Source organism: Manganibacter manganicus (genome assembly GCF_002075885.1).
In the GTDB taxonomy this organism is placed as follows: domain Bacteria; phylum Pseudomonadota; class Alphaproteobacteria; order Rhizobiales; family Rhizobiaceae; genus Mesorhizobium; species Mesorhizobium manganicum.
In genome coordinates, this window is the sequence record NZ_MDET01000008.1 from 1 (window position 1) to 56240 (window position 56240).

55 protein-coding genes and 1 tRNA gene (1 of these 56 running past the window's edge) are annotated in these 56240 nt (G+C 63.2%); 35 read left to right on the forward strand and 21 right to left on the reverse strand.

The window, feature by feature from the left end; all coding sequences use genetic code 11:
* Positions 1-333 precede the first annotated feature (333 nt).
* The gene (locus BFN67_RS06500) at positions 334-885 is read left to right on the forward strand and encodes a DUF3291 domain-containing protein (protein WP_080918827.1); all 552 of its coding nucleotides are present in this window, start codon (positions 334-336) and stop codon (positions 883-885) included.
* Between the two features lie 10 nt (positions 886-895).
* Here BFN67_RS06500 and BFN67_RS06505 read toward each other — a convergent pair whose 3' ends face one another.
* Complete coding sequence (locus tag BFN67_RS06505; RefSeq protein ID WP_080918828.1) at positions 896-1345, reverse strand: bleomycin resistance protein; 450 nt, start codon at positions 1343-1345, stop codon at positions 896-898.
* Positions 1346-1460: 115 nt separating this feature from the next.
* Between BFN67_RS06505 and cmk the strand changes: the two genes are divergently transcribed.
* Positions 1461-2111 carry a (d)CMP kinase gene (gene cmk / locus BFN67_RS06510; RefSeq protein ID WP_080918829.1) on the forward strand — a complete coding sequence of 217 codons (651 nt, stop codon included), beginning with the start codon at positions 1461-1463 and terminating at the stop codon, positions 2109-2111.
* Between the two features lie 204 nt (positions 2112-2315).
* Positions 2316-4013 carry a 30S ribosomal protein S1 gene (gene rpsA, locus BFN67_RS06515; protein WP_080918932.1) on the forward strand — a complete coding sequence of 566 codons (1698 nt, stop codon included), beginning with the start codon at positions 2316-2318 and terminating at the stop codon, positions 4011-4013.
* 324 nt (positions 4014-4337) lie between these two features.
* Here rpsA and BFN67_RS06520 read toward each other — a convergent pair whose 3' ends face one another.
* The 4 genes from BFN67_RS06520 to BFN67_RS06535 form a co-directional block, all read right to left on the reverse strand.
* Positions 4338-5045 (reverse strand): SDR family NAD(P)-dependent oxidoreductase, encoded by a 708-nt coding sequence (locus BFN67_RS06520; RefSeq protein WP_080918830.1) that lies wholly within the window; start codon positions 5043-5045, stop codon positions 4338-4340.
* Between the two features lie 62 nt (positions 5046-5107).
* A complete protein-coding gene (locus BFN67_RS06525) occupies positions 5108-6688 on the reverse strand; it encodes a 5-guanidino-2-oxopentanoate decarboxylase (RefSeq protein WP_080918831.1) in 1581 nt (526 codons plus the stop codon).
* A complete protein-coding gene (locus BFN67_RS06530) occupies positions 6685-7335 on the reverse strand; it encodes a TetR family transcriptional regulator C-terminal domain-containing protein (RefSeq protein WP_080918832.1) in 651 nt (216 codons plus the stop codon). Before BFN67_RS06530 ends, BFN67_RS06525 begins: the two co-directional genes overlap by 4 nt.
* Positions 7332-8204, reverse strand: coding sequence for a dimethylarginine dimethylaminohydrolase family protein (locus BFN67_RS06535; protein ID WP_080918833.1), 873 nt, complete (start codon positions 8202-8204; stop codon positions 7332-7334). Before BFN67_RS06535 ends, BFN67_RS06530 begins: the two co-directional genes overlap by 4 nt.
* 216 nt (positions 8205-8420) lie before the next feature.
* Between BFN67_RS06535 and BFN67_RS06540 the strand changes: the two genes are divergently transcribed.
* The 7 genes from BFN67_RS06540 (at position 8421) to BFN67_RS06570 (ending at position 14486) form a co-directional block, all read left to right on the forward strand.
* Entirely contained in the window at positions 8421-9230 is an 810-nt protein-coding gene (locus BFN67_RS06540; protein ID WP_139789064.1) for an ABC transporter ATP-binding protein, read from the forward strand.
* A 42-nt stretch (positions 9231-9272) separates the two neighbouring features.
* Positions 9273-10070, forward strand: a complete 798-nt coding sequence (locus tag BFN67_RS06545; RefSeq protein WP_080918835.1) for a transporter substrate-binding domain-containing protein — start codon at positions 9273-9275, stop codon at positions 10068-10070.
* Positions 10071-10215: 145 nt separating this feature from the next.
* Positions 10216-10923 (forward strand): ABC transporter permease, encoded by a 708-nt coding sequence (locus BFN67_RS06550; protein ID WP_080918836.1) that lies wholly within the window; start codon positions 10216-10218, stop codon positions 10921-10923.
* 1 nt (position 10924) lies between these two features.
* On the forward strand, positions 10925-11734 hold the full coding sequence (locus tag BFN67_RS06555) for an ABC transporter permease (RefSeq protein ID WP_080918837.1): 810 nt from the start codon (positions 10925-10927) through the stop codon (positions 11732-11734).
* 91 nt (positions 11735-11825) lie between these two features.
* Positions 11826-12827, forward strand: a complete 1002-nt coding sequence (locus BFN67_RS06560; RefSeq protein WP_080918933.1) for an Ldh family oxidoreductase — start codon at positions 11826-11828, stop codon at positions 12825-12827.
* A gap of 134 nt (positions 12828-12961) precedes the next feature.
* Positions 12962-13414, forward strand: coding sequence for a DoxX family protein (locus tag BFN67_RS06565; RefSeq protein ID WP_080918934.1), 453 nt, complete (start codon positions 12962-12964; stop codon positions 13412-13414).
* 97 nt (positions 13415-13511) lie between these two features.
* Positions 13512-14486 carry a complex I NDUFA9 subunit family protein gene (locus BFN67_RS06570; RefSeq protein WP_080918838.1) on the forward strand — a complete coding sequence of 325 codons (975 nt, stop codon included), beginning with the start codon at positions 13512-13514 and terminating at the stop codon, positions 14484-14486.
* Between the two features lie 14 nt (positions 14487-14500).
* On the opposite strand, the gene BFN67_RS06575 is transcribed toward BFN67_RS06570, so the two are convergent.
* Positions 14501-14887, reverse strand: coding sequence for an ester cyclase (locus tag BFN67_RS06575; RefSeq protein WP_080918839.1), 387 nt, complete (start codon positions 14885-14887; stop codon positions 14501-14503).
* A 3-nt stretch (positions 14888-14890) separates the two neighbouring features.
* The gene (locus tag BFN67_RS06580; RefSeq protein ID WP_139789057.1) at positions 14891-15829 is read right to left on the reverse strand and encodes an undecaprenyl-diphosphate phosphatase; all 939 of its coding nucleotides are present in this window, start codon (positions 15827-15829) and stop codon (positions 14891-14893) included.
* Between the two features lie 245 nt (positions 15830-16074).
* Here BFN67_RS06580 and BFN67_RS06585 point away from each other — a divergent pair, with 245 nt between their 5' ends.
* From BFN67_RS06585 to BFN67_RS06665, 17 genes are all read left to right on the forward strand, one after another.
* Positions 16075-16767 (forward strand): glutathione S-transferase family protein, encoded by a 693-nt coding sequence (locus BFN67_RS06585; protein ID WP_080918840.1) that lies wholly within the window; start codon positions 16075-16077, stop codon positions 16765-16767.
* Positions 16748-17920 carry a tRNA epoxyqueuosine(34) reductase QueG gene (gene queG / locus BFN67_RS06590; RefSeq protein ID WP_080918841.1) on the forward strand — a complete coding sequence of 391 codons (1173 nt, stop codon included), beginning with the start codon at positions 16748-16750 and terminating at the stop codon, positions 17918-17920. Before BFN67_RS06585 ends, queG begins: the two co-directional genes overlap by 20 nt.
* Positions 17878-18816: an SDR family oxidoreductase gene (locus BFN67_RS06595; protein WP_080918842.1), complete on the forward strand. Its 939-nt coding sequence runs from the start codon at positions 17878-17880 to the stop codon at positions 18814-18816. The genes queG and BFN67_RS06595 overlap by 43 nt, the downstream gene beginning before the upstream one ends.
* A gap of 100 nt (positions 18817-18916) precedes the next feature.
* Positions 18917-19984 (forward strand): penicillin-insensitive murein endopeptidase, encoded by a 1068-nt coding sequence (mepA, locus tag BFN67_RS06600; RefSeq protein WP_080918843.1) that lies wholly within the window; start codon positions 18917-18919, stop codon positions 19982-19984.
* An 87-nt stretch (positions 19985-20071) separates the two neighbouring features.
* Positions 20072-21097: a glucokinase gene (locus tag BFN67_RS06605; RefSeq protein ID WP_080918844.1), complete on the forward strand. Its 1026-nt coding sequence runs from the start codon at positions 20072-20074 to the stop codon at positions 21095-21097.
* Between the two features lie 110 nt (positions 21098-21207).
* Positions 21208-23085, forward strand: coding sequence for an ABC transporter ATP-binding protein (locus BFN67_RS06610; RefSeq protein WP_080918845.1), 1878 nt, complete (start codon positions 21208-21210; stop codon positions 23083-23085).
* Between the two features lie 17 nt (positions 23086-23102).
* On the forward strand, positions 23103-23921 hold the full coding sequence (dapB, locus tag BFN67_RS06615; protein WP_139789066.1) for a 4-hydroxy-tetrahydrodipicolinate reductase: 819 nt from the start codon (positions 23103-23105) through the stop codon (positions 23919-23921).
* Between the two features lie 52 nt (positions 23922-23973).
* Positions 23974-24594, forward strand: a complete 621-nt coding sequence (locus BFN67_RS06620) for a 2,3-bisphosphoglycerate-dependent phosphoglycerate mutase (protein WP_080918847.1) — start codon at positions 23974-23976, stop codon at positions 24592-24594.
* Positions 24595-24700: 106 nt separating this feature from the next.
* Positions 24701-24785, forward strand: a tRNA-Leu gene (locus BFN67_RS06625).
* A 131-nt stretch (positions 24786-24916) separates the two neighbouring features.
* On the forward strand, positions 24917-25543 hold the full coding sequence (locus tag BFN67_RS06630; protein ID WP_080918936.1) for a dimethylsulfoniopropionate lyase: 627 nt from the start codon (positions 24917-24919) through the stop codon (positions 25541-25543).
* Between the two features lie 121 nt (positions 25544-25664).
* A complete protein-coding gene (locus BFN67_RS06635; RefSeq protein ID WP_139789058.1) occupies positions 25665-25844 on the forward strand; it encodes a hypothetical protein in 180 nt (59 codons plus the stop codon).
* A 219-nt stretch (positions 25845-26063) separates the two neighbouring features.
* Positions 26064-27071 (forward strand): acyltransferase family protein, encoded by a 1008-nt coding sequence (locus BFN67_RS06640; RefSeq protein WP_080918849.1) that lies wholly within the window; start codon positions 26064-26066, stop codon positions 27069-27071.
* Between the two features lie 153 nt (positions 27072-27224).
* Positions 27225-27584 carry a septal ring lytic transglycosylase RlpA family protein gene (locus BFN67_RS06645; protein WP_080918850.1) on the forward strand — a complete coding sequence of 120 codons (360 nt, stop codon included), beginning with the start codon at positions 27225-27227 and terminating at the stop codon, positions 27582-27584.
* 220 nt (positions 27585-27804) lie between these two features.
* Positions 27805-29079, forward strand: coding sequence for a polyhydroxyalkanoate depolymerase (locus BFN67_RS06650; protein ID WP_080918851.1), 1275 nt, complete (start codon positions 27805-27807; stop codon positions 29077-29079).
* A gap of 134 nt (positions 29080-29213) precedes the next feature.
* Entirely contained in the window at positions 29214-29834 is a 621-nt protein-coding gene (locus BFN67_RS06655) for a transglutaminase-like cysteine peptidase (RefSeq protein ID WP_080918852.1), read from the forward strand.
* A gap of 537 nt (positions 29835-30371) precedes the next feature.
* Complete coding sequence (gene nspC, locus BFN67_RS06660; RefSeq protein ID WP_080918853.1) at positions 30372-31475, forward strand: carboxynorspermidine decarboxylase; 1104 nt, start codon at positions 30372-30374, stop codon at positions 31473-31475.
* Positions 31476-31522: 47 nt separating this feature from the next.
* Positions 31523-32791 (forward strand): saccharopine dehydrogenase family protein, encoded by a 1269-nt coding sequence (locus tag BFN67_RS06665; protein WP_080918854.1) that lies wholly within the window; start codon positions 31523-31525, stop codon positions 32789-32791.
* 74 nt (positions 32792-32865) lie between these two features.
* Here the strand turns inward: BFN67_RS06665 and BFN67_RS06670 are convergent, their stop codons facing one another.
* The 8 genes from BFN67_RS06670 to BFN67_RS06705 form a co-directional block, all read right to left on the reverse strand.
* Positions 32866-33276, reverse strand: coding sequence for a Fur family transcriptional regulator (locus BFN67_RS06670; RefSeq protein WP_080918855.1), 411 nt, complete (start codon positions 33274-33276; stop codon positions 32866-32868).
* A gap of 188 nt (positions 33277-33464) precedes the next feature.
* Positions 33465-34511 carry an L-glyceraldehyde 3-phosphate reductase gene (mgrA, locus tag BFN67_RS06675; protein ID WP_080918937.1) on the reverse strand — a complete coding sequence of 349 codons (1047 nt, stop codon included), beginning with the start codon at positions 34509-34511 and terminating at the stop codon, positions 33465-33467.
* 46 nt (positions 34512-34557) lie between these two features.
* On the reverse strand, positions 34558-35982 hold the full coding sequence (gene gndA, locus BFN67_RS06680; RefSeq protein ID WP_080918856.1) for an NADP-dependent phosphogluconate dehydrogenase: 1425 nt from the start codon (positions 35980-35982) through the stop codon (positions 34558-34560).
* A gap of 108 nt (positions 35983-36090) precedes the next feature.
* Complete coding sequence (locus BFN67_RS06685) at positions 36091-37710, reverse strand: copper resistance CopC/CopD family protein (protein WP_080918857.1); 1620 nt, start codon at positions 37708-37710, stop codon at positions 36091-36093.
* An 18-nt stretch (positions 37711-37728) separates the two neighbouring features.
* Positions 37729-38268: a YcnI family copper-binding membrane protein gene (locus tag BFN67_RS06690; protein WP_425349752.1), complete on the reverse strand. Its 540-nt coding sequence runs from the start codon at positions 38266-38268 to the stop codon at positions 37729-37731.
* On the reverse strand, positions 38258-38746 hold the full coding sequence (locus tag BFN67_RS06695; RefSeq protein WP_080918859.1) for a copper chaperone PCu(A)C: 489 nt from the start codon (positions 38744-38746) through the stop codon (positions 38258-38260). The genes BFN67_RS06690 and BFN67_RS06695 overlap by 11 nt, the downstream gene beginning before the upstream one ends.
* Positions 38747-38845: 99 nt before the next feature.
* On the reverse strand, positions 38846-39196 hold the full coding sequence (locus tag BFN67_RS06700; RefSeq protein ID WP_080918860.1) for a DUF2946 family protein: 351 nt from the start codon (positions 39194-39196) through the stop codon (positions 38846-38848).
* 111 nt (positions 39197-39307) lie between these two features.
* Positions 39308-40222 carry a GntR family transcriptional regulator gene (locus BFN67_RS06705; RefSeq protein ID WP_080918861.1) on the reverse strand — a complete coding sequence of 305 codons (915 nt, stop codon included), beginning with the start codon at positions 40220-40222 and terminating at the stop codon, positions 39308-39310.
* Between the two features lie 193 nt (positions 40223-40415).
* Between BFN67_RS06705 and BFN67_RS06710 the strand changes: the two genes are divergently transcribed.
* Positions 40416-41924 carry a UxaA family hydrolase gene (locus BFN67_RS06710; RefSeq protein WP_080918862.1) on the forward strand — a complete coding sequence of 503 codons (1509 nt, stop codon included), beginning with the start codon at positions 40416-40418 and terminating at the stop codon, positions 41922-41924.
* Positions 41925-42127: 203 nt separating this feature from the next.
* On the opposite strand, the gene BFN67_RS06715 is transcribed toward BFN67_RS06710, so the two are convergent.
* The 6 genes from BFN67_RS06715 to BFN67_RS06740 all read right to left on the reverse strand — a co-directional run bounded on the left by BFN67_RS06715 (position 42128) and on the right by BFN67_RS06740 (position 49502).
* Positions 42128-43183 (reverse strand): linear amide C-N hydrolase, encoded by a 1056-nt coding sequence (locus BFN67_RS06715; RefSeq protein WP_080918938.1) that lies wholly within the window; start codon positions 43181-43183, stop codon positions 42128-42130.
* A 45-nt stretch (positions 43184-43228) separates the two neighbouring features.
* Complete coding sequence (locus tag BFN67_RS06720; RefSeq protein ID WP_192856769.1) at positions 43229-44044, reverse strand: hypothetical protein; 816 nt, start codon at positions 44042-44044, stop codon at positions 43229-43231.
* Positions 44045-44243: 199 nt separating this feature from the next.
* Entirely contained in the window at positions 44244-45554 is a 1311-nt protein-coding gene (locus tag BFN67_RS06725; RefSeq protein ID WP_080918864.1) for an amidase, read from the reverse strand.
* A 16-nt stretch (positions 45555-45570) separates the two neighbouring features.
* On the reverse strand, positions 45571-45912 hold the full coding sequence (locus BFN67_RS06730) for a hypothetical protein (RefSeq protein WP_080918865.1): 342 nt from the start codon (positions 45910-45912) through the stop codon (positions 45571-45573).
* Between the two features lie 289 nt (positions 45913-46201).
* On the reverse strand, positions 46202-47839 hold the full coding sequence (locus BFN67_RS06735) for an acetate--CoA ligase (RefSeq protein ID WP_080918866.1): 1638 nt from the start codon (positions 47837-47839) through the stop codon (positions 46202-46204).
* Between the two features lie 28 nt (positions 47840-47867).
* Entirely contained in the window at positions 47868-49502 is a 1635-nt protein-coding gene (locus BFN67_RS06740; protein ID WP_080918867.1) for a GMC family oxidoreductase, read from the reverse strand.
* Between the two features lie 349 nt (positions 49503-49851).
* On the opposite strand from BFN67_RS06740, the gene BFN67_RS06745 reads away from it, so the two are divergent.
* The 7 genes from BFN67_RS06745 to BFN67_RS06775 all read left to right on the forward strand — a co-directional run.
* The gene (locus tag BFN67_RS06745; protein WP_192856770.1) at positions 49852-51021 is read left to right on the forward strand and encodes an ABC transporter substrate-binding protein; all 1170 of its coding nucleotides are present in this window, start codon (positions 49852-49854) and stop codon (positions 51019-51021) included.
* Positions 51022-51041: 20 nt separating this feature from the next.
* Complete coding sequence (locus BFN67_RS06750) at positions 51042-51821, forward strand: ABC transporter ATP-binding protein (RefSeq protein WP_080918869.1); 780 nt, start codon at positions 51042-51044, stop codon at positions 51819-51821.
* The gene (locus tag BFN67_RS06755) at positions 51821-52531 is read left to right on the forward strand and encodes an ABC transporter ATP-binding protein (protein ID WP_080918870.1); all 711 of its coding nucleotides are present in this window, start codon (positions 51821-51823) and stop codon (positions 52529-52531) included. Before BFN67_RS06750 ends, BFN67_RS06755 begins: the two co-directional genes overlap by 1 nt.
* Before the next feature lie 7 nt (positions 52532-52538).
* On the forward strand, positions 52539-53426 hold the full coding sequence (locus BFN67_RS06760) for a branched-chain amino acid ABC transporter permease (protein ID WP_080918871.1): 888 nt from the start codon (positions 52539-52541) through the stop codon (positions 53424-53426).
* A 1-nt stretch (position 53427) separates the two neighbouring features.
* Positions 53428-54408: a branched-chain amino acid ABC transporter permease gene (locus BFN67_RS06765; RefSeq protein ID WP_139789059.1), complete on the forward strand. Its 981-nt coding sequence runs from the start codon at positions 53428-53430 to the stop codon at positions 54406-54408.
* A gap of 194 nt (positions 54409-54602) precedes the next feature.
* Positions 54603-55739, forward strand: coding sequence for an amino acid ABC transporter substrate-binding protein (locus BFN67_RS06770; RefSeq protein WP_245295176.1), 1137 nt, complete (start codon positions 54603-54605; stop codon positions 55737-55739).
* Positions 55740-55907: 168 nt separating this feature from the next.
* Positions 55908-56240: the start of a branched-chain amino acid ABC transporter permease gene (locus tag BFN67_RS06775; RefSeq protein WP_080918873.1), read on the forward strand. It continues 531 nt past the right edge of the window; only the first 333 of its 864 coding nucleotides appear in the window; the start codon lies at positions 55908-55910; its stop codon lies off the right edge, out of view.

Below are 56240 nucleotides of genomic sequence, written 5' to 3' on the forward strand. Positions count from 1 at the left end.
CCGCCGTTAACGGGGCAAGCGCCTGATTGGCAACGGATTTATTCTTATCGATTACGGCAGGCGTTAAATTTCCATCCACGCGAACTGGAGCCGCCCTCGCCCTTCGAGGCTCGCCCCTTCGACAAGCTCAGGAGCTCGCACCTCAGGATGAGGGCTCATGTCGTGCCTGCTTTCCTGAGCCCAAGGCAACGGGCGTGGCGGCTATGTTGAAATGTCGGGATTGTGCAAAGTAGAAATGTCGCACCGGGGTTCAAATGGCAGGGCGCGCCATGTTGGACATGCGACAATGGCGCGCTTCTTGTGCCGACGTGAGCGTCCGACGGGGGAGAAATAATGGCGCGCCGCATTGCTTTATATACGTTTGGTGTCTTTCGGGCGCCGGCCGGCCATCCGGTAAACCAGGGTTTCCATGACCGCAACGACATTAACCTGCTTGCCGCCGAACGGAGCGAAGGCTTCATCTCGCGCTCCGGATATGATGACGAGCCCGGCCCCGAAAGCTGGGGAAAGCAGGTTTTTCCAAGATTCTATGTTGAACGCGGAGATGGTTGGTCGCCGTCGACATTATCCCTCTGGAAAGATTTGGAATCTCCGATAGCGTTCACCTACGCTGGAATCCATGCGGAGGCGCTGAAACTGGGGCGGGGGTGGTTTCAGAAGCCCGCCTGGCCGCCCTATGCGCTCTGGTGGGTGGAGGGCGATTACGTGCCGACATGGTCGGATGCCGTCGTCAGGCACGAGCATCTCCATGAACACAAAGCCAGTTCTTTCGCCTTCGATTTCAAGACGCCATTTGATGGCGACGGTCACCCGGCCGGGATCGACCGTGGATTGGTAAAGCGATTGGTGTCTTTGAACATGAACCGGCAGGCCGCCTGCCCTTGACCCGCCGGGATCAATCGGCGGTGGCCGCGCCCCGTAATGCCGGCCTGCGGCCCAGATCGGTGAAGAAGCGGAGCAGATAACCGTCCGGGTCGATCAGGACGAATTGCCGGTTGCCGGCATCTTCGGCACCTTGCCTGTACCAACGCTCTTCCATCGGAATATGGATTGTCTCGCCGGCCTCGACGACTCGCGTATAGAGATGATCCACGTCGGGAACTTCGATTTGCAGGTTGATGCCTCTCCCGAACGGGTATTCCAGCGGCGCGGTTCGAAAGCGCCGGCCCGGCCCGCCGGCTCCCTGAAGCATCAGATGCGCAAGCCCGCGCGTGAGATAGGCAAAGCGCTCCTCCAGCCGACTGGTCCACATATCGAATCCGAGAACCGTCCGGTAGAAGGCGAGCGAACGGTCAAGATCAAGGACATCGAGTTCGGGGACGATTGGCGGACGGGATGAGGTCATCTGAGCATCTTTCCGCGGTTTCAATGGCATGAATCACGCTGAGTTTCCATCGCCAATCGCCCCGTCCATCATGCCGCCCTTGCCTTTTGGCGTCGGCTGCGCTTGATGCGCTTTCATGTCCCGCCCTCTTATCATCGCCATTGACGGGCCGGCCGGTGCCGGCAAGGGCACGCTGGCCCGAAGGCTCGCCGACTACTATCACCTGCCGCATCTCGACACTGGGCTGACCTATCGCGCCGTGGCACAGATGCTGTTGACGAAGGGCTGGCCGCTGGGCGATGCGCCGCATGCCGTCGAGGCGGCGAAGCTGATCGATCTCGGCGATCTCGACCGCACCGTGCTTTCCGCTCATGCCGTCGGCGAGGCGGCGTCGAAAGTGGCGGTCATTGCCGAGGTGCGCAAGATACTGGTCGAAAAGCAGCGCGAATTTGCCCGCCGGCCTTCCGGCGCGGTGCTCGACGGGCGCGATATCGGCACGGTGGTGTGCCCGCACGCTACCGCGAAGCTCTATGTCACGGCCAGCGCCGAGGTGCGCGCGCGCCGCCGCCTGGCCGAGATCGAGGCCAATGACGGCGCCGGCGATTTTGCGACGATCCTGGCCGACATCATGCGGCGTGACGAGCGCGATATGGGCCGCGCCGACTCGCCGCTGCGGCCCGCCGCCGACGCGCACTTGCTCGACACGTCGGAAATGTCTATAGAAGCTGCGTTTTCCGAGGCCAGAACCGTCATCGACGGGGTGCTGGCCAAGGGGAGCGAAGCCTGATCGGTTTTTTGCCCCGGCGCCCTTGCGGTGGCGGGCAAATATGCCATATCGGGCGAGAACTTTACGAACAACAGCCTGCCTGCATTCTTTATGCGCCGGATCGGCCGCCTGAGCGGCCAGGGTTTTGAGGAACCCGGAACGCCGGCAGGCCAACGCAACGCTAACCCACGGCGCCGCCTCGAAAGGGGCTTTTCAGGAGAACATATGTCAGTAGCTACCCCTACTCGCGACGATTTCGCGAGCATGCTCGAAGAATCATTTTCCGACGGCCATTCCGGTGAAGGCCAGGTCGTTCGCGGCCTTGTTACCGGAATCGAGAAGGACATGGCCGTCATCGATGTCGGCCTCAAGGTCGAAGGCCGCGTGCCGCTGAAGGAATTCGGCGCCAAGGGCAAGGACTCCACGCTCAAGGTCGGTGACACCGTGGAAGTCTATGTCGAGCGCATCGAGAACGCACTTGGCGAGGCGATGCTGTCGCGCGACAAGGCACGGCGCGAGGAAAGCTGGGTGCGCCTGGAGGACAAGTTCGCCAAGGGCGAGCGCGTCGAAGGCGTCATCTTCAACCAGGTCAAGGGCGGCTTCACGGTCGATCTCGACGGCGCCGTGGCCTTCCTGCCGCGCTCGCAGGTCGACATCCGTCCGATCCGCGACGTCACCCCGCTGATGCACAACCCGCAGCCCTTCGAAATCCTCAAGATGGACAAGCGCCGCGGCAATATCGTCGTTTCGCGCCGTACCGTGCTCGAAGAGAGCCGCGCCGAGCAGCGTTCGGAGATCGTGCAGAACCTCGAAGAGGGCCAGGTGGTCGAGGGCGTCGTCAAGAACATCACCGATTACGGTGCGTTCGTCGACCTCGGCGGCATCGACGGCCTGCTGCACGTCACCGACATGGCATGGCGCCGCGTCAACCATCCGACCGAGATCTTGAACATCGGCCAGACGGTCAAGGTGCAGATCATCCGCATCAACCAGGAAACGCACCGCATCTCGCTCGGCATGAAGCAGCTCGAGAGCGATCCGTGGAACGACATCGGCACCAAGTTCCCGATCGGCAAGAAGATCACCGGCACGGTCACGAACATCACCGATTACGGCGCGTTCGTGGAACTGGAGCCGGGCATCGAGGGCCTGATCCACGTTTCGGAAATGTCGTGGACGAAGAAGAACGTCCACCCCGGCAAGATCCTGTCCACTTCGCAGCAGGTCGATGTCGTCGTGCTCGAGGTCGATCCGGCCAAGCGCCGCATTTCGCTCGGCCTCAAGCAGACGCTGGAGAACCCGTGGGAAGCGTTTGCCCGCACCTATCCGGTCGGCAGCCAGGTCGAGGGCGAAGTCAAGAACAAGACCGAGTTCGGCCTGTTCATCGGCCTGGAAGGCGACGTGGACGGCATGGTCCACCTGTCCGACCTCGACTGGAACCGTCCGGGCGAGCAGGTGATCGAGGAGTATCAGCGCGGCCAGATGGTCAAGGCGCAGGTGCTCGACGTCGATATCGACAAGGAGCGCATCTCGCTCGGCGTCAAGCAGCTCGAGCGCGACGCGGCCGGCGATGCGGCGGCTTCCGGCGAACTGCGCAAGAACGCGGTCGTCACCTGTGAAGTTACCGGCATCAAGGATGGCGGCCTCGAAGTGCGGCTGGTCGAGAGCGGCATCGATACCTTCATCCGGCGTTCCGACCTGTCCCGCGACCGTGACGAGCAGCGCCCCGAGCGCTTCACCGTCGGCCAGAAAGTCGATGCGCGTGTCATCGCCTTCGACAAGAAGACCCGCAAGCTGCAGGTCTCGATCAAGGCGTTGGAAATCGCCGAAGAGAAGCAGGCGGTCGCCCAGTACGGCTCGACCGACTCCGGCGCTTCGCTTGGCGACATTCTGGGGGCCGCGCTGAAGAAGCAGGGCAACTAATACCAACGGTCATTTTGAATGACCGTTGGAGCGCGCGACTGCGCGCCGCGCCCGTTGGCGCGAAAGCCAAGCCAAGTGGCCCGGATGGGCCGCGCCGGCGATTGAGGCGTCCTGGATGTGTCAACATCCAGGACCTCTGGTGTGAGCCGAGCAGGCTCCTTCACGCGCCGTTTCCATGACGCGTGACCGGATCAAAAAAGACCCGCCGGATCGCTCCGGCGGGTCTTTTCGTTTGGAAGGTCGGGCGCCTGCGATCCTCATCCCGAGGCGCGAGTGGAGCGAGCCTCGAAGGACGCAAGACGCACCAGAAGAACGAATGGCTCGTCAGGCCCGGCCGTAAAGCGGCACCAAGGCGCCGCTCACCGCCCGGTTGGCGGGAGAGGCGAGGTGGACGATCACTTCGGCCGCGGCGTCCAGGCTCACCCATTTGCCGAAATCGGCGTCGGGCATCGCTTCGCGATTGGCCGGCGTGTCGAGCGTCGAGGGCGCGACCGCATTGACCAGAATGCCGCGCGCCTTCACCTCTTCGGCGAGCGCCACCGTCATGGCCGCCACCGCCGCCTTGCTGGCCGTGTAAGCCACCATGCCGCCGCCGCGCCGTGGATCGAGGCCGGGGCGGGCGGCGATGTTGACGATGCGGCCGGCCGTGTTGGAGATGTGCATCATGCGCACGGCCGCGCGAGAGCACAGGAAGGTGGTGCGCGCGTTGGTTTCCATCATCTCGGCGAAGGCCGCGGATTCCGTTTTCTCAAATGGCGCGCGGGCAAAGCCGCCGGCAAGGTTGATCGAGGCCCATAATTCGGGCGCCTGCGAATAGAAAGCGTCGGTGGCCGCCGAGTCGGCCAGATAGATATTGTTGGCCAGGCGCACGCGCTCGTGCTTGGCAAAGGGAAAATGCGCCGGCGGTTCGGCATGGGTGTTGGGCACATGGCAGAAAGCGCCTTCATCCAGCAACCGGGCGACCACCGCGCTGCCGAGAGCACCGGTTCCGCCGGTCACCACGACATGTCTGCCTTCCAAAGCACCTGTCATACCTTACTCGCTCCCACAGTCACGACCTGCCCATTCTGACAAGGGTCGCGCCTTTCGCGCTGTCACTCAATTGATATTTCGATGATGCAGGGTTGTGTTTTCGCATGGGCTCGCCTGAGGGCGTCGCCAAACCCGTCAATCGAGTCGAGCCGTTCGGCGGCGATGCCATAGGCTTCGCCCAGTTTGCAGAAATCCGGCGGCTCGGGAGATACGCCCACCGGCTCCACCCCGACATCGAGCATCGAGGTCTCGATTTCGCGATAGCCGCGATTGTTCCACACCACGAAAATGACCGGCGTTCCGGCGTCCTGCGCCGCGCCGATTTCCGGCAGGGTGAACTGGAAGCCGCCGTCGCCGGTCAGGCACACGACGGGCGCGTCGGGCACGGCGATCGCCGCGCCGATGGCCGCCGGCGGCCCGAAGCCGAGCGCGCCGAAGCCGGTGGCGGCATTGAACCAGCCGCTCGGCCGATCATGGTCGTAATAGAGATTGGCGGCATAGATCGGCTGCGTCGAATCGCCGACGATGATCGCACCGGGCAACGCATCACGGATGATCTCGACTGCCCTGACCTGGCTCTGCAACATCGGCTCAAGCGCCGCCCATGCGCCATCCCTTGCCGCTTTCGCCCGCGCTTCGCCGCTGCCGTGCGCTGCGTCGTCGCCGGCCGGTTGCGCCAGCAGACCGGAAAGGGCGGTGGCGCTGTCGGCCTCGATGGCAATCGTCGCCGGGCGACGGGCAAGCTGTGTGGCATCGATGTCGATGCGGATGAGGTCTTGCGGCATGGTGAAGCCGCCATCGCCATACATGTCATAGTCGGTCGCGCCGAATTCGGTGCCCACCGCCAGCACGCAATCGGACCGGTCGACCAGTTCGCGCACCGCCTTCAGGCTGGGGCTTGCCGGCACGCCGAGCGGGTGCCCGTGCATCAGGCCGCGCCCATTGGCGGTGGTGACGACGGGTGCGGAAAGCCGCTCCGCCAGTTGCTTCAGCAATGCGCCGGCATGCCTGGCTCCGCCGCCGGCAAGGATCACCGGCCTTTTCGCGGCGGCCAGCAGTGTTGCGGCTTTTGCCAGCGCGGCACTGTGCGGCTGTGGTGGCATGGCATTGGCGGGTGCGGCAACGAGGCCGTTCGCCGGTTTGACCATGACATCGGTCGGGATTTCGATATGGACGGGACCGGGCCGCGAGGAGGCAAACAGCGCGAAAGCGCGCGAAAGCACCTGCGGCAGTTCGGCGGCTTCGGTGACGCGGTGCGAAAACAGCGCCACCTTTTCCATCATCCCGCGCTGGTCGGGCAATTCGTGCAGGAAGCCAAGCCCCTTGCCCAGCGTCGGCGCGGCGTTGACGCCTGAAATCACCAGCATCGGCACGGAATCGGCGCGCGCCTGCCCCATGGCGGTGATGGTGTTGGTCAGTCCCGGCCCGGTGATGACGAAAGCAACGCCCGGCCGCCCCGAGGCGCGCGCATAGCCGTCCGCCATGAAGCCGGCGCCCTGTTCGTGGCGCGGCGTGACATGGCGGATCTTCGAACGGGCAAGACCGCGATAGAGCTCCACTGTATGCACGCCCGGAATGCCGAATACGGTATCGACGCCATGCGCTTCGAGCAGGTCGATCAGGGCTTCGCCGATGGTCGTCATGGTGTCTCCTCCCTCTCCGGTTTCAGCCTCAGCAGCGCTTCCACCGTCGAAATCGCAATGCCGGCCAATTCGCGGGGACCGAACAGATCGTCTGCCAGGCAGCCTTCGATCCACAACCCGTCCAATATGCCGTTGATGGCGATGGCATGCGCGCGTGTTTGCGCCTTGTCGGCGACCTGGTCTTCCGCCGCCAGCACTTCGGCAACCAGGGCTTCGAGTTCGTCACGGAAGCCGAGATAACCAACACGATGCGCGGCTGCCAACGCCGGGTCATGCGTTGCCCGGCCGATGAAGCCGGCCCATAGGGAAAAGATTCGCGCATCGATCACCGGCGGAGTGAGGTTCGCTTCGACGAAAGCGGCGAGCCGGCGGCGCGGACTGGCGTTGTCCATGGCCAAAGCCGCCTTGGCCTGTTCGGTCATGCGTCCGACAATGGTCGCATAGGTGGCTTGCAGAAGCTCTTCCTTGTTGGGAAAATAGTGCCGGATCAACCCCGCCGTCACGCCGGCGCGCCGCGCGATCGCCCGCACCGTCGCGCCTTCCAGCCCATATTCGGCGACACAGTCCAGCGTCGCCTCGATCAAGTCCTGCCGCCGCCGTTCTTCGCCCTCGCGGCGGAATTTGCGGCGCGGCGGTGCGTCATTCATTGCCGCAGGATCGGGCGTGTGAGGCAGGTCGGCCCACCCTCGCAGGCGATGCACAGCGCATCCGCCTCGAAGGTCTGCACCGTGCAGCCCGCCGCTTCCATGGCAGCTTTGGTCTTCGGGAAACCGGCGACGGCGATCACCTGATGCGGGCTGGTCGGCAGCACGTTGAGGCTGAGTCCGTTGGAGGCATGGAATTCGCCCGCGTCGCCATGCACCAGCTTGATGCCGCGTGCCTTGAGCATCTGGTAGAAGGCCGCCGGCAGCAGCGGCGCGTAGACCAGCGCCAGGTCGTCGGCCAGCGGGCTGATCACCGACATCAGATGCAGGCAGGCTTCCTCGCCCTGCCACAAGGGCAGGTCGAAGCCGTGCACGGCGATGCCCTTGGGCGCCAGGATAGCGCTCAGTTGCTCGATGCCGGCCTGGTTGGTGCGCACGCCCCGCCCGATCGCCAGCGTGTTGGCGTCCACCCATACGCAATCGCCGCCCTCCACCTGTCCGGGCGCCTCGACCCGGCCGAGAACCGGAATGCCGAGGCGCTGATAGGTGCGCTCATGCAGGGAGGGTTCCGGCTGGCGCAGCCCCTTGCCCATCGAAAGGATCAGCGCGCCATGCTCGGTCATCAGCGACGGGTCGTGGGTGAACACCGAGTCCGAAAGCCCGTCCCGCTCGTCCTCGATCCATTCGATCCCGGCTCCCGAAGCCGCCACCAGATCGGCCAGTGCCGCATGCTGTAAAGCCGCCTTGCCGGCGTTGAAACCGGCGCCGTAGTGCCACGCTGCGGGTTCGGCGTCGCGCATCGCATTGGCGGCAGAGCGCATCAGCACGCGCTTCAGCGGCGCTGCCATCGACTGAGAACCGAAACCGTTCACGACACCCTCACAAACTGAAAAATACGATAAAAATTTCACGGGACGCTATTTATACACTTGCATAACAACGCCGCAAGTGCCGTAATATGTCTAATTGACGAACCCGTTCCGGCGGGTTCATCTTGTCAAAAACGGGGGATTGCACGCAGCGATGACAGGAAGCCGGGTAAGGACAGGACCCGATACCGCGATCCGGGCGGAGCGCCTGCGATGAGCATGGCAGGCACTGCCGCAAATCCGTCGCCTTTGGCGCAGGACGGCGCGGCAGAGGCTCTCCACATAGAGAGCCTGCACAAGAAGTTCGGCGATCTGCATGTCCTGAAGGGCGTGTCGCTTTCGGCGCGCGACGGCGACGTGATCGCCATTATCGGGGGCTCGGGATCGGGCAAATCGACATTGCTGCGCTGCATCAACTGCCTGGAAAACCCGACCAGCGGCGTTATTCGCGTCAATGGCGAGCAAATCAGGCTCAAGGCCGACAGTCACGGCCATACCATTCCCGCCGATCGCAGGCAGATCGAGCGCATCCGCTCGCGGCTGGGCATGGTGTTCCAGAGCTTCAATCTGTGGAGCCATCTGACGTTGCTCGAAAACGTCATCGAGGTTCCGGTGCACGTTTTGGGCGTCAAGCGCGACAAGGCCATTGCGGAGGCGCAGACGCTGCTTGACCGCGTCGGACTGGCGGAAAAGCGCGATGTCTATCCGGCTTACCTGTCCGGTGGCCAGCAGCAGCGCGGCGCCATTGCGCGTGCGCTCGCCATCCAGCCGCGCGTCATGCTGTTCGACGAGCCGACTTCGGCGCTCGATCCCGAACTTGTCGGCGAAGTGCTCAAGGTGATCGGCGATCTGGCGCGCGAGGGGCGCACCATGGTGCTTGTCACGCATGAGATGAAGTTTGCCCGCGAAGTCGCCACCCATGTCGTCTATCTCTATAACGGCCTCGTCGAGGAAGAGGGGCCGCCGGAGGAGATTTTCGGCGCACCGAAATCCGAGCGGCTGAAGCAATTCATCCGCAGCATCGGATAAATCAAAACAGTCGGGAACAATGATCAAAAACGGGAGTGAAGTATGAAAGTGTTGATGAAAGCCTTCGCCGCGGCCCTCGTGCTCGGCGCCGCATCCATGGGCAGCGCGCAAGCCGAGACGGTCAAGATCGGCGTGGCGCCGGAACCCTATCCGCCATTCGTGTCGCCGGATGCGTCCGGCGAATGGGGCGGCTGGGAGATCGACTTCATCCATGCCGTGTGCGCCGAAGCCAAGCTGGATTGTCCGATCTCCTATATCGCCTGGGACGGTCTGATCCCCGCGCTCACCGGCAAGAAGATCGACGCGATCATCAATTCGCTGTCGATCACGGCCGAGCGCAAGAAGGCGATCGATTTCTCGGACAAGTATTACAACACGCCGACGGCCATTATGGGGCCGAAGGACGAGGACTTCCCCGCCACGCCGGAAGGGCTCAAGGACAAGATCCTCGGCGTGCAGGTTTCGACCGTCCACGCCGCCTATGCCAAGAAGCATTTCGCCGACAGCGTCTCGCAGATCAAGGAATACTCGACCCAGGACGAGGCCAATCAGGATCTCGCCGCCGGCCGCGTCGATGCCGTGCAGGCCGACCAGATCGCGCTCGACGCCTTCCTGAAAAGCGATCAGGGCAAGGATTGCTGCAAGATCATGGGCACGGTCGCGCCCGATCTCGAGGTGCTCGGGCCGGGTGTCGGCATCGGCCTGCGCAAGGGTGACGACAAGCTGAAGGCGAAATTCAACGCCGCCATCAAGGCGATGCGTGCCGACGGCACCTATCAGAAGATCACCGAGAAATATTTCGACTTCGACGTTTACGGCGACGACGTCCAGTCGAACTGAGGCGATCGATGGTCGATCCGCGTGGCGCTTTCGCAGCGCCGCGCGGGCATTGCTTGCGCCGGCCTGCCCGATCCGCGCTGGCCGACGACGGAAATTGGGAGTGTGAGCGATTGAAACCCTGCTAACAGCCTCGGCGGCCGGCGTCATGGAGCTTCTCTCGCCCGTTCCTCCGGGTTGGGGCGGCAGCCTGCTGCGTGGCCTTTTGAGTTCCGTCGAAATTGCCGTCGGCGCCTTTGGCCTCGGGCTGCTGATCGGCATATGCGGCGCCTACGGCAAGCTTTATGGCGGCCCCATCGCCAAGGATTTGTGGGCCGTCTACACCACCATAGTGCGCGCCGTGCCGGAACTGGTGCTGATCCTGCTGCTTTATTTCGCCGGCACCGATCTCATCAACCGGGTTCTTGTCATGGCCGGCTATGAGCCGATCAATATCAGCGGCCTGGTCGCCGGTATCCTGGTGCTGGGCTTCGTTCAGGGTGCCTACTCCACCGAGGTGATCCGCGGCGCGATCCTTGCCATTCCGCAAGGCCAGATCGAGGCGGCCAGGGCCTACGGCATGTCGCCGATCCTGATGCTGAAACGCATCACGCTGCCCGCCATGCTGCCCTTCGCCATTCCGGGCCTGGCCAATCTGTGGCTGATCGCCACCAAGGACACCGCGCTGCTCGCCGTCGTCGGCTTCAACGAACTGACCTTGACGACGCGCGTGGCCGCCGGCGCCACCAAGGCCTATTTCACCTTCTTCATCGCCGCCGGCGCGCTTTATCTGCTGCTGACGCTGGTCTCCAACGTCTTTATCCGGCGCATCGAGCGTTGGGCGCGGCGCGGCATGCCGTCAACGGCGGGGGCATGAGATGAGCGTCGACGCGCCCGTCATGACCCCGCCGGCGCGCGCGCCGTCCTGGTTGAAGCCGCACCGCATCGGTCTGCTCGCGGTGGCGCTGGCGCTTGTCATCGCCGCGACGCTGTTCATGCGCTGGGACTGGTTGCCGCGCTATTACGGGCTTGCCTTGCAGGGCATCTGGCGCACAATCTGGATTCTCGTCGTCACCTGCGCGCTCGGCATAATGCTCGCGGTGCCGCTCGGGCTTGCCCAGGCGGCCGGCCCGTGGTGGCTGGCAGCACCCGCGCGGGGTTTCTGCACCATGATCCGCGGCACGCCGCTGCTGCTCCAGCTCTGGCTGCTCTATTACGGTCTCGGCTCGCTGTTCCCGCAATTTCCGTGGATCCGTCATTCGGAGCTTTGGCCGTATCTCAGGCAGGCATGGCCCTATGCGGTGCTGTCTCTGACCTTGTCCTATGCCGCCTATGAAGGCGAGGTGATGCGCGGCGCCTTTGCCGGCGTGCCGAGGGGGCAACTGGAAGCCGCGCGCGCCTATGGCATGAGCCGCTGGAAGATTTTCCGGCGCATCTGGATGCCGCAGGCCTTCTATCGCGCGCTGCCGACGCTGGCCGGCGAAACCGTACTGCAACTCAAGGCGACGCCGCTGGTGGCGACGATCACCGTTGTCGATATCTATAATGTCGCCGGGCGCGTGCGGCAGGAAACGTTCATCACCTATGAGCCGCTGCTGCTTCTGGCCCTGGTCTATATGGTGATCACGGGTATCATCGTGTTCCTGTTCCGCCGGCTAGAAAGCCGGATTCCGGTGAAGATCGGCTGACGGTGACCTTCGGCATGACTTGAAATCGCTGAAGCAGACGGCGACAAAGGCCTCCATGGAAGCCCCGATGGAAGATACATCGAAAGACGTCATGCAGCTCAGTCTCGAACAGGCGGCCGGCCTTTGCCGCATGGCGGCGCTTGGCGCCGGGGCCGGCGACGAGACGGCGCAGGCATTGGCGTCCGCCGCGGTCAGTGCCGAAGCGGCGGGACTGCCTTCCGTCGGGCTGGCGCATCTCCTCGATTATCTTGACGCGCTGGAGGCCGGGCGTATCGATGGCAAGGCCGAACCGGTCGTCACGCGGCCGGCGCTGGCGGTCTATCTTTCGGATGCGCGCCGCGGCGTGCCGCATCTCGGCTTCGAGCGTACGCTCGACGATCTCGCCAAGGCCGCCCGCCTGTTCGGCGTTGCGATCTTTGCGCAGAAAAACGCCTATACCTGCGGCCGTCTCGGCCATTTCGTCGCCCGGTTGGCGGAACGCGGGCTGGCGGCGCTGGCTGCCACCAATGGCCCGGCGCTGCTGGCCGGCTCGGGTTCGACAAGGCCGGTCTATTGCACCAATCCGCTGGCCTTTGCGGCACCTTCGGCGGATGGCGCGCCGCTGATCATCGACCAGGCGTCGAGCGCAACCGCCTTCGTCAATATCCGCAAGGCGGCCAAACAGGGCGAGGAAATCCCTGATGGCTGGGCCGTCGATGCCGATGGCCAGCCGACCACCGACCCCGCAGCAGCCATGAAAGGCGCGCTTCTGGCGTTCGGCGGTCCGCGCGGTGCCAATATCGCGCTGATGGTCGAGGTGCTGGCGGCCGGCCTCACCGGCGCCAACTGGTCGCTAGATGCGCCTGCGTTCGCTACAGGTTCGGAGAGCCCCGGCACCGGGCTGTTCGTGCTGGCCATGGAGCCGAAACTCCTCGATCCCGGTTTCGAGCAGCGCCTTGCCGACCAACTCGGCCGGCTGCGAGCGCATTACGGCGTGCATATTCCGGGGCGGGCGGCGGTGCAGGCCACGCAACGCGCCACCTCCGATGGCCTGAATGTCCCCAAAACTGTGGTGCAGCGCCTGTCCGAGTTCGCCGGGCGCTATAGCGCCTGAAGGCTCGCCTCGGACTCTTTGTCCTACTGGTGGTATCGTGAGAAAGCGGATAAGTACGCTCAACTTTTTCTCATTTGATCGTGAACGGCACGCCGGGCAATGGCTGCCGCTCCAGGAAGCAGGATCACCGACCGATGTCCATGACACCCGAAACACCCCGGCAGCGCCTCGTCATACCCGCACTTGGCGGCATCTATGGCGCGCTGAACGAGGGCATCGAGACGCTGCTGCGCGTCGTCGCCGGCGGCTTTCTGGCCATTCACGGCTCGTCGAAGATCGTCAACCCGTTCGGCGCGGCGGATATGGTTGAGGGCCTTGGCTTTTATCCGGGCGCGTTCTGGTCGCTGCTTCTGGCCTGCACCGAATTCTTTGGCGGCATTTTCATCGCGCTCGGCTTTCTGACGCGTCCCGCCGCCTTTGCCGGCCTGTTCGTGCTGCTGGTCACGGTCTGGTTCCACTGGATCACCATGGGGCAGGGCTATTCGGGTGCCGAGAAGTCGCTGCTGTGGGCGGCGATACTGGCTTTCTTCGCCGTGCGAGGCGGCAATCGGCACTCGGTTGACGCACGACTCGGCAAGGCGTTCTGATCGCGTGGGAGATGATCGCGACGGCCTGTCCCGCGCCCTTTGCCTTTACCGAAAAAGCGATTATGAAACGGCTTCAGCCTAGCCTGCGGAGCCAGTCATGACCGAAATCCTGCAAACCCCCAAGCTCGTCGTCGTCTTCGGCGGGTCAGGCTTTGTCGGCCGGCATGTGGTGCGCGCGCTCGCCCGCCGCGGTTATCGCATCCGCGTTCCCTGCCGCCGGCCGGATCTTGCCGGCCATCTCCAGCCGCTCGGCAATGTAGGCCAGATCCAGCCCGTGCAGGCCAATGTGCGGGCGCGCTGGTCGGTGGACCGCGCCGTACAGGGTGCCGACCATGTCGTCAATCTGGTCGGTATCCTGCATGAGAGCGGCCGGCAGCGGTTTGGCGCGGTGCACGAATTCGGCGCTCGCGCCATTGCCGAAGCCGCGCGTTCGGTGGGTGCCGGGATGACGCATGTTTCAGCGCTGGGCGCGGACCCGCGCTCGGCTTCTGCCTACGCCCGCAGCAAGGCGCTCGGCGAAAAGGCGGTTCTGGAAACCATTGCCGATGCCGTCATCCACCGTCCCTCGATCAATTTCGGCCCGGAAGACGAATTCTTCAACCGCTTTGCCAGCATGGCGCGTCTTTCGCCGGTCCTGCCGCTGATCGGCGGCGGCCACACCCGTTTCCAGCCGGTCTATGTCGATGATGTCGCGGAAGCCGTGGCGCGCGCGGTCGATGGCGAGGTCGAAGGCGGACGCATCTATGAACTTGGCGGCCCGCAGGTGCTGACCTTCAAGCAATGCATGCAGGAACTGCTTGCCGTCATCGATCGCAAGCGTGTGCTGATGCCTGTCCCATGGTGGCTGGCTGGTATCCAGGCTTCGATCCTCGGCATGCTGCCCAATCCGTTGCTGACCAGCGACCAGCTTGAGCAGTTGCGCGTGCACAATCAGGTGTCGGAAAAGGCGATCGGCGAAGGGCGCACGCTTGCCGGCCTCGGCATCCAGCCGCAAGCCCTGGGCACCATGCTGCCGACCTATCTGTGGCGTTTTCGGCCCTTCGGCCAGTTCCAGCGCAAGCCGGCGGCATAGCAGAGGCAAGTCCTTTATAGCTGGGCTTCGATGGCGGCCTTGTCTATGAGCGACCATACCGTTTCGATCCGTTCGCCTCGGAACGCGTAGAATACGTTCTCGGTAAACGAGACCCTCTTTCCATTCACGGGAAGGCCAAATAGGATCCCCTTCGGCGTGCAGTCGAAGCGCAGGCGGCTCGCGACATGAGGGGGGTCTGAAACCAGCAGATCGATCTCGAAATACAGATCGGGAATCGCTTGGAAATCGCCCTCCAACATCTCGCGATAGCCGGATAGTCCGACAGGTTTGCCGTTATATTGAACGTCGTCGTCGACGAACCGCCCCAGACTCGGCCAGTCCTGCCTGTTCAGGCAGGCTATGTAGGCTTTGTAGATGCCGGAAAGGTCGTCCTTCGTCATTTTTTAGCCCCAGACAAAAAGTGCCGCGAGGCCGACGATGCCGATAATGAGGCGCCACCAGCCGAACAGCGCATAACCGTGGCGCGAGACGTAGCCGAGCAGGCTGCGCACGACGATCAACGCGGTGATGAAGGCGGCCAGGAAGCCGAGCGCGATGATCGGAATATCGGTAGCCGTAAGCAGGTCGCGGTTCTTGATCAGATCGAGCGTGAATGCGCCAAGCATGGTCGGGATGGCGAGGAAGAACGAGAATTCAGCCGCCGCCCTTTTGTCCACGCCCATCAGCAGCGCGCCGACGATGGTGGCGCCGGAGCGCGACGTGCCGGGAATCATCGCCAGGCACTGGAACAGGCCGATCTTCAGGCAAAGCGGCAGCGGAAAGGCGGTGGCGTCGTGATGTTTGGGTTTCAGGTCGAGCCGGTCTACCCACAAAAGGATCACGCCGCCGATGATCAGCATGATGCAGATCAGCCGTGGCGATTCGAACAGCACCGTCTTGATGAAGTCGTGCGCCAGCGCGCCGATGACCGCCGCCGGCAGGAAGGCGACGATGATGCCCACCATCAGCCGCACGGACGGGTCGGCGGGCAGTTGCGGCGGCACGAACAGGTTGACGCGGCGGCGTTTCACCGTCGCTGCCACAAGCTCGACGGCGCACCCGCCGATCCACACGATGGAGGCCAGCACGCCGACAATGGCTTCGCCGATCAGCTTCGGTGCTTCCGGCCGAGTGATGAAGGCCTTGAAGCGGCCGGCATAGAGGCTGAGGATGGCGAGTATGGCGCCAAGCTGGATCAGCACCTCGAACACCTTGCCGGTGGAATTGAAGCCGAGAAAATGCCCTGCCAGCAGGATATGGCCGGTCGATGAAACCGGAAGGAACTCGGTCAGGCCTTCCAGCATGCCGAGCAGCAAGGCCTCGATCAACGTATGAATGTCCACGAAAGTCCCCTATTCCGGCGCCATGCAGCCCGCCGGTCCGGCTTGTAACCAACTTATGCTAAGAGTTTTTAAAGGCGGCGCCGAACGGGTCGCGCTCAAGGCGCCCTGCGGCTGGCCCAAGGGCGTGCTTGTCAGCGCGCACAACTGACCCTATAGGTCGCTGCATCGCGACGGTTCACGGAGACGCGCCAGGATTGATGGGCGCATGTTGCGATTCGTCAGAGCGCATTCGATAGTGCAGGACCATGCTCACCCTTTTCCATCATCCCATGTTTGCCGCCTGCCGATTCGTCCGTCTTGTCTTTGGCGAATATGGCGAGGACTTGGCGCTGATCGAAGAGAAGCCGTGGGCGCGCAGAAAGGAGTTTCTGACGCTCAACGCGGCCGGCACATTGCCCGTTTTGCTGGCCGAAGGCGACACGCCGCTCGTCGGCGCCACGGTGATTGCCGAATATCTCGACGAAACGCGTGGTGTCTTGAAGCGGGAGCGGCGGCTGTTTGCCGAAGGCCCGATGGAGCGCGCCGAAATCCGCCGCCTGATCGACTGGTATCTTACCAAGACCGATGGCGAGGTAACACGCCATCTGGTGCGCGAGCGGGTGCTGAAGCCTGTCATGCCGGCTGAAGACGGCGGCGGCTCGCCCGATTCGGGCGCCATCCGCGCGGCCCGCGCCAATATCCGCCAGCATATGAAATACACCAACTGGCTGGCCGGCACGCGGCACTGGCTGGCCGGCCCGCGCCTGACCTATGCCGATCTCGCCGCCGCCGCCGCCTTCTCGGTGCTCGACTATCTCGGCGAGATCGATTGGCGCGAACATGCCGCCGCGCGCGAATGGTACACGCGCGTCAAGTCGCGGCCTTCCTTCCGGCCGCTGCTGACCGACCGGGTGCGCGGCCTGTCGCCGGTATCGCATTATGCGGATCTCGATTTCTGAGAAGGCGGATCCCGCCGCCAAGCTGCGCGCGCTGATCGACGTTGAAGCCGCGCGCGCCGGCTTCGACGTGGTCGCCGTCACACGGCCGGATGCGATCCCGCTGGCGCCGGCGCGCCTGGTCGATTTCGTCGCCGCCGGTTTCCATGGCTCGATGGCGTGGATGGAGGAAACGCTGGCGCGCCGCGCCGATCCGACGACGCTTTGGCCCGACGTGCGCTCGATCATCGTGCTGGCGATGAATTACGGGCCGGACCACGATCCGCGCGCCGTGCTTGAGCGCCGCGACCGTGGCGCGATTTCGGTCTACGCGCAGAACCGCGATTATCATGACGTGATGAAAGGCCGGCTGAAGGAGATCGCCGGCAAGATCGTGGCGCGCGCCGGCGGCGATGTGAAGGTCTTCGTCGATACCGCGCCGGTGATGGAAAAGCCGCTGGCGGAAGCGGCGGGTGTCGGCTGGCAGGGCAAGCACACCAATCTGGTCAGCCGCGCGCACGGCTCCTGGCTGTTCCTCGGCAGCATCTTCACCACGGCGGAACTGGCGCCGGACGCGCTGGAAAAAGACCATTGCGGCTCCTGCCGGGCCTGTCTGGACGCCTGCCCGACAAACGCCTTTCCGGCACCCTATCAGCTAGATGCGCGGCGCTGCATTTCCTATCTCACCATCGAGAACAAGGGACCGATCCCGCATGAATTCCGCGAGGCGATCGGCAATCATATCTATGGCTGCGACGATTGCCTGGCGGCCTGCCCGTGGAACAAGTTCGCCCGCGCCGCCTCGGAACTGAAGCTGGTTGCCCGGCCGGAACTGCACGAGCCGCCGCTGGCCGGTCTGCTTGTGCTCGACGATGCGGGCTTTCGCGCCTTCTTTTCCGGTTCGCCGGTCAAGCGCATCGGCCGCGACCGCTTCATTCGTAACGTGCTGATTGCCGCCGGCAATTCAAACGATGCCGCATTGGTTCCGCAGGTCGCCGCACTCTTAAACGATCTCTCGCCGCTGGTGCGCGGGGCCGCCGTCTGGGCGTTTTCACGGCTGGCGGCAAACGGCGATTTCACGCGGAAAGCCAGGGATGCCCTTGTCGGGGAAGGGGAGGAGACCGTGCGCTCAGAATGGCGGCAGGCATTGGCTCGACATCCGGGGGGCGCAGGGTGACGGCGAAATTCTTCATCTTCGGGGCAGGTTATTCGGTGCAGGCCTTTGCGCGAATGAACACCACCGATACCCGCATTGCCGGGACCACACGCGCGCCCGAAAAATTCGACGCGCTGCGGCAGGCGGGCATTCACCCGCTTCTGTTCGACGGCAAGGCGAGCGCCGAGCTTCTGGCCGAACTAGCGCAAGCCACGCATCTGGTCGTCTCGATCGCGCCTGACGCGGCCGGTGACGCCGCCTTGAATGCCTTTCGCGCGGCGGGTGTGCTGCCGAAGCTGCGCTGGATCGGCTACCTGTCGACGGTCGGTGTCTATGGCGATCATGGCGGCAACTGGGTGGACGAGCGGGCCGAATGCCGGCCGGTGTCGAACCGGTCCTGGCTGCGGGCGCAGGCCGAGCGGCGATGGCTGGACGCAGGCACTGCGGCCAGAATTCCTGTCGCCGTGCTCCGGCTTTCCGGCATTTACGGGCCGGGCCGCAATGCCTTCGTCAATCTGGAAAACGGCACGGCCAGGCGGCTGGTCAAGCCCGGCCAGGTGTTCAACCGCATCCACGTCGCCGACATTGCCGGCGCGCTGTGGCATCTGGCGCAGGCGCGCATGGGCGGCATCTTCAACGTCACCGACGACGAACCTGCCCCGCCGCAGAACGTGGTCGCCTATGCCGCAGGCCTGATGGGCGTCGAGCCTCCGCAGGAAATCGCCTTCGACACGGCGACGCTTTCGCCGATGGCGCGCTCCTTCTATGGCGAGAACAAGCGCGTTTCCAACGCCGCTCTCAAGGCGGCGGGCTATCTGCTCCGTTTCGCCGATTACCGCGCCGCCCTCGACCAGATGTGGGAGGAGGGCGATTGGCGAACCAGCGTGCCGCCCGACGCCATCAAGCGACCCCAGTAAGCTGCATTGACCGTGTGCGATCCGCTCGAAGCGGGTTTTGCGTTAAGCTTCGGTTAACGATAGCGCCGCAAGCTTGAGCGGGCGCAATTGCGAGATAGCCATGAAAATCACCACGCGATCCATGTTCGGCATTTCCGCTCGCTTCGCCCTTGGGCTTGCAGCGGCGCTGGCCGTCTGCGGGTTCATGCTATCGTCCGCGACGGCGGCCGAGAAGGCCAAGAACCTGTTCGGCGCCAAGGTGCTGCCGGCGCTGGCCGCGCCGCAATCGTTCGGTTTTTATTCCAAGGGCTGCTTTGCCGGCGGCGTGGCCCTGCCGCTGGACGGGCCTACCTGGCAGGTGATGCGCCCCTCGCGCAACCGCCGCTGGGGCCATCCGGAACTGATCGGCCTGCTGGAGAAATTTTCGCGCGATGCGGCGGCCGAGGGCTGGCGCGGGCTTCTGGTCGGCGACATCGCCCAGCCGCGCGGCGGCCCGATGCTGACCGGCCATGCCTCGCACCAGATCGGCCTTGATGCCGATATCTGGTTCACGCCAATGCCGGCGCGGCGTTATTCGCTCGCCCAGCGCGACACGGTCGGCGCGGTGTCGCTGATCCGGCCGGGCACGCATCTGGTCGATGAGCGCAAATGGGCGCCCGTCTATGCGCGCCTGCTCAGGCAGGCGGCGAGCTACCCTGAGGTCGAGCGTATTTTCGTCAATCCGGGCATCAAGAAGAAACTGTGCGATACGGTGAGCGGCGATCGCGCCTGGCTGAACAAGATCAGGCCCCTTTGGGGGCATGATTCGCATTTTCACATCCGTATTTCCTGCCCGCCCGGCTCGACCGGCTGCAAGCCGCAACGCGGCACCGGCACGGCGGATGGCTGCGGCGAGCAACTTGCCTGGTGGTTCACCGACGAGCCGTGGCGTCCGGCCAAGGGGCCGCAAAAGCCGAAGGCGCGCGATGTCATGACCATGGCGGACCTGCCCAAGGCCTGCCAGGTTGTGCTTGGCGAGCCTGCGCCGCTCTCGGCCGATGCCGTGACCTATTGGGCAAAGGGAACGGCAGTCGCCGCGTCCGGCGCGCCTGAAGCACCGGCTGCCGCCATGCCGGCCATGCCCGATACCGCCAGCGCCTTCGTGCCGACGCCGAAGGTGGACATACCCTTGCCGCTTCCCCGTCCCTGAGGCCGCGCCTCTTCCGCATCGCACCGGCTTTGGCTATAGGCTTGACGGGGCCGCAGACGCGGCGCGACACCAGCACACAGGATCACCATGCCAGCCATGCAAGCCGACACCAAGGCGCTGCCCTTTCCGGTGCTGATCGGCGACATTGGCGGCACCAATGCGCGCTTCAGCCTGGTGCATGACGATCAGGCCGCTGCCGGCGAGCCGCAGATCGTCAAGACGGCGGATTTCGCCACCATCGACGAGGCAATCCGCGTGGCCGTGCTGGAGCGTTCACCGGTCCGGCCGAAATCGGCTGTGCTGGCGGTGGCCGGACCGGTCGAGAGCGACGAGATCAGGCTCACCAACTGCCCCTGGGTGGTGCGGCCGAAGGCGATGTTTTCCAGTCTTGGCCTCAGCGACATTGTCGTGCTCAACGATTTCGAGGCGCAGGCGCTGGCCGTGGTGGCGCTCGGCGAAGAACACATGGAAAAGATCGGCGGCGATGCGCCGGAGCCCAATGCCGGGCGTGTCGTTCTGGGGCCGGGCACTGGGCTTGGCGTTGCCGGCCTGGTCCATGCTTTCGGCGGGTGGGTGCCGGTTCCGGGCGAGGGCGGTCATATGGACATTGGCCCGCGCACACCGCGCGACTACCAGGTGTTTCCGCATATCGAACCGCTGGAAGGGCGCGTTTCGGGCGAGCAGATCCTGTCCGGCCGCGGCCTCGTCAATGTCTATCGCGCCATCGCCATTGCCGACGGCAAGGCCGCGCTTCTTTCGCAGCCGGCCGAAATCACCGCCGCCGCGCTGGACGGCGGCGATGCGATGGCCGCCGAGGCGCTGGAAACCTTCGCCACCTGCCTTGGCCGCACCGCGGGCGACCTTGCCATGGTGTTCATGAGCCGAGGCGGCGTCTTCCTGACCGGCGGCATAGCGCAGAAAATCCTTCCGGCGCTGAGGAAGGACAATTTCCGTGCCGCCTTCGAGGACAAGGCCCCGCATGGGGAATTGTTGCGCGCCATGCCGGTCTATGTCATCACGCATCCACTGGCGGCGCTTGAGGGCCTCGCGGCCTATGCGCGCACGCCCTCGCTGTTCGGCGTCGAAACGGACGGTCGCCGCTGGCAAACCTGAAATCGAAAGAAGCGCGTGACTTCGAAGTCATAGGCAAGCACCGCCAATGGCGATAAGAGGATGCAGCGCGCCATTCGGGGGCGCCGGCATCATGAACGACGGATCAGAATTTGACCTCCAGCCAACATAAGGCCCCCGGCACGGCCCCTAAAGCGGCAAGGCCGGAACCGGGCGAAGTATTCGCCGTGGTGCGGCGCATATTGCGCGAAAACGGCCGGAATTTCGTCAAGTATTACGTTCTGGCGGGCTTTTGCCTGGTGGCCGTCGCGATCACCACCGGCCTTGCCGCCTGGATCATGAAGCCGCTGATCGATGACATCTTCGTCGAGCAGCGCTACGACCGTGCGCCCTATATCTGCGGCGCCGTCATCGCGATCTTTCTGGTGCGCGGCTTTGCCACCTACGGGCAGGCCGTCACATTGGCCAGGATCGGCAATGCCGTCGTCGCGACCTATCAGCGGCGCGTCTTCGAGCACCTGATGAAACTCGGCATGACATTCTTCAACGAGACACGCTCGGGCCGGCTCGCCGCGCGCATCAACGAGAATGTCGCCGGCATTCGCGATCTGCTCGGCATGACCATGAAATCCGTCATCGGCGACCTGGTCACGCTGATCGGCCTGATCGGCGTGATGGTCTGGCAGCAACCCTTGCTGGCGGTAAGCGTGCTTTTGATCGGCCCGCCGCTGATCTGGGCGGTGAACTACATCATGCGACGGGTGCGGCGTGTGACGCGCGAATCGGTCGAGATCAATTCGCACCTGATCGGCACCATGCAGGAGGCCGTCCAGGGCATCGCCGTGGTCAAGGCGTTTACTCTCGAAGAGCAATTGTCGCAGCGTCTCGGCCAGATGATCGACCATGCCGAGTCGCGCTACAACAAGATCGCGCGCGTCTCCGAACGGCTGACGCCGGTGTCGGAAATACTGGCCGGTCTCGCCGTGGCCGGCGTCATCGCCTACGCGTCCTATCAGGCGGCGGTCTACCAGCACCCGCCGGGCGATGTCATGGCCTTCATCACCGCCCTGCTTCTGGCCTACGATCCGGCGCGGCGGCTGGCCCGCACACAGGTCAATGTCGAGCGCGCGCTGGTCAATGCCCGCATGATCTACGAACTGCTCGACACGGAGCCGCAGCAGCGCGACCGGGCCGGCGCGGCCAGCGCCGCAATCGGCGATGGTGAAATCCGCTTCCGCGATGTCTCCTTCTCCTATGAAGACGGTTCGCCCGTGTTGCGCGGCCTGAGCTTCGTGGCGAAGGCCGGCAAGACCACTGCCATCGTCGGCGCTTCGGGCGCCGGCAAGACGACGCTGGTGGCTCTTTTGCAGCGCTTCTACGATACCGACAGCGGTGTGATCGAGATCGACGGCCAGGACATTGCCGGCATGACCAAGGCCTCGCTGCGCGGGTCCATCGCCTATGTCTCGCAGCAGCCTTACCTGTTCGAGGGTACGATCCGTGACAATATCCGCTATGGCCGGCTGACGGCGAGCGACGCGGAGATCGAGCAGGCGGCGCTCCTGGCGCAGGCCGACGGTTTCATCCGCCAGCAGCCGCGCGGCTACGACACGCCCATTGGCGAGAACGGCGCCACGCTTTCGGGCGGCCAGCGCCAGCGTGTCTCGATTGCGCGCGCCATCGTGCGGCAGGCGCCGATCCTGCTGCTGGATGAGGCGACGTCGGCGCTCGACAATGAATCCGAGGCGCGTGTCCAGCAGGCGCTGGGCGAAGTTTCGCAGGGCCGCACCACCATCGTCATCGCGCACCGGCTTTCCACGGTCGTCAATGCCGATCATATCGTGGTGCTGGAAGAGGGAAGGCTGGTGGAGGAGGGTACCCACGCCTCTCTGACCGCCGATCCGGACAGCGTCTATGCCCGCTTCCATCGTGTACACGACGGCAAGGGGCTGGGCCTCGTCGATGACAGTCACATCGCCGATGGAGCGGTCCCGGCCGAAGCGGATAAGATCGGCAGGAGGCGCGCATGAGCGACGATCGGGACGATATGGGGCAAAGCGATATGGGGCTGGTCGTCGTCGGCGCCGGCGGCCGCATGGGGCAGGCGCTGATCCGCGCGGTGCATGACATGCCCGGCGCGCGCATTGCCGGCGCGGTCGAGCGGCCGGGCTCGCCCGCTCTTGGCAGGGACGCCGGCGAACTGGCCGGCATCGGCCCGATCGGCGTTGAAATCGGCGACGATCCGCTGCCTGTATTCGCCAGGGCCGATGGCGTGCTGGATTTCACCCGGCCGGCTGCGACGGTCGAGTTTGCCGGCTATGCCGCGCAGGCGCGCATTGTTCATGTCATCGGCACCACCGGCTGCACGGCTGAGGACGACGCGAAGATCGCCGCCGCCGCGCGCCATGCGACAATCGTCAAATCCGGCAATATGAGCCTTGGCGTCAATTTGCTGGCTGTTCTGGTGGAGCAGGCGGCGCGGGCGTTGGAAGCGCGGGATTTCGATATCGAAATCCTCGAAATGCATCACCGCCACAAGGTCGATGCGCCTTCGGGCACGGCACTTCTGCTGGGCGAGGCGGCGGCGAAGGGCCGTGGTATCGCATTGGCCGACAATGAAGTGCGGGCGCGTGACGGCCAGACCGGCCCGCGCCCGGAAGGCGCCATCGGCTTTGCCGCGCTGCGCGGCGGTTCGGTGGTCGGCGAACATTCCGTGGTTCTGGCCGGCACCGGCGAACGCATCACCCTTGGCCACCAGGCCGAGGATCGCGCCATTTTCGCGCGTGGCGCCGTCAAGGCGGCGCTGTGGGCGCATGGTAAAAAGCCCGGCCTTTATTCGATGCGCGACGTGCTCGGCCTTAACTGAATCGCGCAACGGTTCCGGTGTTCCGCCGGATGAATTTTCGAAGGAGAAAGAAATGTCGCGAACCCTCGTGCTTGTGCGCCATGGCCAGAGCGAATGGAATTTGAAGAACCTGTTCACCGGCTGGCGCGACCCGGACCTGACGGAGAAGGGCCATGCCGAGGCGAAGGCGGCGGGTGAGAAGCTCAAGGCGCGCGGGCTGAAATTCGACATCGCTTTCACCTCCGTGCTGCAACGGGCGCAAAAGACCTGCCAGCATATCCTCGATTGCGTCGGCCAGAGCGATCTCGAGACGATCCGCGATCGGGCGCTGAACGAGCGCGACTATGGCGACCTTTCGGGGCTCAACAAGAATGACGCCCGGCTGAAATGGGGCGAGGAACAGGTGCATATATGGCGCCGTTCCTATGACGTGCCGCCGCCGAACGGCGAAAGCCTGAAGGACACCGGCGCGCGGGTCTGGCCCTACTATCTGCATACCTTGCAACCGCATGTGCTTGCCGGCGGCACCGTTCTGGTGGCCGCGCACGGCAATTCGCTGCGCGCGCTCATCATGGCGCTGGACGGGCTCAGCGGCGAGGAGGTGACCGGGCTGGAACTCGGCACCGGCGTGCCGGTGATCTACCGCCTCAATGCCGATTCGACGGTGGCGTCCAAGGACATTCTCGCCGATTGATCTTCAGCCGGCCGCCCGCCCGCAGCGGCAGGAGGCAAATCATGGCGCGCATTTCAAAAATGCGCGTTGACACCAATCGCTTGGCCGCTTACATCAGCGCCCACCAGCCCAGATGGCGGAATTGGTAGACGCGCACGGTTCAGGTCCGTGTTCCGCAAGGAGTGGAGGTTCGAGTCCTCTTCTGGGCACCATCCCCTTATAAGTCATTGATTCCTTGATATTCAAGGGTTTCAGGCCGCTCGACTGTGATACAGGAGCAATTGCCCCTTGCCGGTCCCGGCTTGGGCTGCTTACCTGCCGTTTTCTCGGCCGGAGCACGATGATGGCGGATAGAAGCGACGCACTGCAAGCGTTCGTCGATGCAGCTTTTGAGTCATTCGATCATTTTGCGCAGGATGCCCGGTCGCGGCGCTCCATCGCGCAGATATTCGCCGCGTTGAAAAAGCCTGTCCGGCAGCAAAGCGGCGTCGGATCCCGATTGCCGGTGTGTTCGTTTTTGGAAGGCGCTCTGGCCACAGCGGCGGCGCATCCTGATCTTAAGGCGCTTGTCGGCCGTTTCGAGGCGATTGAACCGTCGCTGACATGGACGAACCGGCCGAAATATGACGGCACGGCCAGCGACAATTTCGCCGACGGCCACGCCAATGCAATGATTGTCGGCCCGCATGGACTTGAAGACAGAAAGGATGTCTGGATCGGCGTTTCATTGCTGGCGCCCAATGTCCGTTATCCCGACCACCACCATGCGCCCGAGGAAACCTATCTCGTTCTGTCGCAGGGAGAATTTCAACATGGTGACAGCCCGTGGTTCTCCCCCGGGATCGGCGGTTCGTTCTACAATGAGCCTGGTATCCGGCACGCCATGCGTTCCCTGGACACGCCGCTTCTGGCATTCTGGATACTTTTGGAAGCGATCGACGACACTGGCGGGCAACGCGGCGATGGCTAACCATAAGCGGCAAGGCCATGACACCTTGGGGTGCGACTTTAGCACTCGCTGCCATTGCTGGCGCGTCTTCGTCAGGTGGGCTATCCACGGGCGACGTTTGGCAGCAAGAATGGAGCGCGAGATGGCAATGGTTCATGGACGTTCGAAAACCCTGATCGCCGTTATACTGGCGCTGCTGGCATTCGTGGCCGCCGGCGTCGGCATCGGTTTCATCGAAACGATCCTGGTCCTGGCGATTGCCGCATCGGCGGCGATCCTGCTCGCCATGCTGGTCGTGGCGGCGCGCCGCGAAGCCTACTGACGGCACCAGGATCACGTTTTCGGCCCGGTCTTTCATCCTTTTTGATCCACACACGCGTTTGCAATGCCTGCGGCGCGCAACAGCTTGATGTGCCTGGGGTTGCGGCTCTCGCCGTGATGTCCTGGCGGCGAACCCGCGGCCGGGAGCGGCTAGGCTTCCCACGTTCATGCACTACCTTTGCCCACAGGCGGGAAAGACAGTGCATGCAGTGACGTGAGAATGAAGACAGCTTACGACAGCCGCAACGGCCATATCGATGCGTTGAAGGGAGCGGGCATATTGCTTGTTGTCTTCGGCCATCTCATCGAGAGACCGTCCGGACAATCGCCGCTGCTGCAAACGCTTTATGTCGATATTTACAGCTTCCACATGCCGCTTTTCGTGTTTCTTTCGGGTATCTTCGCCCGCGAGGTGCTGAAGAGCCGCGACTACCAGAAGATCGTCTGGACGCTGTTTTTCCCGCTCGTCGTCTTCCAGTGCATCTATATCGCGACGGGCAGGCTGACCGCGTGGCAGAGTTATTCGCCCTTCACGCCCTATTGGCTTCTGTGGTTCATCGCCAGCCTGATCGGCTGGCGCATCCTGCTGCCGCTTTTCGCCTCGCCGATCGGCCTCGCCGTGGCGCTCGGCGGCGCCGTCCTCGTCGGTTATGACGATGGCGTCGGCTACGCGCTGAGCGCGTCGCGCACCATCTATTTCCTGCCCTTTTTCGTGCTGGGCCATCTTTACGGCCTGCCGCTGGTGGCGCTGGCAAGGCGGCATCGCCCGGCTTTTTTCCTTCTCTTCGCGGTCACCATGCTGGCGGTGACACTGTGGTGGTGGCACGGGCTGGACGGCTCCATGCTGACCGGCAGCCATGACTTCGCCAGCGCCCCGCCATCGGAAGACTATCCGGCTCTGGCGCGTCTGCTGGTGCTGGCGCTCAGCCTCGCCGCGCTGCTTGGGTTCTGCGCCCTTATCCCGGCCGCCTCCGTGCCGCTGGAGTGGCTCGGCAAGCGGTCGCTCTCGATCTACCTTCTGCATGGGCTGGCGGTCATGCTGCTGATCGGCGCCGGCGCGGCGAACCTTGTTCCGCAGGCCCTGCTGCTGCCGGTTCTGGCCGCGCTCGCCGTGCTGATTTCCAGCGCCGCGGCGCTGCTGGATGGCCCGATGCGTCGCCTGTTCAGCCCGCCCGCCGAGGCGTCCGGCCTTGTCGAACTGATCGTCGACCGGCGTCGCTCGCGCTGATTGTGTGCGCTTTATGCCTGCCTTGGCCTGACAAACTGTTTCCCGCCGACTCCAAAAGTGTCCGACCGCGATGGAACCATGGCGATTTGGCCCGTTTGCGGCCCTTTTTCCTTCCTAGGCGGTGCTCAACCACTAACGGAGCATTTCACACGCATGAAGAAATCGAGCCGGGTCGCCTTTGTCGCGGCAACCGTCGCTGTCGGCCTTGTCGCCGGTCTTTCCCCCTCTTCCGCCATGGTTCGTTGCGGCGGCGCGTCCTGGTACGCCCTGCATTCGCGCACAGCCTCCGGCGAGCGCATGAACCCCGCGGCGATGACAGCCGCCCATCGCACGCTTCCCTTCGGCACGCGCATCAAGGTCACCAACCGCAATAACGGCAGGAGCGTCGTCGTGCGCATCAACGATCGTGGGCCTTTCGTGAAAGGGCGCGTGCTCGATCTTTCACGCGCGGCGGCGCGGCGGTTGGGATTCGTCAAGTCGGGACATACGGCGATCTGCATGGCGCGGCTGTAACGAATACGTGGAACGCCTCCACGGTGTTCCTTCGCACCTGCATCAAATTCAGCCATTCCAGCCGTCTTTCATCGGCTTGGACCAAAGTATCAGGGGGTTCAGATCGCCCCGATCTATTGCACCGCAGCAATTTCTTGTTAACTTCCAGGCAGGAAATTGAAGGCTCGGCGCCGCTTCGTCGTCCCTTAACGGCCGTATCGACAGCAGCGAGAGAGCCTTGATGTTCTACCAGCTTTACGAAATGAACCATGCCGCATTGCAGCCTGTCCGCGCCTATGCGGATGCGATGCGCATGCTTTATTCCAACCCGTTCAATCCGGTTTCGCATACCCCCTTCGGCCGTTCGGTGGCCGCGGCGGCAGAACTGTTCGAGCGCACCACGCGCCGTTACGGCAAACCGCGTTTCGGCCTCGACGGCGCGGTGGTGGATGGAAAACCGGTCGCGGTGCAAGAAAAAACCGTGTGGGAGCGGCCATTCTGCAAGCTGCTGCATTTCGAACGCGACCTGCCGAAAGGCCGCCGTCCCGATCCGAAGCTGCTGATCGTGGCGCCGCTGTCCGGCCACTATGCCACGCTGCTGCGCGGCACCGTGGAGGCGATGCTGCCGCATGCCGACGTGCATATCACCGACTGGGTGGATGCCCGCATGGTGCCGGTGTCCAAAGGCCGTTTCGATCTCGACGACTATATCGACTATGTCATCGAAATGCTGCACGAACTCGGGCCGGATACGCATGTCATGGCGGTCTGCCAGCCCTCGGTTCCGGTACTGGCCGCGGTTGCGCTGATGGAGACGCGCGGCGACCCGGTCCTTCCAGCCACCATGACGCTGATGGGCGGACCGATCGACACGCGGCGCAATCCGACGGCGGTGAATGTGCTTGCCGAGGAAAAAGGAACCGAATGGTTCCGCGAAAACGTTATCATGCCGGCGCCCTGGCCGGCGCCGGGTTTCGGGCGTGAGGTCTATCCCGGCTTCCTGCAGCTTTCCGGTTTCATGAGCATGAATCTCGACCGGCACATCATCGCCCATAAGGACTTCTTCATGTATCTGGTGAAGGAGGATGGCGACAGCGCCGAGAAGCACCGCGATTTCTACGACGAATATCTGGCGGTGATGGATATGACTGCGGAGTTCTATCTCCAGACCGTCGAGACGGTTTTCGTGCGCCACGCTCTGCCCAGGGGTGAGATGACGCATCGCGGCACGCCGGTCGATCCGGCGGCGATCCGCAATGTTGCGCTGTTGACCGTGGAAGGCGAGAACGACGACATTTCCGGCCTTGGCCAGACCAGGGCCGCGCAGGATCTGTGCACCGGCATCCCGGCCGATATGAAGGCGCATTACATGCAGCCCTCGGTTGGCCATTACGGTGTTTTCAACGGCTCGCGATTCCGTTCCCGGATCGTGCCGCGCATCGTCGATTTCATCGCAGCTCATCGCGGCGGCCCTGTCGCCGCCGTTGCGCCTCGGCGCGTCAATGGCTCCCGCTGAGCAGCACCTGTTGCACAAGTGCCGCTGTTGCGTGGTAGCTGGTAACCACGTTGGCGGATCGCCCTAAGCCGTAATTGACACGGAGTGTAAATCGCCTTTAACGTTTCGTTAACAAACAGGGGCGAGCGGGGACAATGGTTTCCTCACCAGTGGCGTTGTTTTTGCGTTTTAGTACCGTTCTCATGGCCGGCGCGGCCCTTGGCTCGGTGGCCGGTCCGGCGGCGGCAGCCGCCAGCATGGCGACCGGCGGCCTTACCTCGCAGCCGATCGGTCACTACGAATTCTGCAAGAACCATCCCGGTGAATGCTCGATTCGGCCGAAAAACCTTGCACCGGCGCCGATGACGACCGCGCTGTGGAAGCAGCTCGTTTCCGTCAATGCCGCCGTCAATGCCGCCGTCAAGCCGTTGAGCGACATGGAAATCTACGGCAAGGACGAGGTCTGGGCCTATCCCGACAAGGGCGTCGGCGATTGCGAGGACTATGTGCTGGAAAAGCGGCGCCGGCTGAACAGGTTCGGCCTGTCGCTGGCCGATCTGCTGGTTACCGTTGTGCGCAAGCCCGATGGCGAAGGCCATGCCGTGCTCACCGTGCGCACCAGCAAGGGGGACTTCATCCTCGACAATCTTACCGACAAGGTTCGGTTATGGGATGAAACCGACTATCGCTATCTCAAGCGGCAAGCGATGACCAATACCGGCCGCTGGGTTTCCATCCGCGACGACCAGCAGGTGCTCGTGGGTTCGGTCGAGTAGCCGCCAGATTAATGGGTCCTGACCCTAGGGTCAGGACCCATTAATCTGGTCGAAATGGTGTGAGGCCATCTGTTCGGATAGGCGGAGCGGAGGCGCAGGAAACCGTTCGGTTTTCAAGCCCTTCGCGACAATGTAGCCGGGCAGATGGACCACATCCTGTGGACGCCAAAACGGCTGTGATCTGCTGCGTCGAACCGCTCGACCGGGGGAACAACCCCGCTCTTCGAGTCTCTCCTTGCATCTCTTTGCCGTTTCCGGCGCCATTTCGATCATATTAATGAGTCCTGACCCTAGCATCTCCCGCCATCCTTGACTTGCGCGGCGTGCCCTGTAGGGTGCCGCGCCATGATGAAGGAATACGCCCTCAGGCGGCTGGAACCGCGTTGTTCCAGGCCGCACGTCGCCGAACCGCAAGCTTAGCCGCGGGCAACCCGCGTCACCCGATCGGGACCGGCGCGGCGGCAAGACAGCACCCTCGTCACATAATCGCGCCTCGCGCATCAGCCTCATATCTCACGACCGCACGGTATTGGCAGCATGTCCACGCTCCCCACGCCCTATTACCTCATCGACAAGGCGAAGCTTCTTCGCAACATGGAAAAGATCGCCATGGTGCGTGAGAAATCAGGCGCCAGGGCCTTGCTGGCACTGAAATGCTTCGCCACATGGTCGGTCTTCGATTTCATGCGCGATTACATGGACGGCACCACATCGTCGTCGCTGTACGAGGTGCGGCTTGGCCGCGAGAAATTCGGCGGCGAGACGCATGCCTATTCGGTGGCCTATGGTGATGACGAGATCGATGAGGTCGTCTCGCATGCCGACAAGATCATCTTCAACTCCATCGGCCAGCTTGAACGCTTCCAGGACAGGGCAGGCGGCATTGCGCGCGGCCTCAGGCTCAATCCCGGCGTTTCCTCCTCGACCTTCGATCTTGCCGACCCGGCCCGGCCGTTCAGCCGGCTGGGCGAATGGGATGCGGCGCGCGTCGAAAAAGTCATGGACCGCATCAGCGGCTTCATGATCCACAACAATTGCGAGAATTCGGATTTTTCGCTGTTCGACCGCATGCTTTCGCAGATCGAGGACAAGTTCGGCGCTCTGTTGAAGCGCGCCGACTGGGTGAGTCTCGGCGGTGGAATCCATTTCACCGGCGACGATTATCCGCTCGATGATTTTTGCGCCCGCCTCAAGGCGTTTTCCGATCGCTTCGGCGTTCAGGTCTATCTGGAGCCGGGCGAGGCTTCGATCACCAGAAGCACGACGCTGGAGGTCAGCGTGCTCGACACGCTGTTCAACGGCAAGCATCTGGCCATCGTCGATGCCTCCATCGAGGCGCATATGCTCGACCTGCTGATCTACCGCGAGAGCGCCAGGATCGCGCCGAACGAAGGCCCGCACCGCTTCATGGTGTGCGGCAAATCCTGCCTTGCCGGTGATGTGTTCGGCGAGTTCGACTTTCCCGCTGAACTGAAGGTCGGCGACCGTATCTCCATCCAGGACGCGGCCGGTTATACAATGGTCAAAAAGAACTGGTTCAACGGCGTGAAGATGCCGGCAATCGCCATTCGTGAAATCGATGGATCGATCAGGGTCGTCCGCGAGTTTACTTATGCGGATTACGAGGCGAGCCTGTCTTAGAGAAGGTATGTCCATCAACTCCAACCGATAAGGAAACATCCCCCGGAATGAAGAAGAACGTGCTCATTATCGGCGCCGGTGGCGTGGCGCAGGTCGTGGCGCATAAATGCGCGCAGAACAACGATGTGCTCGGCGATATCCATATCGCCTCGCGCACCCTTGCGAAGTGTCAGGCGATGGCGCAATCCGTCCGGGAGAAGAACAGCCTGAAAGTGCCGGGCACGGTCGAGGCGCACCAACTCGACGCGCTGGACGTGGCGGCGACGAAGGCGCTGATCGAAAAGACCGGCGCGCAGATCGTCATCAATGTCGGCTCGCCCTTCCTCAACATGGCGGTCATGTCGGCCTGCATCGAGACGGGTGCGGCCTATATCGACACCGCCATCCACGAAGACCCCGCCAAGGTGTGCGAGACGCCGCCATGGTATGCCAATTACGAATGGAAGCGGCGCGCCGAATGCGAGAAGGCCGGCGTCACCGCCATTCTCGGCGCCGGCTTCGATCCGGGCGTGGTCAACGCTTATGCGAAGCTTGCCGTCGACGATTATTTCGACCGCGTGGACGAGATCGACATCATCGATATCAACGCCGGCAGCCATGGCCGCTATTTCGCCACCAATTTCGATCCGGAGATCAATTTCCGCGAATTCACCGGCCGCGTCTGGTCGTGGCAGGACAGCAAATGGACCGAGAACAAGATGTTCGAGGTGCGCAAGGACTGGGACCTGCCGGTGGTCGGCAAAAGCCAGAGCTATCTCACCGGCCATGACGAGGTGCATTCCATCTCGCAGCGGCTTGGCATCCCCAATGTCCGCTTCTGGATGGGCTTCGGCGACCATTACATCAATGTCTTCACCGTTTTGAAGAATCTCGGCCTGCTCTCCGAGCATCCGGTCAGGACGGCGGAAGGGCTGGAGGTCGTGCCGCTGAAGGTGGTCAAGGCGGTGCTGCCTGACCCCGCTTCGCTGGCGCCCGATTACACCGGCAAGACCTGCATCGGCGATCTGGTCAAGGGCGTGAAGGACGGCAAGCCGCGCGAGGTGCTGATCTACAACGTCGCCGACCACAAGCAGGCTTATGACGAAGTCGGCTCGCAGGGCATATCCTACACGGCAGGCGTGCCGGCGGTGGCGGCCGCCATGCTGATCGCTGGCGGCGAATGGGACGTCGGGACGATGGCCAATGTCGAGGACCTGCCGCCGCGTCCGTTCCTGGCGGTGCTTGACCGCATCGGCCTGCCGACATGGTTGCGCGAGGGTGAGCGCGAGGAGCGCCTCGATTTTTCCGACTCCGCCAGGCCGGCGGTGAACGGCTGAACATCAAAAAAAGCGGCGCATCCGGTAAGGGTGCGCCGCTTTTCTTTTGATCGGGGATGGATTGGCTTTCGGCGCTACGCCGCTTCGGCCAGGCATTTCGCGCAGGTGCCGCGAAACTCGATCACCGCCTTCTTGGCGGCAAAGCCGGTGGAGCGCATCCATCCGTCAAGCTGGCCGCCTATGGCCGGATCGCAATATTCGCTCACCTGGCCGCATTTGTCGCAAATGGCGAAGGCGGTCATGGAGTGACCGTGGTCATGGTCGTGCGGTTCGGCGCAGGCGACAAAGGCGTTGAGGCTTTCCAGCCGATGCACCAGCCCTTCCTTCACCAGCGCGTCGAGCGCGCGATAGACCTGAAGCGGTGCGCGAAAGCCGCGTTCGCGAAGCTGGTCGAGTAGCGTATAGGCGCTGAGCGGACCGCCCGCAGCCTCCAGCTTTTCCAGCACGCAGGCCTGGTTCTTGGTGAGTGATTGCCTTGCGGTCATGATTCCGGTTCCGATCGTCCAACGGCCGAGCCGTCACGGCTTTTGCCCTATACATAACCATGCACGGGCATTTTTGCCACCGGCCCTAGAGCATCGGACCGAAAAGTGGGATCCGGTTTTCGGGTTGTTCCGATGCTCCATCAAAGTGTTAGAGCGTCCTTTGTGCGTTCAATTGAACGCACGGCGCTCTAATTGCGTGAAGGCCCGGCGCGTTCCGCTGAAGCGGCCCACAGATTGATGTTGCCGTCCTTCGCATAGCGATCGATCTCGGCGAGTTCCTCGTCGCTGAAGTCGAGATGGTCCAGCGCGCCGACGCAGTCTTCCACTTGTTCCGGACGGCTGGCGCCGATCAGCGCCGAGGTGATGCGGCCCTTGCGCATCACCCAGGCCAGCGCCATCTGGGCAAGGCTCTGGCCGCGGCGGCGGGCAATGGCGTCGAGCGCGCTTATATTGGCAAGCGCCTCTTCGCTGAGAAATGACTGGCGCAGGGATTTGCCTGCCGCGGCGCGGCTGTCCTCGGGAATGCCCTTCAGATATTTGTCGGTGAGCATGCCCTGCGCCAGCGGCGTGAAGGCGATCGACCCGATGCCGAGCCCCTCCAGCGCGTCGAGCAGGCCGTCGTCCTCGACCCAGCGGTTGAGCATGGAATAGCTTGGCTGGTGGATCAGGCAGGGGGTGCCCAGTTGCTGCAATATGGCGGCGGCCTCGCGCGTGCGCTGCGCATTATAGGACGAGATGCCGACATAGAGCGCCTTGCCGCAGCGCACGGCATGGTCGAGCGCCGCGCAGGTCTCTTCCAGCGGCGTATCGGGGTCGAAACGGTGCGAATAGAAGATATCGACATAATCGAGCCCCATGCGTCTGAGGCTCTGGTCGAGGCTGGCGAGGATGTATTTGCGGCTGCCCCATTCGCCGTAAGGCCCGTCCCACATATGATAACCGGCCTTGGAGGAGACGATCAGTTCGTCGCGATGGCCGGCAAGGTCGGTGCGCAGCAACTCGCCGAAGGCTTCCTCGGCCGAACCGGGCGGCGGGCCATAATTATTGGCGAGGTCAAAATGGGTGATGCCGAGGTCGAAGGCCTTGCGCACGATCGCCTGCTTGCTGCGATGCGGCTTGTCATGGCCGAAATTATGCCACAGGCCGAGCGAGATTGCCGGCAGCTTCAGCCCGGAATTGCCGCAACGGTTGTAGATCATTTTTTCGTAGCGGTTTTCCGCCGCAACATAGGTCATGCCGTTTCCTCGATCGACGTTTCGGATGCCGCCTTCCGAAAGCGGTTCAGCCCTGTTCCATGCCCCATGGTCCGTGAAACGCGCCCTCGGCATCGATGCGTTCGAAGCCGTGCGCGCCGAAGAAATCGCGCTGCGCCTGGATCATGTTGGAGGTTCCGCGCCCTTGCCGGTAGGCGTCGAAATAGGCAAGCGCGGAGGAAAGCGCCGGCACCGGCAGGCCGGCTTCCGCCGCCCGCGCCACGATGCGGCGCAGCGACGGATGCGCTTCCTTCATCATCGTGATGAAAGCCGGCGCCATCAGGAGATTGCCCTTGCCGCCGCTCTTGCCGAAGGCCTCCGCGATGGTGTCGAGGAATTGCGAGCGGATGATGCAGCCGGCCCGCCAGATCCTGGCGATGGTCGGCATCGGCAGGTTCCAGCCGAATTCCTTCGATGCGCCTTCCATCACTGCAAAGCCCTGTGCATAGGCGGCGATCTTGCCGGCGAACAGCGCCAGTTCGAGGTCCTTCAGCAGCGCGTCCTTCGCGCCCGAAATCCGCTCCACTTCGAGCGTGCCATAGGCTTTCTCGGCGGCAAGCCGTTCGGCCTTGAACGAAGACAGCACGCGCGCCGCCACCGCCGCTTCGATGGCCGTGGCAGGGATGCCGAGTTGCTGCGCCTCGATCACCGACCATTTGCCGGTGCCCTTCTGGCCGGCGCGGTCGAGAATGATGTCGACCACCGGCTTGCCGGTTTCGGCGTCGTCGGCTTCCAGCACTTTCGCCGTGATCTCGATGAGATAGGAATTCAGCCGGCCCTCGTTCCAGCCGGCAAAGACCGGCGCGATTTCCTTCGGCGCCATGGCGAGCCCGTCGCGAAGGATGCCGTAGATTTCGGCGATCATCTGCATGTCGGCATATTCGATGCCGTTGTGGATGGTCTTGACGAAATGGCCGGCGCCGTCCGGCCCGAGCCAGGCGGCGCAAGGCTCGCCCTTGTACTTGGCCGAGATGGCGGTGAGCACGTCTTCGACGCGCGTCCAGCTTTCCTGTGTGCCGCCGACCATGATCGAGGGACCGTGCCGCGCGCCTTCCTCGCCGCCCGATACGCCCATGCCGATGAAGGTCAGGCCGGAGCCTTGCAGTTCCGTGAAGCGGCGCACCGTGTCGTGGAAATTGGCGTTGCCGGCATCGATGATGATGTCATTGGCGGATAGTTCATCGCGCAGCGCCGCGATCTGCTCGTCTACCGGCTTGCCGGCCAGCACCATGATGATGACGGGGCGCGGCGGGCGTATGGCGTCGGCCAGTTCGGCAAGGCTCTTGCAGGGAACGATCCGGCCCTTCAGCGCGCCGGCATTTTCGACGAAAGCGTCGGTCTTGGACGCAGTTCGGTTGAACACCGCGATGCGGTGACCCTTTTCCGCGATGTTGAGCGCGAGGTTGGAGCCCATCGTGCCAAGGCCGATCAGGCCGATTTCGGCTTTTTCCATTCTTTGTCCTGCGAAGCTTGGATCGTTTCCGGAGGGCATGTTTGATCCCCTGCGCCGCGTTCGTCAACTCGCCGACCGTATCCGTGCAACCGACTTATGGTTTGCCGTTCATGGACGAATGGCGATGGCGTCCTTCAGCGTCACCATGTCGAAATCCGACACGAGAATGTCGAGCCGCACCATCCAGCGGCCGGCGAGCGGAACGACGAGGCCGTCCACCCGCCAGGTGCCGTCGCCCGCCTTGTGGGCCTCGCGCCTGATCGCCTCTATGCCGCTGTCGGGCTTCGACAGGACGAGCGTAACCGCCTTGGCATCGAGCGGCCCGAAATCCCCTGTCATCAGCATGATCGAGGCCGTCACCGGCCCGGTGTGGCCGGGGGCGAGCGAAAGATCGGCCATTGCCTTCGCCGTGTGGATGTGGATGGCAGCGGGCTGGGCAGCCGCCAGCGCCAGCGCGCGCGGCGGCGGCGTGAAGCGCCAGCCGGCGGCGACCCCGAAGACGGCCAGCACCAGAAATATCTCGACGCCGATGGAGCGGACGAGGTTTCGGCTGGAACCGGCATGGCTCGCTTCGGCCGGCGCGGTCAGTTTCCAGCGATTGAGGGCGGCGAGTGAAAACAGCCCCGCCAGCAGCACGAGCTTGGCCGAGAGGAGATTGCCATAGGCCGTGGTCAGCAAGGCGGATGGCGTGCCGACCTGCACGATGGCCAGCACGACCCCGGCGATGACGAGAATGGCGACGACAGGCAGGATAGAAAAGGAAAAGCGGCGCAGGAAAGCGGTCGCGCCGGGCGCCCGGCGTTTCAGGGCGAGGCCGAGCGGCGCCAGCGCGCCGCACCAGAAGGCGATGCCGATGCCGTGCAGGAACACCATCGACCGCATCAGCCATTGCGGATCGGCGGCGCCGGCGTGGCCGCTGGCGGCAAGCGCCAGGCCGGTGCCGAGGAGGGCGGCGAGCGAAAGAACTTTGCCGGCGCGCGGCAGCATCAGCGCCAGCAGACCCAGCAGTAATGCGGCCAACGCAATCCATATCGTGAAGCGGAAGGTCGTTTCGAGCGCGGCGCGCCAGATTGCCGGCGTCAGGATATGCGTCAGCGGCGCGCCAAGCGCGTCGAGCCCTTGCAGGCCGAGCGAAAGCGGCGCGGCGGCAAGCCCGGCGAGCAGCGCCGTGGCAACGAACCGCTTTCCATCCCGGCCGCCTCCAGCCAGAAAGGACAGCGCGAAGGCGCCGCCAATGCCGAGAAAAAGCCCGGCATAAAGCGCGACGCGGGCGAGCCAGATCGCGGCGCGGAGATTCCAGTCCACGGACTCGGTGGCGGCGGGTGCGGCGCTCGGTGCGCCGAGTGAGAACAGGATCGAGCCGGCGACCGGATGGCCGTCGGCGGAAACCACGCGCCAGCTCAGGACATGCGTACCTCTTGCGAGCGGCGCGGGATTGTCGACCACCACAGTGTGGTCGTCGAGGTGGAAGGCGGTGAGCGGCAGCACGGTGCCGTCCGGCCGCACGAGGTTCAGCACCAGCGGCGAGACCGGCTCGCTGAACGTCAGCGAAAAGCGAGCCGGGCTTTGCGCCAGCACCGCGCCGTCCGCCGGATCGGTGGCGATCAGCGCGGCATGCGCGAAGGCTGCGGCGGGCGCGACGCAGATGACGAGCGCCACCGCCAGAAGACGGGCAAGCCATCGCAGGCCGCCGGTTTCGCGGCTGCGGCTTTCACATGCGCTCATCATCTTCGCCCGCCGCTGCCGTTATTTTTTCCGCCGAAGCGTGATCGCGGGCGCCGGCTTTTCGAGCGAATCCTCGCTTTCACCGGCCTGCGGGATCTCGATCCAGCGTTCGGCTGCCTCACCGCATTCCTGCACGACCGGGAAGTAGAGCTTTTCGCCGGCCGGAAGGTCCGCCGACAACTGCCCGCGCATCACGAACTCGTCATAGAATTCGTCCGGCAGATCGCCGCCGCTCCACTTCACTTCCAGCACGCCCTCAGTAACCGTCTCGCCCCAGAGTTGGTATGGCGCGGCATATTTGCCCCTGACCGTTTCCAGCTTCCAGCCGGGCTTGGGCATCGGCTTCACCGCGATGAAGCCTTCCGGCATTTTCACGCGGATGGCCGTGGTCGCCTTGCCTTCGCAGCCATGCGGCACGCGCAGCACCGCCTTGTAGCTCGACCCGATGGCCGCCTCGCCGGTCTCCAGCGTGACATGAGCGAAGGCCGCCGGCGCGCCGGCCAGAAGAAACCCGGCGGCGAACAGCGGCCTGAAGCCCGCGAGCATGAACCTATTCCGCATGGTCGTGTTCCATCTTCATGCCGGTCTCGCCGAGGCCTTGCACCGCGAATTCGACCGTCACCGCGCCGGCCTTCTCGAAGGTCAGCGTCGCCTTGAAGTCCTCACCTTTTTTCGGGTGCTGTTTCAGGTCCATGAACATGACATGATAGGCGCCGGGCTTGAGCGCGACGGTGCCGCCGGCCGGGATTTCAAGCCCGCCCTCGACGGGCCGCATGGTCATCACGCCGTCCTTGACGGCCATTTCGTGCACCTCCGCCTTGCCTGAGATGCCGGATGAGATGGAAACCAGCCGGTCGGCGCTGGCGCCGGTGTTGGTGATGGTGAGATAGCCGCCGGCGACGCTGGCGCCTTGTGGCACCGCCCGCGACCAGGGATGATCGATCTCGAGATCGCCGGTCTTGAATTCATGGGCCGAGGCGATTTGCGAACCGCAGATGACGATAGCAGCGGAAAAAAGCGCAGCACGGATGTGGGACATGGGATTGCTCCATGGAAAGAGAAGCGCGCGGGTAAAGCGCGAAGATTTTTCTGAATTGGACGATCATGCCGGCGGCAGGTTCCGTGCCGGCAGGAAAATTCACGCTGCCGGAGGCGCGCGCGGGTTAACCGGGCTGCGTTGGCGCGCGAATGAAAGATGCGCCGATGCCGGGAACCGGAAAGCGACAGGCTCGAAGATGATCGTGCGTGCAAATGCTGCGGCGTCCACCGGAGGCGCCAGCAGCGGCGCGGCCATCAGGCAGCCGAAGGCGCAGCAGGTCGGGATGGTGTGCCGGCTGGTGTCGGCCGGGCCGGGCGCGGCGCCTTCGTGCGTGCAGATGACATTGCCGAATGCATCGAGCTGCGCGGCTTGCGATGCCGCGCCGGCGGCAAAGGCGCCGAGCAGGGATTGCAGCAACAGGAAATAGGCTGCGGCAAATGCCGCCACCATTTTCCATATTGCGCGCTGGTCCCGCAAATCCGCCTCTCAAGATAATGCCGGTTCATTAGCACGGGCAGGGCTTTGCGGAAATCGGCAAATCGCCCCTGCGGCAACGCGGCTTTATTTCGCGCTGTTATCAGCTTCGGCCTGCCCGCAATCGGGGATCGAGGCGAGCAATGTCTGGCGGGCCGATTCCAGATGCTTGCGGCAGGCGGCCTCGACCCTTGCCGGATCGCGCGATTTCAGCGCCGCGATATAGGCCAGGTGCTCGCTGAGCGCGACGGTGTTGCGCTGGCGTTCGCCGACCTTGTTCCACTGGTAGTGGTAGTGGAAGATCATGGCGATGACGTCGTAGAAATCGACGATGAAGCGGTTGTGCGAGGCACGATGCACCAGCCGGTGAAAGCGCTCGTCGAGCTCGGAAAACGCCGTGAACCGCTCGGCGATGGCGGCCTCCAGTTCGCGATGCTCCACCTCCAGCCCATCCAGTTCGGCCCACGCCGGATTGCCGGGCGGCAGGCGGCAGAAGGCCGCCGCCGAACGCAGTTCGAACATTTCGCGGATTTCGGTCAGTTCCAGCGCGAAGGCGCGGGTAAAGCCTTTCAGCACCCAATGCGAATTGCGCCGCTTCTCGATCAGGCCGAAACGGGAAAAGCGGATCAGGAACTCGCGCAAGCTGGTGGTGCCGACGCCGATCTCGCGCGCCATTTCCAGTTCGTTGATCTGCATGCCGGCTTCCGCGCCGCCGGCCAAAAGCCGGCGCATGAAATTGCGTTCGATGATCTGCGAAAGCGTGTCGGTTTCCTCGTCAGGGAAGAAATCACGGTGCTGCGGCGCGCGCAGCACCGTCTTGTCGCGCTTGTTCCATAAAATCAGCCCGGTTTCCTCCATGCGCGCGAGTATGGCGCGCACGGTGGTGCGGCTGACGCCAAGCAGCGCGCCCAGTTCCGGCTCCGAGGGCAGGCGGCGCGTCTCTTCCACCAGCCGCAGGGCGCGGTTGTAAGCCTCCTTGTAGACATTGTTGCTTTTCGACATTGCCAGCCCGAATTCCCGTGGCAATCATGGCCGGTCAAGACATGGCACGGCGGAATGCCGTCTGGAAATAATCATTGACGGCAAATTGTTTTTTCACGATAAAAGACATTACCCAGAAGCCTCCCTGTGTCAATCCGAAGCGGCAATCTGCGAGCCGCCGCCGGCCTGACCCCAGCACTCCAGGAATTTTCGCGTGAACCCGGTCAACGTCATCCTGCTTTCTCCCGCCGACAATGTAGCGGTCGCCAATGGCCGTATCGAACAGGGCACGGAACTTCCCGGCGGGGGTACTGCCGCGGACGCCATCGAATCCGGCCACAAGGTGGCGATCAAGTCGATTGCCGCCGGCGAGGCGGTGGTGAAATACGGCCAGGCCATCGGCCGCGCCACGCAGGACATCGCGGCGGGCCATCACGTTCATTCGCACAATCTGGCGTTCGAGGCCGGCACCCGCCTGCCGGCGGTGCCGCCGAGCGAGGCCGAACACGCCACGAAGGCCGACCAGGGCCGCACCTTCATGGGCTATCGTCGTGCCGACGGGCGCGCCGGAACGCGCAATTTCGTCGGCATCATCGCCAGCGTCAATTGCTCGGCCACCGTGTGCCATGCCATTGCCGACGAGGCCAACAAGAGGCTTTTGCCGAACTATCCCAATATAGACGGTTTCGTGCCGATCGTGCACGGGCAGGGCTGCGGCATGAGCGCCACCGGCGACGGCATGATGGTGCTGCACCGCACGCTGGCCGGTTATGCGCGCCACCCCAATTTCGGCGGCATGCTGATGGTCGGGCTTGGCTGCGAGGTCAACCAGTTGACGCTCTACGGACAGAAGGGCGTCGCCGCCGGCAAGCGGCATTTCAACATCCAGGACGCCGGCGGTTCGCGCAAGTCGGTCGAAAAGGCGATGGGCGTGCTGGCCGAGATCGCCGAGGAAGTGGGCGCGTACACGCGTGAGCCGATCCCGCTCAGCGAGATCGTGGTCGGCCTGCAATGCGGCGGCTCAGACGGCATGTCGGGCATCACCGCCAATCCGGCGCTGGGGGCCGCTGTCGATATATTGGCCGAGGTCGGCGGCATCGGCATTCTTTCCGAAACCACGGAGATCTACGGTGCCGAGCACCTGCTCGCCTACCGCGCGGCCTCGCCGGAAATCGCGGAAAAACTCGACGGCCACATCAAATGGTGGGAAGCGCATGTCGCCAAGCATGGCGCGTCCATCGACAACAACCCGTCACCAGGCAACAAGCGCGGCGGCCTGACGACCATCCTGGAAAAGTCGCTCGGCGCTGTCGCGAAAGGTGGGAAATCGCCGCTCAACGGCGTGTTCGGCTATGCCGAGAAGGTCAGCGGCCACGGCCTCGTCTTCATGGACACGCCCGGCTACGACCCCGTCTCGGCCACCGGCCAGGTGGCGGGCGGCGCCAATGTCATCGTCTTCACCACCGGGCGCGGCTCCTGCTTCGGCAGCCATCCGACACCGTCGATCAAGGTGGCGACCAACTCCACCATGTATCATGCCATGGAAGAGGACATGGACGTCAATTGCGGCGTCATCGCCTCAGGCGAAAAGAGCATCGGTGAAATGGGCCGCGAGATTTTCGAACTGATCGTCGAGACGGCCTCCGGCCGCAAGACCAAGAGCGAACTGTTCGGCTATGGCGACAATGAATTCGTGCCCTGGCACCTCGGCGCGACGCTGTAGGGTTGGTCGGTGCCTCTTAAAGCGCGTCGCGATCTTTCAGATTCGCTCTATGCGCTTTAGCTCATTGATTTTATGCATGTCTTTGTCTCGAAGCCGGTTCTTCAAAAAGACTCTCGGCTTTTACGCTGGATAATTTTTGGCGTAAGAATCGCTTGCAAAAGGTCGGAATTTTGCACGCGACTTTTGCGACAGGTATTTTCCCTTCATTCGGCCTCCATGAAGTCGAACGGTTTTGCGGGGACGAACTGACTCGATGCCTCGCCGGCAAGGACGCGGGCCATATCTACCCCGAGATCCAGCTTGCGGACATGCGCGCCTTCGGAGAAGTCGAGCTTCTTCAAATCCACCCAGAAAACGTTGGGTGACGTGGCCGATTCGCCATAGAAAACCATGCCCTTCTGATCCGCCACCACGCGCCAGCGGGTCGTGGACAGGTTCGGTGCCTCTGGAATACTTACGCCATACGGTGCCGAAGCGTTGCGGATAACGCTGAACACGGCGGCGGCGGCAATCCGCGGGTCGCCGCTTTGGGTCACCGCGTTGATATAGAAGCCGGCGCGCACGAAGCGGTCTTCGGAGCGGCCACTGCCGGGTAGGAATTTGAGGGGGTCGACCGCGCTCCAGTATTTCTGGGTGGCGAGCTGAGCGTCATAGGGCGGATCGTTCGTCACCACCTGATAGGCGCGGTCATGATGGATGCTCAGCTTTCCATCGATCCACTCAAGGACGGCGCTGTCACCGGTCGGATCAGAAAGCGTCAAATGCAGCGGTGCTAGACTGCCAGGACGGCCGGGCACTTCACCGCTGACCACCTCTATGGGATGGCTACGCGTGTATTCGACCGCCTTTGCGACCGTCGCGAACTGATCGAGATAGAACTGCGCCCAGATCGAAAGCGACATGCGAGGTGTCGTCCCGTCGTCTTCCGGGAATTTGGTCGCGTTGAGCCATAGCAGGCTGGCGTTGAGGCCTGCTTCATTCATGCCGTCGACCGTCGAGATATCATAGCCGGAGACGGTCAGGCTGCCGTATTTCGATGTCCATTCCACCGAACGCGGGCCAGCCGCTCCGCTGCGCTTCATCCCACGGGGAAAAACCCAGAAATTGCTGACCATCGGGTCCTTGAAGTCCATGTTGCGGCCTGTGAGAGTTCGCCCGTTAGGCCCTTGATAGACGACCCGCGTGCAGGCCTGTGCTTCTGCGGTCAGAAGCGCCACGGCGGCGGTCACGGTGGTGAGAATGCGTGTGAATCGAGACATGTCGAACACCACTCCGTAAGAAGAACTGCGCTAAACCCTTGCCAATCAGAACCGATAGGTCATGCCGAAAACCGGGCCGCTGAGACGTGTGTCATAAACGTGCCCGTCGTGATCGTAATCGACGTCGAGCACCTTGTAGCCGACCGAAGCGGAAAGGTGATCGCTGAAGACGTAATTGACGGTAGCCAGCGCCGACCATGTGAAGTCCGATCCCGCGCCGAAACCGCCGATATCGGCCTGCGCCTGAAGGGACAGCTTTTCCGTCAGGGGAAGGAAGGCGCGCAGGCCGACCAGTGGATCGGCCCAGCCGAAGCTTTCGCCATAGCTGACAGAGCCGCTAACCGGGCCAAGACTCCCGATAAGCGTCACATCGTTGGAGATGTGCCAGAAACGCGCGCCGCCAAGGGCGTCGAGGGTGAATTGCGGCGTGTCGATGACACGGTAGCCGCCCATCAATGTCGCGGTGAACTGCTTCGTGTCGACTTTCGCATCGATGTTTCCGCCCGGCGGTATCGTGCCGACGCCGGGAATCGTCAACGCCGGCAGCGGTCCGGAGTTATGGCCGTCCGTCGTATCGACATACATGATGTCACCCGAAAAGACGAAGCGATCGTAGCGCCCCCAAATGTTGATGAACCCGCCGAAGTTCAGATCGTCCATAACGTCGGAGAACGACTTCTCGACACCGATCGTCGGGCCGCGCCGGAACGGCGAAATATGCCCGTCGAGCCCAGCCGCCCACATATAGGGCGTGACCTGCAAGGCCCAATTTGAGGATTCCGCCGGGGCGTGATCTTCCGGTACGTCAAGTGTAGCGTCCGCGCCATAGGCGGCATGTGCGCCGCAGAGGGACAAGGCTATGGTAGCGGCATAGCAAAGCGACGGAGCTACGCCGCCACCATGGGGCGGACCGTGGGATTTCTTGCTAGACAGAAATAGCACGAAGCGCCCCCTCTTTTCGTATCCGTATTACCTAAACAGACAACATCCGTTAGTAAATCAGCTTTGTCGAGCGCGGTGATCCTCAAAGGTTTCGCGACGGTTGGGCGCGAAAAATTCTCTATCCGGCCAATCGTCTTTCGACGGCCGCTGCCATCGCAAACAGCCTGCGGTCCTGGCCGTTGCGCGCCACCAGCATCAGGCTGGTCGGCAGGGCAGTGCCGGGCATGGGCAGCGAGATGGCGCAGAGGTCGAACTGGTTGGCCATTTGCGTGTTCCTGAGCAGCAGGCCCTCGATACGGTTCGACAGGACGGCATTGTCCTTTAGCGATGCAATCGGCGGGGCGACGATGGGCACGGTCGGCAGGACCAGCGCGTCGATATCGGCCAGGCGCTCATCCATGGCGGCCATCAGGTCGGCGCGCCGGCGCATGATGCGGATATAGGTGGCGGCCGGAATGGCCGACGCGCGCGACAGCGGTTCGCTGACGCGCGGATCGACCGGCGTCGAGGCACCATGCGTCAGCCAGTCGGCATGGATTGCGGCGCCCTCGATGGCCGCGATCGAGCCTTGCCTCGTCGCTTCGCGCATGTCCACCAGCAGATCGTTGATGGCGAAGTCGGTGACGCGGGCACCGGCATTGGCAAGCTGGCCGACCGCGCGCTCGAATGCCGCCTCGACCTCGCTCTCCATATGCTCGAACAACCGTCCGCGCGGGATGCCGAAGCGCAGATCGGACAGCGCGGCGGGCTTGAGGGCCGCCGGTTGCCCGTTGCCAGTCCACGAGTCGGCCATCACTGCATCGGCAAGAGCGCAATCGGCGACGCTTTGCGCCAGCGGGCCGACCGAATCGAGGCTTGGCGAAAGCGGAAAGGCGCCGGCCAGCGGAATGCGGCGTGCTGTTGGCTTGAAGCCGACGACGCCGTTCAACGCCGCCGGGATGCGGACCGAACCACCGGTGTCGGAGCCGATCGATATGGCGCTGGTGTCTTCGGCAACGGATACGCCGGCGCCGCTGGAAGAACCGCCGGGAATGAGCGACGGGTCCGCCGCATTGCCCGGCGTGCCGTAATGCGGGTTGAGGCCGAGCGCGGTGAAGGCGAACTCGGTCATGTTGGTCTTGCCGAGAATGACCGCGCCGACCCGGCGAAGCCGTTCGACCACCGGGGCGGTCTGTGCCGCCGCAGGTGCGCTGTTGCGCAGCAGCGAGCCGGCGAGCGTCGGCTCGCCGGCAATGTCGAACAGATCCTTGATCGAGACAATAGCGCCATCCAGAGGCCCGAGCGAGGCGCCAAGCCTGCGCCGCGCATCGGCTGCATCGGCCGCCGCCCGCGCCGTCTCGGCATAGAGCTTTACGAACACGCGCTCGTCGTCGGCGCGTGCTTCCAGGCGCGCGAGAATGGCTTCAAGCTGGTCTCTGCAAGATGTCATGATCGTCTCGGTGGGTTTAGCGACCCTGAAGCACGCGAATGATGGCTGGCGTCACCTGGCCGCGCGACGCTGCGCTGATGTCGGCATGCGACAGGCGGCCGGATGTGATGCCATGCGTGATTCTCTTGCAGTAGAGCCTGGGCGTGTTGCGCACGGAGGTGTTCATCACCTTGGCGATGTTCTGCCGGGTCTTGAGCGGTTTGCGGGAAATATTGCGCGTGCAGGTCCTGATGAAATCGCTGCGCATCGCCGAACTGCCCCGCAGGGCCTCGCGGCTCGATGCATAAGTCGATGCGGAAATGCCGCAACCGGAAAGAACGAGGCCCGCAAGGACCAGCGCAACGTAACTCTTCATCATGTTGAAATTTCCTCTCCTCCCGCTCCCCGCCGGTTCGGTTATCACCCTCGCAGGTTGCAAGGTCAATCGCCGGATGCCGAAGGAAGCAGATGGAGAGCGGGTCCGTGAAATCAACACTGGCGGCCAACATTGCGCCCAACAATGCGCTGTTGGGCACCAGGCCGTGAAAGCCCGCACAATACAGGGGCGTTCAGTGTTCTTGCCTGCCGAAAGGCCGGCTTATCGCAACAATGCAATCCAACAATGCTCCGCGGTTTTCCATCATTGTGGATGCCGGCGCGCCGGCGCTTCAGGTGCGATCCTGCTGGCGCAGTTCCACCCGCCGGATCTTGCCCGAAATGGTCTTGGGCAGCGCCTCGACGAACTCGATCTCGCGCGGATATTTGTAGGGTGCGGTCAGGTTGCGGCAGAATTCCTGAATGTCGAGCGCAAGCTCCTGTGAAGGAGAAAAGCCTTTCGCCAGAATGACATAGGCCTTGACGATCTGGCCGCGCGTTTCATCGGCCTTGCCGACCACCGCGCTCTCGGCCACCGCCTTGTGCTCGATCAGCGCGCTTTCCACCTCGAACGGGCTGATGCGGTAGCCGGCCGAGGAGATCAGGTCATCGGAGCGGCCGACGAACCACAGATAGCCGTCCTTGTCGCGTGTCGCGGTGTCGCCGGTATAGTACCAGCCGTTTCGGAACGAGGTGCGGTCGAGTTCCTTGCCGGTATAGTAGCCATGAAACAGGCCGCCCGGATGCGGCTCGGTGATCCTGACCGCGATATGGCCGACCTCGCCGACCGGACGGCGGTTGCCGTCATCGTCCACCACGTCGACATCGAAGCCCGGAACCGGCTTGCCCATCGAGCCGTAGCGCACCTCCTCGGCCGGAAAATTGGCGACGATGTTGATCGTCTCGGTCTGGCCGTAGCCATCGGCGATCACCGTGCCGGTGGCCTCTTTCCAGATGCGCATGACCTCCGGGTTGAGCGGCTCGCCGGCGCCGAGCGAACGACGCAGGCTGGAAAGATCGTATTGCGAAAGATCGAACTGCGCGAACAGGCGATAGACGGTGGGCGGCGCGCAGAATGTGGTGACGCCAAGCTTGCCGATGAGCTTCAGATGCAGATCGGCGTCGAAGGCGGCCGGGCCATCGTAGAGCACGATCGGCACGCCGAGCGCGAATTGCGGGAACAATATGCCCCATGCCGCCTTCGCCCAACCGGTATCGGTCAGCGACCAATGAATATCGGTGCGCCGCAAATCCATCCAGAACAGGCCGGTCGCCACATGCGCCAGCGCATAGCCGTGGTCGCGCGGCACCATTTTCGGCATGGAGGTGGTGCCGGATGTGAAATAGGCCATCATCATGTCGGTGGCGCGCGTCTTGGGAAATGCCGCGCGGTCGATGTCCGGCGATGCGTCGGCGAGCAGCCGGTCCAGCGAAAGCCAGCCGTCATGCGCGCCGTCGGTGACGATGAAAGTCTTCAGCGTCGGGCATCTGGCGCGGATGGAATCGACCTTGCCGCAATGCTCCGAGCCGACCACGATGACCGAGGCGCGCGAATGGTTGACGCGGTATTCGAGGTCATGCGCGGTGAGCAGATTGGTGCCGGGCATGGAAACGACGCCCGCCTTCATGCAGCCGAACAGCACCGTGTACCATTCCGGCAAGCGGCCCATGACGACACAGGCGAAGCTGCCCGGTTCCACCCCTTTTGCCTTCAGCGCATTGGCGAAGCGGTTCGAGTTTTCGGCGAAGGCCGAATAGGGGATGTGGCTTATGGTTTCGCCGTCGCGCGAAACCGCAATCACCGCCGTATGATCGTCGCGCGCGGCCCAGTCGTCCACGACGTCGAAGCCGAAGTTGAAATATTCGGGAATGTTCAGGCGAAAGCCCTGAGCCGCTTTCCCGTAATCGCGTTCGACGGACGAGAAGTCCATTTGCGTTCCTCCTCCAGTGGGCCTGAACTTAAACCTGTTTCCAGCCCACCATCAATTCGGCGGCCTTTTCGGCGATCATCACCGTCGGTGCATGGGTGTTGCCGGAAACGATGGTCGGCATGATCGAGGCATCGACCACCCGCAGCCGCTCCATGCCATGCACCTTGAGATCGGCGCCCACCACCGCCATCGCATCGTCGCCCATCTTCGCCGTGCCCACCGGATGGAAGATGGTGGTGGCGATGTCGCCGGCGGCGCGCGCCAGATCGTCCGGGCTGCTGATTTCGGTGCCCGGCTTGAATTCCTGCGGATGATAGGCTGCCATGCGCCTTGTCGCCATCAGGCGGCGCGCGTGCACGATGGATTGCGCGGCGACCTCGCGGTCGGCATCGGTGGAAAGATAGTTCGGCCGGACCGCCGGTGCGGCCTTCGGATCGGCCGAGCGGATACGAATATGGCCGCGCGACTCGGGGCGCAGATTGCACACCGATACGGTAATCGCCGGGAAGGTGTGCAGCGCCTCGCCAAACTTCTCCAGCGACAGCGGCTGGACGTGGAATTCGATGTTCGGCGTGTCGAAGCGCGGGTCCGAGCGCATGAAGATGCCGAACTGGCTCGGCGCCATGGCCATCGGCCCGGCGCGCTTCAGGGCATATTCCAGCGCGATGCCCGCCTTGCCCCAAAGGCTCGCCTGCCGCTCGTTGAGCGTCGCCGCGCCCTCGATGCGGAAAGCGGTGCGGATCTGCAAATGGTCCTGCAAATTCTCGCCGACGCCGGGCAGATCGTGCACGATATCGATGCCGTGCTGCTTCAGCAGGGCGGCCGGACCGACGCCTGACAATTGCAGCAATTGCGGCGAGTTGACTGCGCCTGCCGACAAAAGCAGTTCGCGCCCGACCCGCGCCTCGGCCAGCTTGCCGGACGCATCGCGAAACAGGATCGCGGTGGCGCGGTTGCCGTCGAACACGATGCGCTCTGCCGCCGCATGGGTGACGATGCGCAGATTGGGCCGCCTCCTGACCGGGCGCAAAAAGGCGCGCGCTGCGCTGAAACGCACGCCGCCCTTCTGGTTGACCTCGAAATAGCCGGCGCCCTCATTGTTGCCGGCGTTGAAATCGTCTGTCGGCGGAACGCCGAGTTCGGCGGCGGCCTCGCGCACGGCGTCGAGGATCGGCCAGCTCAACCGCTGTTTTTCCACCCGCAGCGGCCCGCCTTGACCATGGGCATCATTATCCAGCCGGTAATGATCCTCGGAACGGCGGAACACCGGCAGCACCTCGCTCCAGCCCCAGCCGGGATTGCCGGCTTGCCGCCACAGATCGTAGTCGCGCGCTTGGCCACGCATATAGATCATGCCGTTGATCGAGGAACAGCCGCCGAGCACCTTGCCACGCGGATAGGCCAGCGAGCGGCCATTGAGGCCCGGCTCGCTTTCGGTGCTGTAGCACCAGTCTGTGCGCGGATTTCCCATGCAGTAGAGATAGCCGACCGGGATGTGGACCCAGTGGTAATTATCGCTGCCGCCGGCTTCCAAAAGCAGGACGCGATTCTTTGGGTCCGCGCTCAGCCGGTTGGCCAACACGCAGCCTGCCGAGCCCGCGCCGATGACGATGTAATCCCACTCGCCGTAGTCGGTGAGATTGGAAGTGGTTTCGTTGCCCATGGGCAATTCATCATCGAGATTGGCGCTGCCCGCAATGCAACTAAGGTAAAAAAAATGGATCTGGCTTACGGCCGGACATGCCGCCGCGGCATAATACAAAAGTAAGCGTTCTCGCGGCCGGGCCGCGGTGCTAGCCTTGGGCCGCATGTATATCACAGCCCGCCATCTACAGACATCATCACCAGGACATGACTGCGAGACCGTGCTTCGTCCTTGACGAAAGTGCGCCGAGGCGATCATTCTTGGATCAATAACAAGAGCCGTCTGCATGTCGGCCGGCTGAACAAGGGAGGACGATAAGGTGAAACTGACCCATCTCGTTTCGACAGCACTTCTGGCCGCCACCGCCATGACGGCCGGTGTGCTTTCGGCCAATGCCGCCGACATTTCGGACGGCAAGATCAAGATCGGCATTTTGAACGACCAGTCGGGCGTCTATGCCGATTTCGGCGGCAAATGGTCTGTCGAGGCGGCCAAGATGGCGGTCGAGGATTTCGGCGGCAAGGTGCAAGGCGCACCGATCGAGATCGTTGATGCCGATCACCAGAACAAGGCCGACATCGCCTCCAACATCGCCCGCAAGTGGTATGATACCGAGCAGGTCGATGCGATCATGGAATTGACCACCTCCTCCGTGGCGCTGGCCGTGCAGGGCATCTCCGAGGAAAAGAAGAAGATCGACATTGTCACCGGGGCCGCGACCACGGACCTGACAGGCAAGGCCTGCTCGCCCTATGGCTTCCACTGGGCATACGACACCCATTCTCAGGCTGTCGGCACCGGCGGTGCGCTGGTCAAGCAGGGCGGCGATAGCTGGTACTTCATCACTGTGGATTATGCCTTCGGTCATTCGCTGGAAGAGCAGACCACTAAATTCATCGAGGACAAGGGCGGCAAGGTGCTGGGCGATGTGCTCTATCCGCTTGGCGCGACCGACTATTCGTCCTTCCTGTTGCAGGCACAGTCGTCCGGCGCCAAGGTCATCGGCCTTGCCAATGCCGGCCTCGACACCTCAAACTCGATCAAGCAGGCGGCCGAATTCGGCATCGTGCAGGGCGGGCAGAGATTGGCGGCGCTGCTGTTCACCCTGGCCGAAGTGCATGGTCTTGGTCTCAAGGCGGCGCAGGGCGTGGTGCTGACCGAAGCCTATTACTGGGACCGCGACGACAAGAGCCGCGAGTTTGGCGAGCGCTTCCTCAAGCGCACTGGCCGCATGCCCAACATGATCCAGGCCGGCACTTATTCCGCCGTGATGCAGTATCTGAAGGCCGTCGACAAGGCCGGCACCGACGCCACCGAGCCGGTGGCCAAGCTACTGCACGAAATGCCGGTGAACGACGTCTTCACCCAGAACGGCAAGGTACAGGCCGACGGTTCCATGGTGCATGATATGTATCTGTTCCAGGTCAAGAAGCCGGAAGAGAGCAAGCGCGACTGGGACTACTATACCTATCTTGCCACCATTCCCGGCGATGAGGCTTATCTGAGCGCTTCGGAAAGCGGCTGTTCGCTCAAGTGAGCGTAGCGGCAGGCGTGGCCATGTCGCCCCTTGTCAACGAAACGACCGGGCCGCAGGCGGTGCTTTCCGCCCGCGGCCTGAGGCGCGACTTCGCCGGCTTCACGGCCGTGCGCCATGTCGATCTCGACGTGCATCACGGCAAGATTCATGCCCTGATCGGTCCCAACGGTGCCGGCAAGACGACGGTCTTCAACCTTCTGACCAAGTTCCTGGCGCCAACGGCCGGCTCCATCGAATTGCTGGGGCGCGACATTACAAAGACTTCGCCGGCGGCGGTGGCGCGCATGGGGCTGGTGCGCTCGTTTCAGATTTCGGCGATCTTTCCGCATCTGAGCGTTCTCGACAATGTGCGGGTGGCGCTGCAGCGGCCGGGTGGTCTCGGCACACAATTCTGGCGACCGCTTTCGGCGCTCGATCGGCTGACGCCGCGGGCGCAGGAGTTGCTGGCCATGGTAGGGCTTGCCGACGACCGGCATCGGCTGGCCGGCGACCTTTCCTATGGTCGCAAGCGGGTACTGGAGATTGCCACGACGCTGGCACTCGACCCCAAGGTGCTGCTGCTCGACGAGCCGATGGCCGGCATGGGGCATGAGGATGTGAGTACCGTTTCCGACATCATTCGCTCGGTGGCGAAGGATCGCGCCGTGCTGATGGTCGAGCACAATCTGACGGTGGTAGCCGACCTTTGCGACTGGATCACGGTGCTCCAGCATGGCGATATCATCGCCGCCGGCGACTATGCCACGGTGAGCGCCGACGAGCGGGTGAGGGTCGCTTACATGGGCACGGAGGAGGCGTGATGACTGATGCTTCGCCGCTGCTTCGCGTACGCGGGCTCAATGCATGGTATGGCGAGAGCCACGCGCTGCATGGAGTCGATCTCGACGTTTCTCGCGGCGAGACGGTGACGCTGCTCGGCCGCAACGGCGTCGGCAAGACCACGACGTTGCGCGCCATCATGGGCCTGATCCGCAAGCGCACCGGCGAGATTGCCTTCGAGGGCCAGGACCTGATGCGCATTCCGCTGCACCGCACGGCACATTCCGGCATCGGCTTCGTGCCGGAGGAGCGCGGTATCTTCGCCACGCTCACGGTCGATGAAAACCTGCTTCTTCCGCCTGTGGTGGCTGAAGGCGGTATGAGCGTCGAGGAAATCTTCGACCTCTTTCCCAATCTCAAGTTCCGCCGCAACAGCCAGGGCACCAAGCTTTCCGGCGGCGAGCAGCAGATGCTGGCGATCGCGCGCATGCTGCGCACCGGCGTCAAGATGCTGCTTCTGGATGAGCCGACGGAAGGACTGGCGCCGGTGATCGTGCAGCGAATCGGCGAATTGCTGGCCACGCTCAAGGCGCGCGGCATGACGATCCTGCTGGTGGAGCAGAATTTCCGTTTTGCCAGCCGTATCGCAGACCGCTTCTATCTGATGGAGCATGGCAAGGTTGTCGGTGCCTTCCCGGTTGGCGAACTGCCGTTGCAAATGACGCGGCTCCACGAAGTTCTGGGGGTGTGATGCGGCCATGACGATGATCTTTGGCATTCCCATCCAGGCGTTTCTCGGCCAGTTGCTGGTCGGCCTGATCAACGGTTCCTTCTACGCCATGCTGAGCCTCGGCCTGGCGGTCATTTTCGGGCTGCTGCGCGTCATCAATTTCGCCCATGGCGCGCAATACATGTTCGGCGCCTTCGTCGGTTATCTGCTGTTGACCTATCTCGGTATCGGCTACTGGCCGGCGCTGATCCTCGCGCCGCTGGTCGTCGGCATTTTCGGCATGGTGGTGGAGCGGCTGGCGCTGTCGAAACTCTACAGCATCGATCCGCTTTACGGCCTGCTTTTCACCTTCGGGCTTGCTCAGGTGATCGAAGGCATCTTCCGCTACTATTATGGCGTGTCGGGCCAACCCTATTCGGCGCCGGTACAACTTGGCGGCGGTGTCAATCTCGGCTTCATGTTCCTGCCCGTCTATCGTGGCTGGGTCGTGGTCGCCTCGCTGATCGTGTGCCTCGGCACCTGGATTTTGATCGAGAAGACCCGGCTCGGCTCCTATCTACGCGCGGCGACCGAAAATCCGACGCTGGTACAGGCCTTCGGTGTCAATGTGCCCTTGCTGCTGACGCTCACCTACGGTCTCGGCTCGGCGCTGGCCGGCTTTGCCGGCATCCTCGCCGCACCGGTCTATCAGGTCAGCCCGCTGATGGGTTCGGATCTTATCATCGTCGTCTTCGCGGTGGTCGTTGTCGGCGGCATGGGCTCGATCCTCGGCGCCATCGTCACCGGATATATGCTGGGGCTGGCCGAGGGATTGACCAAGGTCTTCTATCCCGAAGCTTCCAATCTGGTCGTCTTCGTCATCATGGCCGTCGTGCTCCTTGTGCGGCCGGCCGGCCTGTTTGGAAGGGATGCCTGACATGGCCGAAACCACGCTTCAGGAAGCGCGCGCCACAGGTTCCGCCCGATTGGAATGGGCGCTGGTGGCGATCGGCATCGCGGCGCTGATTGCCGCCCCTTTCTTCTTTTATCCCGTCTTCCTGATGAAGATGCTGTGTTTCGCGCTTTTTGCCTGCGCCTTCAATCTGCTGCTTGGCTATACCGGTCTGCTTTCCTTCGGCCACGCCACCTTCTTCGGTGGCGCCGCCTATTTCTGTGCCCATGCGGTCAAGGTCTGGGGCTGGCCGCCGGAAGCCGGCATCTTGCTCGGCACGGCAGGGGCGGCGGTGCTTGGGTTGGTCATGGGCTTCTTCGCCATCCGGCGTCAGGGCATCTATTTCGCCATGATCACGCTGGCGCTGGCGCAGATGTTCTACTTCTTTTGCGTGCAGGCGCCGTTCACTCGGGGCGAGGACGGCATACAGGGCGTGCCGCGCGGGCACCTGTTCGGCCTGCTCGACCTCAGCCAGCCGCACAATATCTACTACACTGTGCTGGGGATATTCCTGATCGGCGTGTTCGCCATCTGGCGTATCGTCAACTCGCCTTTCGGCATGATCCTGAAATCGATCCGCGAGAACGAGAGTCGGGCTATTTCGCTGGGCTATTCGGTGGCCAATTACAAACTGGCGGCCTTTGTCATGTCGGCAACGCTCGCCGGACTGGCTGGAGCGACCAAGGCACTCGTCTTTCAATTCGCCACGCTCACCGATGTCACATGGCAGATGTCCGGCGAGGTGATCCTGATGACGTTGCTCGGCGGCATCGGCACAATGGTCGGGCCGATTGTCGGAGCGGGGCTGGTGGTGACGTTGCAGAACACGCTTGCCACTTCCGGCTTCCCGGTGACGATTGCCACCGGCCTCATCTTCATGGTCTGCGTGCTCGTCTTCAGGCGTGGCATTGTCGGCGAAATCTATGCGCGTCTTCTCACCTCGGTAGGGACGGGGAAGAAGGAATGACGCCTGCCAACCGTGCCGCAAAAGTGAAGATCATTGACAAATGTTGCATGCTGTTTGCGGCTAAGGAATTGCAGTGGCGAATTTTACACCAATCGTTTTTCAAGTCAGTCAGGGAGAAAAAAATGTCGAATAGAACCTTGCGCCTGGCGGGTGCCATACTAGGGGCGGCTGCCATTTTGTCATGCGCGCCGGCCATGGCTGAGGACATCGTCCTTGGCGCGTCCGTCCAACTCACCGGTCCGGTTGCCAATACCGGCCGTTACTATCGGGACGCCTATCAGTTCACCATCGACAAGATCAATGAGGCCGGCGGCATCAAGGTCGGCGACAAGCAATACAAGTTGGCGCTGAAGCTCTACGACAACCAGTCGGACGTGAATCTTTCAGTCAGGCAATACACGCAGCTTGTCTCGCAGGACAAGGTCAACCTGCTGCTCGGCCCGTTCGCCAGCAATTTCGCGCTTGCCGATTCCGCCGTATCGGAAAAATACCAGATCCCGATGGTTCAGGGCGGCGGCGCGTCCGACCAGATATTCTCGCGCAAGTTCAAGTATATTTTCGGTACGCTGGCGCCAGCAAGCAACTATTTCGGCTCCACCGTTTCCATGATGAAGGAGCTTGACCCCAAGCCGAAATCCGTGGCGCTGCTTTATGCCGACGATGCTTTCGACGTTTCGGTGGCCGAGGGCACGCGGCCTTTGCTCAAGGACGCCGGCTTCACCATCGCGCTTGACGAGCGCTACACCTCGAACGCCAGCGACTTCAATTCGCTGCTCTCCCAGATCAAGAACGCCAATGTCGATGTCGTTCTGGTTGCCGGCCACGAAACCGAGATCCTGAATTTCGTGCGGCAGGCAAAGAGCCTCTCGGTGGCGCCGAAATTCTATTCGTTCACCGTTGGCGTGCCGAGCGAGGATTTCCGCAAGGCGCTCGACAAGGATGCCAACTATGCCTTCGGCATGACCGCCTGGCTGCCTTCGGCCAAGCTCAAGGACAAATGGTTCGGTGACGCCGAAACCTTCGCCAAGGAATACAAGGCCAAGTTCGGCTATGATCCGGACTATCACGCGGCCTCCGGTGCTGCCGATGTCGAGGCGCTGGCTCAGGCGCTGGAAAACGCCGGCACACTCGATCCCAAGGCGGTGCGCGACGCCATTGCCAAGCTGAATTTCGACAGCCTCTACGGCACTATCGCGTTTGGCGAGAACGGCCAGATCGACCTGGCGCAGACGGTCATCCAGATCCAGGACGACAAGCTCGTTGCGGTTTATGACGCCAAGGGTTTTGTCGAGAAGCCGAAATATCCGATGCCTGCATGGAATGCACGCTGACCAGTTTCGGGGCATGACTGGGCGCGCAACCCGCAGGTGTGGGTTGCGACAGGGATGAAAAAGTGAGAAGCGCCTCGGCAAACCAGAGGTGCGGTCATGAAGCGGAGCGGCGTTTGCCATCATGGCGACTCCGCTTCGCGCGGCACAAAATGAAGAGGGGATGACGGGTTGGATCTGCTGGCGCAAATCCTGATCAACGGCATATTGCTTGGCGGGCTTTATGCCGTGATGGCACTGGGCCTCGCCCTTGTCTGGGGCGTGCTCAATATCGTCAATCTGGCGCATGGCGCCTTCATCATGCTGGGGGGCTATCTCTCTTGGCACCTCTATACCTATTTGGGCATCGACCCGTTCCTCGGCCTGCCGATCACGGCCGTGGTGATGTTTGGCCTTGGTTACTGCCTGCAGCGAGGGGTGCTCAACCTGATCGTCCGGGCGCCAATGTTCAACACGCTGTTGATTACCTTTGGCCTCGAGGTCGTACTCACCTATCTGGCGCAA

What these genes read in the sequence shown, in the direction of transcription:
- rpsA (WP_080918932.1), top strand. Translation starts at nt 2,316, where the DNA reads ATGTCAGTAGCTACCCCTACTCGCGACGATTTCGCGAGCATGCTCGAA.
- BFN67_RS06635 (WP_139789058.1), top strand. Translation starts at nt 25,665, where the DNA reads ATGGCAATGGTTCATGGACGTTCGAAAACCCTGATCGCCGTTATACTG.
- BFN67_RS06575 (WP_080918839.1), bottom strand. Translation starts at nt 14,887, where the DNA reads ATGACGAAGGACGACCTTTCCGGCATCTACAAAGCCTACATAGCCTGC.
- nspC (WP_080918853.1), top strand. Translation starts at nt 30,372, where the DNA reads ATGTCCACGCTCCCCACGCCCTATTACCTCATCGACAAGGCGAAGCTT.
- BFN67_RS06705 (WP_080918861.1), bottom strand. Translation starts at nt 40,222, where the DNA reads ATGTCGAAAAGCAACAATGTCTACAAGGAGGCTTACAACCGCGCCCTG.
- mgrA (WP_080918937.1), bottom strand. Translation starts at nt 34,511, where the DNA reads ATGACCTATGTTGCGGCGGAAAACCGCTACGAAAAAATGATCTACAAC.
- BFN67_RS06640 (WP_080918849.1), top strand. Translation starts at nt 26,064, where the DNA reads ATGAAGACAGCTTACGACAGCCGCAACGGCCATATCGATGCGTTGAAG.
- BFN67_RS06525 (WP_080918831.1), bottom strand. Translation starts at nt 6,688, where the DNA reads ATGACGACCATCGGCGAAGCCCTGATCGACCTGCTCGAAGCGCATGGC.
- gndA (WP_080918856.1), bottom strand. Translation starts at nt 35,982, where the DNA reads ATGGAAAAAGCCGAAATCGGCCTGATCGGCCTTGGCACGATGGGCTCC.
- BFN67_RS06725 (WP_080918864.1), bottom strand. Translation starts at nt 45,554, where the DNA reads ATGACATCTTGCAGAGACCAGCTTGAAGCCATTCTCGCGCGCCTGGAA.
- BFN67_RS06585 (WP_080918840.1), top strand. Translation starts at nt 16,075, where the DNA reads ATGCTCACCCTTTTCCATCATCCCATGTTTGCCGCCTGCCGATTCGTC.
- BFN67_RS06655 (WP_080918852.1), top strand. Translation starts at nt 29,214, where the DNA reads ATGGTTTCCTCACCAGTGGCGTTGTTTTTGCGTTTTAGTACCGTTCTC.
- BFN67_RS06750 (WP_080918869.1), top strand. Translation starts at nt 51,042, where the DNA reads ATGTCGCCCCTTGTCAACGAAACGACCGGGCCGCAGGCGGTGCTTTCC.
- BFN67_RS06695 (WP_080918859.1), bottom strand. Translation starts at nt 38,746, where the DNA reads ATGTCCCACATCCGTGCTGCGCTTTTTTCCGCTGCTATCGTCATCTGC.
- BFN67_RS06735 (WP_080918866.1), bottom strand. Translation starts at nt 47,839, where the DNA reads ATGGACTTCTCGTCCGTCGAACGCGATTACGGGAAAGCGGCTCAGGGC.
- BFN67_RS06770 (WP_245295176.1), top strand. Translation starts at nt 54,603, where the DNA reads ATGGCTGAGGACATCGTCCTTGGCGCGTCCGTCCAACTCACCGGTCCG.
- BFN67_RS06545 (WP_080918835.1), top strand. Translation starts at nt 9,273, where the DNA reads ATGAAAGTGTTGATGAAAGCCTTCGCCGCGGCCCTCGTGCTCGGCGCC.
- mepA (WP_080918843.1), top strand. Translation starts at nt 18,917, where the DNA reads ATGAAAATCACCACGCGATCCATGTTCGGCATTTCCGCTCGCTTCGCC.
- BFN67_RS06760 (WP_080918871.1), top strand. Translation starts at nt 52,539, where the DNA reads ATGACGATGATCTTTGGCATTCCCATCCAGGCGTTTCTCGGCCAGTTG.
- BFN67_RS06505 (WP_080918828.1), bottom strand. Translation starts at nt 1,345, where the DNA reads ATGACCTCATCCCGTCCGCCAATCGTCCCCGAACTCGATGTCCTTGAT.
- BFN67_RS06500 (WP_080918827.1), top strand. Translation starts at nt 334, where the DNA reads ATGGCGCGCCGCATTGCTTTATATACGTTTGGTGTCTTTCGGGCGCCG.
- queG (WP_080918841.1), top strand. Translation starts at nt 16,748, where the DNA reads ATGCGGATCTCGATTTCTGAGAAGGCGGATCCCGCCGCCAAGCTGCGC.
- BFN67_RS06555 (WP_080918837.1), top strand. Translation starts at nt 10,925, where the DNA reads ATGAGCGTCGACGCGCCCGTCATGACCCCGCCGGCGCGCGCGCCGTCC.
- BFN67_RS06765 (WP_139789059.1), top strand. Translation starts at nt 53,428, where the DNA reads ATGGCCGAAACCACGCTTCAGGAAGCGCGCGCCACAGGTTCCGCCCGA.
- BFN67_RS06620 (WP_080918847.1), top strand. Translation starts at nt 23,974, where the DNA reads ATGTCGCGAACCCTCGTGCTTGTGCGCCATGGCCAGAGCGAATGGAAT.
- dapB (WP_139789066.1), top strand. Translation starts at nt 23,103, where the DNA reads ATGGGGCAAAGCGATATGGGGCTGGTCGTCGTCGGCGCCGGCGGCCGC.
- cmk (WP_080918829.1), top strand. Translation starts at nt 1,461, where the DNA reads ATGTCCCGCCCTCTTATCATCGCCATTGACGGGCCGGCCGGTGCCGGC.
- BFN67_RS06645 (WP_080918850.1), top strand. Translation starts at nt 27,225, where the DNA reads ATGAAGAAATCGAGCCGGGTCGCCTTTGTCGCGGCAACCGTCGCTGTC.
- BFN67_RS06670 (WP_080918855.1), bottom strand. Translation starts at nt 33,276, where the DNA reads ATGACCGCAAGGCAATCACTCACCAAGAACCAGGCCTGCGTGCTGGAA.
- BFN67_RS06715 (WP_080918938.1), bottom strand. Translation starts at nt 43,183, where the DNA reads ATGTCTCGATTCACACGCATTCTCACCACCGTGACCGCCGCCGTGGCG.
- BFN67_RS06650 (WP_080918851.1), top strand. Translation starts at nt 27,805, where the DNA reads ATGTTCTACCAGCTTTACGAAATGAACCATGCCGCATTGCAGCCTGTC.
- BFN67_RS06560 (WP_080918933.1), top strand. Translation starts at nt 11,826, where the DNA reads ATGCAGCTCAGTCTCGAACAGGCGGCCGGCCTTTGCCGCATGGCGGCG.
- BFN67_RS06755 (WP_080918870.1), top strand. Translation starts at nt 51,821, where the DNA reads ATGACTGATGCTTCGCCGCTGCTTCGCGTACGCGGGCTCAATGCATGG.
- BFN67_RS06630 (WP_080918936.1), top strand. Translation starts at nt 24,917, where the DNA reads ATGGCGGATAGAAGCGACGCACTGCAAGCGTTCGTCGATGCAGCTTTT.
- BFN67_RS06520 (WP_080918830.1), bottom strand. Translation starts at nt 5,045, where the DNA reads ATGACAGGTGCTTTGGAAGGCAGACATGTCGTGGTGACCGGCGGAACC.
- BFN67_RS06685 (WP_080918857.1), bottom strand. Translation starts at nt 37,710, where the DNA reads ATGATGAGCGCATGTGAAAGCCGCAGCCGCGAAACCGGCGGCCTGCGA.
- BFN67_RS06565 (WP_080918934.1), top strand. Translation starts at nt 12,962, where the DNA reads ATGTCCATGACACCCGAAACACCCCGGCAGCGCCTCGTCATACCCGCA.
- BFN67_RS06700 (WP_080918860.1), bottom strand. Translation starts at nt 39,196, where the DNA reads ATGGTGGCGGCATTTGCCGCAGCCTATTTCCTGTTGCTGCAATCCCTG.
- BFN67_RS06530 (WP_080918832.1), bottom strand. Translation starts at nt 7,335, where the DNA reads ATGAATGACGCACCGCCGCGCCGCAAATTCCGCCGCGAGGGCGAAGAA.
- BFN67_RS06740 (WP_080918867.1), bottom strand. Translation starts at nt 49,502, where the DNA reads ATGGGCAACGAAACCACTTCCAATCTCACCGACTACGGCGAGTGGGAT.
- BFN67_RS06745 (WP_192856770.1), top strand. Translation starts at nt 49,852, where the DNA reads ATGACGGCCGGTGTGCTTTCGGCCAATGCCGCCGACATTTCGGACGGC.
- BFN67_RS06665 (WP_080918854.1), top strand. Translation starts at nt 31,523, where the DNA reads ATGAAGAAGAACGTGCTCATTATCGGCGCCGGTGGCGTGGCGCAGGTC.
- BFN67_RS06605 (WP_080918844.1), top strand. Translation starts at nt 20,072, where the DNA reads ATGCCAGCCATGCAAGCCGACACCAAGGCGCTGCCCTTTCCGGTGCTG.
- BFN67_RS06690 (WP_425349752.1), bottom strand. Translation starts at nt 38,268, where the DNA reads ATGCGGAATAGGTTCATGCTCGCGGGCTTCAGGCCGCTGTTCGCCGCC.
- BFN67_RS06550 (WP_080918836.1), top strand. Translation starts at nt 10,216, where the DNA reads ATGGAGCTTCTCTCGCCCGTTCCTCCGGGTTGGGGCGGCAGCCTGCTG.
- BFN67_RS06595 (WP_080918842.1), top strand. Translation starts at nt 17,878, where the DNA reads ATGGCGGCAGGCATTGGCTCGACATCCGGGGGGCGCAGGGTGACGGCG.
- BFN67_RS06570 (WP_080918838.1), top strand. Translation starts at nt 13,512, where the DNA reads ATGACCGAAATCCTGCAAACCCCCAAGCTCGTCGTCGTCTTCGGCGGG.
- BFN67_RS06730 (WP_080918865.1), bottom strand. Translation starts at nt 45,912, where the DNA reads ATGATGAAGAGTTACGTTGCGCTGGTCCTTGCGGGCCTCGTTCTTTCC.
- BFN67_RS06540 (WP_139789064.1), top strand. Translation starts at nt 8,421, where the DNA reads ATGGCAGGCACTGCCGCAAATCCGTCGCCTTTGGCGCAGGACGGCGCG.